Annotated in this window: 53 protein-coding genes and 1 riboswitch (1 of these 54 cut by a window edge); of the genes, 27 read left to right on the top strand and 26 right to left on the bottom strand. The window is 70.9% G+C overall.

Annotated elements, in window-relative coordinates:
• Both ABZO31_RS16560 and ABZO31_RS16555 read right to left on the bottom strand, forming a co-directional pair.
• Nucleotides 1–106 carry the 5' end (the start) of an inositol-3-phosphate synthase gene (locus ABZO31_RS16560; RefSeq protein WP_406861999.1) on the bottom strand. 977 nt of this gene lie to the left of the window's left edge, so 106 of the gene's 1,083 nt are visible here — the first part of the coding sequence; the start codon lies at nt 104–106; the stop codon falls past the left edge of the window.
• Between the two features lie 48 nt (nt 107–154).
• A complete protein-coding gene (locus ABZO31_RS16555; protein ID WP_406861998.1) occupies nt 155–847 on the bottom strand; it encodes a PadR family transcriptional regulator in 693 nt (230 codons plus the stop codon).
• A 510-nt stretch (nt 848–1,357) separates the two neighbouring features.
• On the opposite strand from ABZO31_RS16555, the gene ABZO31_RS16550 reads away from it, so the two are divergent.
• Nucleotides 1,358–1,549: a hypothetical protein gene (locus ABZO31_RS16550; protein WP_406861996.1), complete on the top strand. Its 192-nt coding sequence runs from the start codon at nt 1,358–1,360 to the stop codon at nt 1,547–1,549.
• Nucleotides 1,546–3,948 carry a transglycosylase domain-containing protein gene (locus ABZO31_RS16545; protein WP_406861994.1) on the top strand — a complete coding sequence of 801 codons (2,403 nt, stop codon included), beginning with the start codon at nt 1,546–1,548 and terminating at the stop codon, nt 3,946–3,948. Before ABZO31_RS16550 ends, ABZO31_RS16545 begins: the two co-directional genes overlap by 4 nt.
• Here the strand turns inward: ABZO31_RS16545 and ABZO31_RS16540 are convergent.
• The gene (locus tag ABZO31_RS16540; RefSeq protein WP_406861993.1) at nt 3,945–4,070 is read right to left on the bottom strand and encodes a hypothetical protein; all 126 of its coding nucleotides are present in this window, start codon (nt 4,068–4,070) and stop codon (nt 3,945–3,947) included. The genes ABZO31_RS16545 and ABZO31_RS16540 overlap by 4 nt on opposite strands.
• Here ABZO31_RS16540 and ABZO31_RS16535 point away from each other — a divergent pair.
• Nucleotides 4,069–5,664, top strand: a complete 1,596-nt coding sequence (locus ABZO31_RS16535) for a glycosyltransferase family 87 protein (protein ID WP_406861992.1) — start codon at nt 4,069–4,071, stop codon at nt 5,662–5,664. The two genes, ABZO31_RS16540 and ABZO31_RS16535, sit on opposite strands and share 2 nt — an antisense overlap.
• On the opposite strand, the gene ABZO31_RS16530 is transcribed toward ABZO31_RS16535, so the two are convergent.
• The 3 genes from ABZO31_RS16530 to ABZO31_RS16520 all read right to left on the bottom strand — a co-directional run bounded on the left by ABZO31_RS16530 (nt 5,661) and on the right by ABZO31_RS16520 (nt 8,337).
• Nucleotides 5,661–6,692, bottom strand: coding sequence for an alanine racemase (locus ABZO31_RS16530; RefSeq protein WP_406861991.1), 1,032 nt, complete (start codon nt 6,690–6,692; stop codon nt 5,661–5,663). The genes ABZO31_RS16535 and ABZO31_RS16530 overlap by 4 nt on opposite strands.
• A gap of 96 nt (nt 6,693–6,788) precedes the next feature.
• Nucleotides 6,789–7,907: a lipid II:glycine glycyltransferase FemX gene (locus ABZO31_RS16525; protein WP_406861990.1), complete on the bottom strand. Its 1,119-nt coding sequence runs from the start codon at nt 7,905–7,907 to the stop codon at nt 6,789–6,791.
• A 130-nt stretch (nt 7,908–8,037) separates the two neighbouring features.
• Nucleotides 8,038–8,337 (bottom strand): hypothetical protein, encoded by a 300-nt coding sequence (locus ABZO31_RS16520; protein WP_406861989.1) that lies wholly within the window; start codon nt 8,335–8,337, stop codon nt 8,038–8,040.
• Nucleotides 8,338–8,621: 284 nt separating this feature from the next.
• Here ABZO31_RS16520 and rpsF point away from each other — a divergent pair, with 284 nt between their 5' ends.
• From rpsF to rplI, 4 genes are all read left to right on the top strand, one after another.
• Nucleotides 8,622–8,912: a 30S ribosomal protein S6 gene (gene rpsF / locus ABZO31_RS16515; protein WP_004950685.1), complete on the top strand. Its 291-nt coding sequence runs from the start codon at nt 8,622–8,624 to the stop codon at nt 8,910–8,912.
• Between the two features lie 74 nt (nt 8,913–8,986).
• Entirely contained in the window at nt 8,987–9,562 is a 576-nt protein-coding gene (locus tag ABZO31_RS16510) for a single-stranded DNA-binding protein (protein ID WP_406861988.1), read from the top strand.
• A 58-nt stretch (nt 9,563–9,620) separates the two neighbouring features.
• Entirely contained in the window at nt 9,621–9,857 is a 237-nt protein-coding gene (gene rpsR / locus ABZO31_RS16505) for a 30S ribosomal protein S18 (RefSeq protein ID WP_005315025.1), read from the top strand.
• Between the two features lie 18 nt (nt 9,858–9,875).
• Entirely contained in the window at nt 9,876–10,322 is a 447-nt protein-coding gene (gene rplI / locus ABZO31_RS16500) for a 50S ribosomal protein L9 (RefSeq protein WP_386400776.1), read from the top strand.
• A 140-nt stretch (nt 10,323–10,462) separates the two neighbouring features.
• On the opposite strand, the gene ABZO31_RS16495 is transcribed toward rplI, so the two are convergent.
• On the bottom strand, nt 10,463–11,800 hold the full coding sequence (locus ABZO31_RS16495) for an MATE family efflux transporter (protein ID WP_406861987.1): 1,338 nt from the start codon (nt 11,798–11,800) through the stop codon (nt 10,463–10,465).
• 424 nt (nt 11,801–12,224) lie between these two features.
• On the opposite strand from ABZO31_RS16495, the gene dnaB reads away from it, so the two are divergent.
• Both dnaB and ABZO31_RS16485 read left to right on the top strand, forming a co-directional pair.
• Nucleotides 12,225–13,712 (top strand): replicative DNA helicase, encoded by a 1,488-nt coding sequence (gene dnaB, locus ABZO31_RS16490; RefSeq protein ID WP_406861986.1) that lies wholly within the window; start codon nt 12,225–12,227, stop codon nt 13,710–13,712.
• A gap of 80 nt (nt 13,713–13,792) precedes the next feature.
• Nucleotides 13,793–15,169, top strand: a complete 1,377-nt coding sequence (locus ABZO31_RS16485; protein ID WP_406861984.1) for a serine hydrolase domain-containing protein — start codon at nt 13,793–13,795, stop codon at nt 15,167–15,169.
• 75 nt (nt 15,170–15,244) lie between these two features.
• Here ABZO31_RS16485 and ABZO31_RS16480 read toward each other — a convergent pair whose 3' ends face one another.
• The 4 genes from ABZO31_RS16480 to ABZO31_RS16465 all read right to left on the bottom strand — a co-directional run bounded on the left by ABZO31_RS16480 (nt 15,245) and on the right by ABZO31_RS16465 (nt 17,730).
• Complete coding sequence (locus ABZO31_RS16480; protein ID WP_406861983.1) at nt 15,245–15,697, bottom strand: GNAT family N-acetyltransferase; 453 nt, start codon at nt 15,695–15,697, stop codon at nt 15,245–15,247.
• Nucleotides 15,698–15,707: 10 nt separating this feature from the next.
• A complete protein-coding gene (locus tag ABZO31_RS16475) occupies nt 15,708–16,187 on the bottom strand; it encodes a MarR family winged helix-turn-helix transcriptional regulator (RefSeq protein ID WP_406861982.1) in 480 nt (159 codons plus the stop codon).
• Between the two features lie 86 nt (nt 16,188–16,273).
• A complete protein-coding gene (locus tag ABZO31_RS16470) occupies nt 16,274–17,146 on the bottom strand; it encodes a GNAT family N-acetyltransferase (protein ID WP_406861981.1) in 873 nt (290 codons plus the stop codon).
• 5 nt (nt 17,147–17,151) lie between these two features.
• Nucleotides 17,152–17,730 carry a DUF2269 domain-containing protein gene (locus tag ABZO31_RS16465; protein WP_406861980.1) on the bottom strand — a complete coding sequence of 193 codons (579 nt, stop codon included), beginning with the start codon at nt 17,728–17,730 and terminating at the stop codon, nt 17,152–17,154.
• 189 nt (nt 17,731–17,919) lie between these two features.
• Here ABZO31_RS16465 and ABZO31_RS16460 point away from each other — a divergent pair, with 189 nt between their 5' ends.
• Nucleotides 17,920–19,071: a globin domain-containing protein gene (locus tag ABZO31_RS16460; protein WP_406861979.1), complete on the top strand. Its 1,152-nt coding sequence runs from the start codon at nt 17,920–17,922 to the stop codon at nt 19,069–19,071.
• A gap of 16 nt (nt 19,072–19,087) precedes the next feature.
• Here the strand turns inward: ABZO31_RS16460 and ABZO31_RS16455 are convergent, their stop codons facing one another.
• The 4 genes from ABZO31_RS16455 to ABZO31_RS16440 all read right to left on the bottom strand — a co-directional run bounded on the left by ABZO31_RS16455 (nt 19,088) and on the right by ABZO31_RS16440 (nt 22,304).
• Nucleotides 19,088–19,570 (bottom strand): NUDIX domain-containing protein, encoded by a 483-nt coding sequence (locus ABZO31_RS16455; protein WP_406861978.1) that lies wholly within the window; start codon nt 19,568–19,570, stop codon nt 19,088–19,090.
• Between the two features lie 44 nt (nt 19,571–19,614).
• Complete coding sequence (locus ABZO31_RS16450) at nt 19,615–20,511, bottom strand: LysR family transcriptional regulator (RefSeq protein WP_406861977.1); 897 nt, start codon at nt 20,509–20,511, stop codon at nt 19,615–19,617.
• Between the two features lie 204 nt (nt 20,512–20,715).
• Nucleotides 20,716–21,900 (bottom strand): cystathionine gamma-lyase, encoded by a 1,185-nt coding sequence (locus ABZO31_RS16445; RefSeq protein WP_406861976.1) that lies wholly within the window; start codon nt 21,898–21,900, stop codon nt 20,716–20,718.
• A 23-nt stretch (nt 21,901–21,923) separates the two neighbouring features.
• Nucleotides 21,924–22,304 (bottom strand): phage holin family protein, encoded by a 381-nt coding sequence (locus ABZO31_RS16440; RefSeq protein WP_406861975.1) that lies wholly within the window; start codon nt 22,302–22,304, stop codon nt 21,924–21,926.
• A gap of 54 nt (nt 22,305–22,358) precedes the next feature.
• Here ABZO31_RS16440 and ABZO31_RS16435 point away from each other — a divergent pair, with 54 nt between their 5' ends.
• From ABZO31_RS16435 to ABZO31_RS16420, 4 genes are all read left to right on the top strand, one after another.
• Nucleotides 22,359–22,676, top strand: coding sequence for a cupin domain-containing protein (locus tag ABZO31_RS16435; protein WP_393644754.1), 318 nt, complete (start codon nt 22,359–22,361; stop codon nt 22,674–22,676).
• A 149-nt stretch (nt 22,677–22,825) separates the two neighbouring features.
• On the top strand, nt 22,826–23,044 hold the full coding sequence (locus ABZO31_RS16430) for a DUF5326 family protein (RefSeq protein ID WP_406861974.1): 219 nt from the start codon (nt 22,826–22,828) through the stop codon (nt 23,042–23,044).
• Between the two features lie 246 nt (nt 23,045–23,290).
• Nucleotides 23,291–24,076 (top strand): IclR family transcriptional regulator, encoded by a 786-nt coding sequence (locus tag ABZO31_RS16425; RefSeq protein WP_406861973.1) that lies wholly within the window; start codon nt 23,291–23,293, stop codon nt 24,074–24,076.
• Nucleotides 24,077–24,221: 145 nt separating this feature from the next.
• Complete coding sequence (locus tag ABZO31_RS16420) at nt 24,222–24,656, top strand: SsgA family sporulation/cell division regulator (protein ID WP_406861972.1); 435 nt, start codon at nt 24,222–24,224, stop codon at nt 24,654–24,656.
• A gap of 7 nt (nt 24,657–24,663) precedes the next feature.
• On the opposite strand, the gene ABZO31_RS16415 is transcribed toward ABZO31_RS16420, so the two are convergent.
• A complete protein-coding gene (locus ABZO31_RS16415; protein WP_406861971.1) occupies nt 24,664–26,088 on the bottom strand; it encodes a YibE/F family protein in 1,425 nt (474 codons plus the stop codon).
• 71 nt (nt 26,089–26,159) lie between these two features.
• A riboswitch (TPP riboswitch) is annotated at nt 26,160–26,294 on the top strand.
• Between ABZO31_RS16415 and thiC the strand changes: the two genes are divergently transcribed.
• A complete protein-coding gene (thiC, locus tag ABZO31_RS16410) occupies nt 26,288–28,069 on the top strand; it encodes a phosphomethylpyrimidine synthase ThiC (RefSeq protein WP_406861970.1) in 1,782 nt (593 codons plus the stop codon). Its footprint overlaps the riboswitch before it by 7 nt.
• A 70-nt stretch (nt 28,070–28,139) precedes the next feature.
• On the opposite strand, the gene ABZO31_RS16405 is transcribed toward thiC, so the two are convergent.
• The 3 genes from ABZO31_RS16405 to ABZO31_RS16395 form a co-directional block, all read right to left on the bottom strand.
• Nucleotides 28,140–29,033, bottom strand: coding sequence for a hypothetical protein (locus ABZO31_RS16405; RefSeq protein ID WP_406861969.1), 894 nt, complete (start codon nt 29,031–29,033; stop codon nt 28,140–28,142).
• Nucleotides 29,034–29,182: 149 nt separating this feature from the next.
• A complete protein-coding gene (locus ABZO31_RS16400; RefSeq protein WP_406861968.1) occupies nt 29,183–30,448 on the bottom strand; it encodes a metallophosphoesterase in 1,266 nt (421 codons plus the stop codon).
• Nucleotides 30,449–30,623: 175 nt separating this feature from the next.
• Nucleotides 30,624–31,730 (bottom strand): LacI family DNA-binding transcriptional regulator, encoded by a 1,107-nt coding sequence (locus ABZO31_RS16395; RefSeq protein ID WP_406861967.1) that lies wholly within the window; start codon nt 31,728–31,730, stop codon nt 30,624–30,626.
• 378 nt (nt 31,731–32,108) lie between these two features.
• On the opposite strand from ABZO31_RS16395, the gene hisC reads away from it, so the two are divergent.
• Complete coding sequence (gene hisC / locus ABZO31_RS16390; protein ID WP_406861966.1) at nt 32,109–33,212, top strand: histidinol-phosphate transaminase; 1,104 nt, start codon at nt 32,109–32,111, stop codon at nt 33,210–33,212.
• Between the two features lie 95 nt (nt 33,213–33,307).
• On the opposite strand, the gene ABZO31_RS16385 is transcribed toward hisC, so the two are convergent.
• Nucleotides 33,308–33,688, bottom strand: a complete 381-nt coding sequence (locus ABZO31_RS16385) for a cyclophilin-like fold protein (protein WP_406861965.1) — start codon at nt 33,686–33,688, stop codon at nt 33,308–33,310.
• Nucleotides 33,689–33,891: 203 nt separating this feature from the next.
• Between ABZO31_RS16385 and ABZO31_RS16380 the strand changes: the two genes are divergently transcribed.
• From ABZO31_RS16380 to ABZO31_RS16360, 5 genes are all read left to right on the top strand, one after another.
• Complete coding sequence (locus ABZO31_RS16380; protein ID WP_406861964.1) at nt 33,892–35,400, top strand: cytochrome ubiquinol oxidase subunit I; 1,509 nt, start codon at nt 33,892–33,894, stop codon at nt 35,398–35,400.
• Between the two features lie 18 nt (nt 35,401–35,418).
• Nucleotides 35,419–36,414 (top strand): cytochrome d ubiquinol oxidase subunit II, encoded by a 996-nt coding sequence (cydB, locus tag ABZO31_RS16375; RefSeq protein ID WP_406861962.1) that lies wholly within the window; start codon nt 35,419–35,421, stop codon nt 36,412–36,414.
• Nucleotides 36,415–36,437: 23 nt separating this feature from the next.
• Nucleotides 36,438–40,175 (top strand): thiol reductant ABC exporter subunit CydD, encoded by a 3,738-nt coding sequence (cydD, locus tag ABZO31_RS16370; protein ID WP_406861961.1) that lies wholly within the window; start codon nt 36,438–36,440, stop codon nt 40,173–40,175.
• A gap of 75 nt (nt 40,176–40,250) precedes the next feature.
• The gene (locus ABZO31_RS16365) at nt 40,251–41,957 is read left to right on the top strand and encodes a GAF domain-containing sensor histidine kinase (RefSeq protein ID WP_406861960.1); all 1,707 of its coding nucleotides are present in this window, start codon (nt 40,251–40,253) and stop codon (nt 41,955–41,957) included.
• Nucleotides 41,958–42,091: 134 nt separating this feature from the next.
• A complete protein-coding gene (locus ABZO31_RS16360; RefSeq protein ID WP_406861959.1) occupies nt 42,092–43,393 on the top strand; it encodes a M23 family metallopeptidase in 1,302 nt (433 codons plus the stop codon).
• Here the strand turns inward: ABZO31_RS16360 and ABZO31_RS16355 are convergent.
• Complete coding sequence (locus tag ABZO31_RS16355) at nt 43,365–44,213, bottom strand: Cof-type HAD-IIB family hydrolase (protein ID WP_406861958.1); 849 nt, start codon at nt 44,211–44,213, stop codon at nt 43,365–43,367. The genes ABZO31_RS16360 and ABZO31_RS16355 overlap by 29 nt on opposite strands.
• Nucleotides 44,214–44,390: 177 nt before the next feature.
• Between ABZO31_RS16355 and ABZO31_RS16350 the strand changes: the two genes are divergently transcribed.
• Nucleotides 44,391–45,305: an LLM class flavin-dependent oxidoreductase gene (locus ABZO31_RS16350; RefSeq protein WP_406861957.1), complete on the top strand. Its 915-nt coding sequence runs from the start codon at nt 44,391–44,393 to the stop codon at nt 45,303–45,305.
• On the opposite strand, the gene ABZO31_RS16345 is transcribed toward ABZO31_RS16350, so the two are convergent.
• From ABZO31_RS16345 to ABZO31_RS16325, 5 genes are all read right to left on the bottom strand, one after another.
• Complete coding sequence (locus ABZO31_RS16345; RefSeq protein ID WP_406861956.1) at nt 45,286–45,738, bottom strand: hypothetical protein; 453 nt, start codon at nt 45,736–45,738, stop codon at nt 45,286–45,288. The two genes, ABZO31_RS16350 and ABZO31_RS16345, sit on opposite strands and share 20 nt — an antisense overlap.
• A 15-nt stretch (nt 45,739–45,753) precedes the next feature.
• Nucleotides 45,754–46,296, bottom strand: a complete 543-nt coding sequence (locus ABZO31_RS16340; RefSeq protein WP_406861955.1) for an RNA 2'-phosphotransferase — start codon at nt 46,294–46,296, stop codon at nt 45,754–45,756.
• A gap of 93 nt (nt 46,297–46,389) precedes the next feature.
• A complete protein-coding gene (locus ABZO31_RS16335) occupies nt 46,390–47,301 on the bottom strand; it encodes a MerR family transcriptional regulator (RefSeq protein ID WP_406865372.1) in 912 nt (303 codons plus the stop codon).
• A gap of 174 nt (nt 47,302–47,475) precedes the next feature.
• The gene (locus tag ABZO31_RS16330; protein ID WP_406861954.1) at nt 47,476–49,254 is read right to left on the bottom strand and encodes an SDR family oxidoreductase; all 1,779 of its coding nucleotides are present in this window, start codon (nt 49,252–49,254) and stop codon (nt 47,476–47,478) included.
• Nucleotides 49,254–50,114: a M24 family metallopeptidase gene (locus ABZO31_RS16325; protein WP_406861953.1), complete on the bottom strand. Its 861-nt coding sequence runs from the start codon at nt 50,112–50,114 to the stop codon at nt 49,254–49,256. The genes ABZO31_RS16330 and ABZO31_RS16325 overlap by 1 nt, the downstream gene beginning before the upstream one ends.
• 261 nt (nt 50,115–50,375) lie before the next feature.
• Between ABZO31_RS16325 and ABZO31_RS16320 the strand changes: the two genes are divergently transcribed.
• From ABZO31_RS16320 to lpdA, 5 genes are all read left to right on the top strand, one after another.
• Nucleotides 50,376–51,344, top strand: coding sequence for an ABC transporter ATP-binding protein (locus ABZO31_RS16320; RefSeq protein ID WP_406865371.1), 969 nt, complete (start codon nt 50,376–50,378; stop codon nt 51,342–51,344).
• A complete protein-coding gene (locus tag ABZO31_RS16315) occupies nt 51,341–52,231 on the top strand; it encodes an ABC transporter permease (RefSeq protein WP_406861952.1) in 891 nt (296 codons plus the stop codon). The genes ABZO31_RS16320 and ABZO31_RS16315 overlap by 4 nt, the downstream gene beginning before the upstream one ends.
• Nucleotides 52,228–53,139, top strand: coding sequence for an ABC transporter ATP-binding protein (locus ABZO31_RS16310; protein WP_406861951.1), 912 nt, complete (start codon nt 52,228–52,230; stop codon nt 53,137–53,139). The genes ABZO31_RS16315 and ABZO31_RS16310 overlap by 4 nt, the downstream gene beginning before the upstream one ends.
• A gap of 18 nt (nt 53,140–53,157) precedes the next feature.
• Nucleotides 53,158–53,877 carry an ABC transporter permease gene (locus ABZO31_RS16305; RefSeq protein ID WP_406861950.1) on the top strand — a complete coding sequence of 240 codons (720 nt, stop codon included), beginning with the start codon at nt 53,158–53,160 and terminating at the stop codon, nt 53,875–53,877.
• 171 nt (nt 53,878–54,048) lie between these two features.
• Nucleotides 54,049–55,455, top strand: coding sequence for a dihydrolipoyl dehydrogenase (gene lpdA / locus ABZO31_RS16300; protein WP_406861949.1), 1,407 nt, complete (start codon nt 54,049–54,051; stop codon nt 55,453–55,455).
• Nucleotides 55,456–55,532 lie beyond the last annotated feature (77 nt).

Below are 55,532 nucleotides of genomic sequence, written 5' to 3'. Positions count from 1 at the left end.
CCGGCACCTTGGTCGCCGGGTCGGCGTCCTTGTAGTACTCGACGCCCTGCACCAGCGAGGCGGCGCAGTTGCCCACGCCGACGATGGCTACGCGAACCGAACCCATTCCGGTTGCTCCCTGTGTGATCTCGGAGGGCCTGCTGGAGGCAGTCCCTCACTTGGTGGTGTCGTCGGACGGATCCGGCCGGGTACTGCCCCCGTGCCGGGGCAGGCCGCCCGTTTCTCCAGAAGTACTGTCGTCCCGTCGAGCGGGGTCCTCGGGGTTCTCGGGGCCGGATCGCCGGTCCCGTCCCGCCCGCTCGCTCTCGATGAGCTCGTTCAGCCAGCGCACTTCGCGCTCCACGGACTCCATGCCGTGGCGCTGCAGCTCAAGTGTGTAGTCGTCGAGGCGTTCACGCGTCCTGGCGAGGGAGGCCCGCATCTTCTCCAGACGCTCCTCCAGCCGGCTGCGCCGGCCTTCGAGGACGCGCATCCGCACCTCGCGCTCGGTCTGGCCGAAGAAGGCGAAGCGGGCGGCGAAGTGCTCGTCCTCCCAGCTGTCCGGGCCGGTGCGGGACAGGAGCTCCTCGAAGTGCTCCTTACCTTCCGCCGTCAGCCGGTACACGATCTTCGCCCGGCGTCCGGCGAGCGACGTCGCCAGAGCGTCCTCAGGGGCGCTGCCGGGTTCCTCGATCAACCAGCCGTTGGCGACCAGCGTCTTGAGGCAGGGATAGAGGGTGCCGTAGCTGAACGCGCGGAAGATCCCCAGCGAGGTGTTGAGCCGCTTCCGCAGCTCGTACCCGTGCATCGGGGCCTCGCGGAGCAGGCCGAGGACGGCGAACTCCAGGATTCCGGAGCGTCTGCTCATGCACCGCCTCCTCCGCCGCCGGGACTCATATGCCGTACTGATGTATCGGCTCGATACATCCTGACGATAGAACGGCCCTCCGGTCGCGACAAGTGGGGCTCGCGTGACCGGCGTCACATTGTCAATTCGGTGGAAGCGACTTGCCTGATTTGAGGTGAACTTCAGTCCTAGGCAGGTTTTGGCCGTGCGTAGTCTGTGCGGCATGCAGACCACCGGGAACCAGGAGGCACGGATGCACGTCAGTGCTCTCGATATACCGGCTGCAGTGGTGCGGATGAGCCCCTCCGGAGGCTTGTCCGTATTCATTTCGGGGGGACCGGAACCAGTTGCCGCTTCCAGGCCCATGCGCCTGCCCGAGGAGTAGTCGTTCGATGAGCGAGCACCGTCGCAGATCGCCGCAGCCGCAGCCGCCCGCCGGCGGAAGGGCAGCGGCCCGACGCGCCGCCCAGCAGCCGATGGGCAGAAGGCCCCAGGCGCGTGATGTCAGCACCGGGTCCGCGTCCTCGTCCTATGGCGAGGAGCCCCCTTACGGCGGCCGGGCTGCGGCCCGACGCGCCGCTCAGCGCGGCGGCGGCGGGAGACGTGCGGCCGGAGGCGGTGCGGGCGGCCACGGTGGCGGCGGCCGACGTGGCGGCGGAGGCGGCGGTTACGACGGCGGTCACGGCCGCGGCGGCGGTCGTCCGCCGGGCCGGAAGCGCATGATCGACTACCCGCGGTACGGGAAGTACGGCTGGCGTCGCTGGACGCCCTCCTGGAAGCTGGTCTCCGGCCTCACGCTGGCGTTCCTCGGCCTGCTGATGGGCGGGGCGACGATCGCGTACTCGATGGTGGTAGTCCCCAACGAGGACGATGCCGCCAAGGCGCAGAACAACATCTACTACTACGCGGACGGCACGCGGCTGGCCGCCACCGGTGGTGAGGTGAACCGCCAGATCCTCGCGTACGAAGCCATCCCGAAGGCGATGCAGGACGCGGTGGTCTCGGCCGAGAACAAGACGTTCTGGACCGACTCGGGCATCGATCCGATGGGCATCGGCCGGGCCGTGTTCAACATGGCCAGGGGCGGACAGACCCAGGGTGGCTCGACCATCACCCAGCAGTACGTGAAGAACAACCGGCTCGCCGACCAGTCGCAGACCATGACCCGCAAGGTCAAGGAGCTCTTCATCTCGATGAAGGTCGGCAACACGTACGACAAGCCCAAGATCATGGCGGGCTACCTCAACACGGCGTATTACGGCCGCGGCGCCTACGGCCTCCAGGCCGCGGCACGTGCGTACTACGACAAGGACGCCGACCAGCTGAACGTCAGCGAGTGTGCCTTCCTCGCGGCGGTGCTGAAGGGCGCCACGTACTACGACCCCGCGGGCGCTCCCGAGATCGACACGGAGGCGAGTCCGGAGAAGAACCTCGATCGTGCGACCAAGCGCTGGGACTGGATCCTCGGCGAGATGGTCAACGACGGGTCCCTGAGCGCCGCGGAGCGTGCCAAGTTCCCCACCTTCCCGGCGACGATCCAGCCGAAGAAGGACGCGGCGCTCATCGGCCAGACGGGCTACCTGGTGAGCCTCGCCAAGGCGTACTTCCTCAACAACAACGACAAGGGCATCACCGAGGAGCAGCTCGCCCAGGGCGGCTACGAGATCCACACGACGTTCGAAAAGCCGAAGGTCGACGCGCTCAACAAGTCCGTCCAGAAGATCCTCGACGAGTACATCGATCCCAAGAAGCGCCCCGAGTACGACACCCACGTCCAGTTCGGCGGTGCCTCGGTCAATCCCGAGACGGGTGCCATCGTCGCGATCTACGGCGGTGTGGACGCGACCAAGCACTTCACCAACAACGCCGACACGACCGGCGCCCAGGTGGGATCGACGTTCAAGCCCTTCGTGCTGGCTGCGGCCATGACGGACGGAGTCCGGGATCCGAAGGACCCCTCCATCCGGACGAAGGTCGACCCCGACAAGAGCCGCTACAGCGGCAAGCACAATCTCGTGGTCAAGAACTACGACGGTTCGATCTGGCACAACGAGAAGGGCGAGGAGTGGAAGCAGGCCAACGAGGGCGACGAGAGCTACGGGCCCATCAGTCTGCGCCGCGCGATGGTCAAGTCGGCCAACTCGCCGTTCGTGCAGCTGGGCATGGACGTCGGCATCGACAAGGTGCGTGACGCGGCCAAGAAGGCCGGGCTCAAGGAGGACTCGCTGGTCAAGGGTGAGGTCCCGTCGTTCTCCCTCGGTATCTCCTCCCCGAGCGCCATCCGCATGGCCGGCTCCTACGCCACCTTCGCGACCAACGGCGAGCAGCACGAGCCGTACTCCGTCGAGGAGGCGAAGAAGGCCGGTGTGCTCGTCTACAAGCACGAGGACAAGTCGACGCGGGCCTTCAGCACCGCCGTGGCCAGCAACGTCACGGACGTCCTGCGCTCCGTCGTCGACGACCCCGAGGGCACCGGCCGCAAGGCCGCCATTCCGGGACGTCAGGTCGCCGGCAAGACCGGTACGACCGATGACAACAAGTCGGCCTGGTTCGTCGGCTACACCCCGCAGCTGTCGACCGCGATCGACATGTACCGCTTCCCCGACGACGCGAAGAGCGGGAAGCGCGAGTTCCTGAAGATGTACAACACGGGTGGTCAGCAGACGATCCACGGTTCGTCGTTCCCGTCGCGGATCTGGAACGACTACATGACCCAGGCGCTCGTGGGCTCACCGGTCAAGAAGTTCCCCGAGCCGGAGAAGCTGACCGACGCCGAGGCCGTCTTCGGTGGCGGTGCCTCCAGCCCGAAGCCCACGCCGACGGACTCCCCCTCGGGCAGCCCGTCCGACATGCCGACCACGCTGCCGACGCAGCAGCCGTCCAACCGGCCCAAGCCCGGCAAGACCTGTGACGTGTGGGACTTCGACTGCAACACCACGGGCGGCCAGGACGGCGGCACGACCGACGGAGGGGCGACCGACGGTGGTACCACCGACGGCACCACCGACGGCAGTACCGGACTGCCCAGCGGCACACCCACCGAGACGGCAGGTCCAGGCGGCAACGGAAACGGCGGGAAGACAGACGGAGGCGGAGGCTTCTTCGGCGGAACGGACGGCTAGCCGCCGCAACCGCCACGAGCAGTGCCCTTGAGGGCCGCCGTGACCAGGACGTACACCCGTACGATCCCGGCCACGGCGGCCCTCGCCGCGTTCCCGGGTGCGTACGGCAGGATGTCCCCCATGCCGAGCCACCAGAACACCCGCCCGGGGCAGGACCGGCCCGTGGTGCAGCCCACCCGACAGGACGAGGTCGCCGCCGCGGGCAGCGAGCTGCTCGGCGGGCCCTTCGGACGCTGGGCCCGGACGGGCGGGCACTCCCTCACCCCGGTGCGCGTCATCGCCCTGGTGGCCATCGGGATGTTCGCACTCGGCATGGTGCAGAAGCTCCCCTGCTACAACTGGGCCTGGTTCCGCGGGGCCACCTCGCAGTACATGCACGCCTGCTACTCCGACATCCCGCACCTCTTCGTCGGGCGCGGCTTCGCCGACGGGCTGATCCCCTACTTCGACCGGCTCAGCGGCGACATGGAGTACCTCGAGTACCCGGTGCTCACCGGCCTCTTCATGGAGGTCGCGTCCTGGCTGACGCCCGGCGGCGAGGACCTGATGCACCGCGAGCAGATGTACTGGATGGTCAACGCGGCCATGCTGCTGATCTGCGCCGCGGTCATGGCCGTCTGCGTGGCCCGCACCCACCGCCACCGCCCCTGGGACGGCCTTCTGGTCGCCCTGGCGCCGGCCTTCGCGCTGACCGCCACGATCAACTGGGACCTGCTCGCCGTGGCCCTCACCGCCGCGGCCATGCTCATGTGGTCGCGCGGCCGTGCGCTCGCCTTCGGCATCCTCATCGGTCTCGCCACGGCGGCCAAGCTCTACCCGGTGCTGCTGCTCGGCCCGCTGTTCCTGCTGTGCTGGCGGGCGTGGAAGTGGCGGGAGTTCGGGGCGGCCCTGCTCGGCGCGGCCGCTTCCTGGCTGGTCGTGAATCTGCCGGTGATGGTCCTGGCACCGGTCGGCTGGAAGAAGTTCTACACGTTCAGCCAGGAACGCAACGTGGACTTCGGCTCCTTCTGGCTGATCATCACCCAGCGCACCGGCCGGCCGATCGCGCCCGAGACCGCCAACACCTACGCGATCCTGCTGATGCTGCTCGCCTGCGCCGGAATCGCCCTGCTGGCGCTCACCGCGCCGCGCCGGCCGCGGTTCACCCAGCTCGCGTTCCTGGTCGTCGCCGCGTTCATCCTCACCAACAAGGTCTACTCGCCGCAGTACGTGCTCTGGCTGATCCCGCTGGCGGCGCTGGCCCGGCCGCGCTGGCGCGACTTCCTGATCTGGCAGACCTGCGAGGTCATGTACTTCCTCGGGATCTGGACGTACCTGGCGTACACGACCAGCGGCAACAAGCAGGGCCTGCCCACCGAGGGCTACCAGTTCGCGATCCTGCTGCACCTGCTCGGCACGCTGTTCCTGTGCGCGATGATCGTCCGCGACATCCTGATGCCGGAGAAGGACGGGGTGCGGCGGGACGGCTCCGACGACCCCTCGGGCGGCGTCCTGGACGGCGCCGAGGACGTCTTCGTACGGGGCAGGGCGGCCCGGCCGGCCCGGCACGCGGCGCACGCCGTGGACGGGCCCCGGGTGGAGTGGGGACTCGCCGACGAGCTGCCGGAGGAGCCGCAGGACGCACGCGGGACCGAGGAGCCGCAGGATGCACGCAGGGCCGAGGGACCGCCGGACTCGCGCGGGACCGCGGGCCCCGTGGGGCCGGTGCCGGACTAGCGGTCGACCAGCCGGTCGTACTGGGTGGTCGTGTGGCGCAGGTGGGCGACCAGCTCGTCGCCGACCTTCGGCTCCTGGGCGTCCGAGGGCACGAACAGGATCGACACCTGCATGTGCGGCGGCTCGGCGAACCAGCGCTGCTTGCCGGCCCAGACGAAGGGCGACAGGTTCCGGTTGACCGTCGCCAGGCCCGCGCGGGCCACGCCCTTGGCGCGCGGCATCACGCCGTGCATGGCCTTGGGGGCCTCCAGGCCGACACCGTGCGAGGTGCCGCCGGCGACGACGACCAGCCAGCCGTCCGAGGCGGCCTTCTGCTGCCGGTAGCCGAACCGTTCCCCCTTGGCCACACGGGTGACGTCGAGCACCGCGCCGCGGTACTCGGTCGCCTCGTGGTCGCCCAGCCACAGCCGGGTGCCGATCCGGGCGCGGAACCGGGTCTGCGGGAACTGCTGCTGCAGCCGCGCCTGCTCCTCGGCCCGCAGATGGCTCACGAACATGGTGTGCAGCGGCAGCCGGGCGGCCCGCAGCCGGTCCATCCAGCCGATGACCTCCTCGACGGCGTCCGTGCCGTCGGTGCGGTCGAGCGGCAGGTGCAGCGCGAAGCCCTCCAGGCGCACGTCCTCGATGGCGGCGTGGAGCTGTCCCAGCTCCTCCTCGCGGATGCCGTGGCGCTTCATGGAGCTCATGCACTCGATGACGACGCGGGCGCCCACCAGGGCGTGCACGCCGTCCACCGACGAGACCGAGCGGATGACCCGGTCCGGCAGCGGCACGGGCTCCTCGCCGCGCCGGAAGGGGGTGAGGACCAGCAGATCGCCGCCGAACCAGTCCTTGATGCTCGCCGCCTCGTAGGTGGTGCCCACGGCCAGCATGTCCGCACCGAAGCGCGCCGCCTCGTCGGCCAGCCGCTCGTGTCCGAAGCCGTACCCGTTGCCCTTGCAGACCGGGACCAGGCCCGGGAACTGCTGGATCACGGACTTCTGGTGCGCCCGCCAGCGAGCGGTGTCGACGTAGAGGGAGAGCGCCATGGCCGGTCCGGAGCCTTTCTGCGGGGCGGTTCTGCGGGGCGTGCGTCAGAGACGTGTGCGAGCGACGTGCATGCGAGCTACGAGACTACGCAACACTCAGCGGCGCGACATGTAGATGTCGAGCGCCTTGTGCAGCAGCTTGTTCAGCGGGAAGTCCCACTCGCCGACGTACTCGACGGCCTCGCCGCCCGTGCCGACCTTGAACTGGATCAGGCCGAAGAGGTGGTCGGTCTCGTCGAGCGAGTCGGAGATGCCCCGCAGGTCGTAGACCGTGGCGCCCATCGCGTACGCGTCGCGCAGCATGCGCCACTGCATCGCGTTCGACGGACGGACCTCGCGGCCGATGTTGTCGGAGGCGCCGTACGAGTACCAGACGTGGCCGCCGACGACGAGCATCGTCGCGGCGGACAGGTTCACGCCGTCGTGGCGGGCGAAGTAGAGCCGCATGCGGTTGGGGTCCTCGGAGTTGAGGACGGACCACATGCGCTGGAAGTACGACAGCGGGCGCGGGCGGAACTTGTCGCGGACGGCCGTGATCTCGTACAGGCGCTGCCACTCGGCGAGGTCCTCGTAGCCGCCCTGGACGACTTCGACGCCGGCCTTCTCGGCCTTCTTGATGTTGCGCCGCCACAGCTGGTTGAAGCCCTTGAGGACATCGTCCAGGGAGCGGTTGGCCAGCGGGACCTGGAAGACGTAGCGGGGCTGGACGTCGCCGAAGCCGGCGCCGCCGTCCTCGCCCTGCTGCCAGCCCATACGGCGCAGCCGGTCGGCGACCTCGAAGGCGCGCGGCTCGACGTGGGTGGCCTGGACGTCCTTGAGGCGCTTCACGTCCGGGTCCTGGATGCCGGACTTGATGGCGGCCGCGTCCCAGCGGCGGATGACGACCGGGGGGCCCATCTTCACGGAGAAGGCGCCCTGCTGCTTCAGGTGCGCCAGCATCGGCTGCAGCCAGTCGTCGAGGTTGGGCGCGTACCAGTTGATGACCGGGCCCTCGGGCAGGTACGCGAGGTAGCGCTTGAGCTTGGGCAGCTGCCGGTAGAGCACCAGACCGGCGCCGACCAGCTCGCCGTTCTTGTCGAACCAGCCGAGGTTCTCCGAGCGCCACTCGGTCTTCACGTCCGCCCATGCAGGGACCTGGCAGTGGCTCGCCGCGGGCAGGCTCTGGATGTAGGCCAGATGCTGCTCTCGGCTGATGGTCCTCAGGGTCAGGCTCATGCGGGGCGCTCCTCGGCTGGTGTGTCCCCATCGGTCCAGGGGCTCCGGCTCTCGCGCGAAGCCTACTGTGACCCGGGGAGCGCCCCGAATGGCCGTGCGGCCCTCGGCCTGCGGGCTGCCCCGGGACGCCTCAGGCGAGGCCCCCGTAGAACATGCCGAGATAGAAGCCCACTCCGGAGGCGCCGAGTCCGACGATCAAGGCGAAGCGCTCCCTCGTGGTCACCGAGATGAACTGTCCGTAGGCCCCCGTCAGGATGCCGATCAGCCCGGCCCAGGACGCCAGCACGTGCAGATCGTGGAACTGCGCGGTGATGAAGGAGAGGACTCCGAGGAAGAGCGTCACCCCGACCAGCGTGTCCTGGAGCGGGTGCGGCTTGCCGTCGGTGGCGAAGAGGGAGTGGCCGGTGTTGGGTCGCATTGCCTGAGCCATGGGGCACCTCCTGGCGTGCCTGCCGGAAGGCGGCGCATCGTAGCGCCGCCCGTATCCGATGTGTACAGATTGCGTCCCCCCACCGCCGGATTTCAACCGGAAGCCGATGTGCGGGTACTCTGTACGGTCTGCGCCGGTGTCTGCCCGGGCCCGACTCGGGCTCCGACGTCGCCCCTCGCTCGCCGAGGGGGATTGTCAGTGGGCGCCGATACCGTCGCTACGCATCACGACCCTCCTGCCACGGAACGACCGTGGCCGCTGAGTCCAAAGGAGGTGGGTTCCACATGCGTCACTACGAGGTGATGGTCATCCTCGACCCCGATCTCGAGGAGCGCGCTGTCTCCCCGCTGATCGAGAACTTCCTCTCCGTCGTCCGTGAGGGCAACGGAAAGGTCGAGAAGGTCGACACCTGGGGCCGTCGTCGTCTCGCCTACGAGATCAAGAAGAAGCCCGAGGGCATCTACTCGGTCATCGACCTGCAGGCCGAGCCTGCGGTCGTCAAGGAGCTCGACCGCCAGATGAACCTGAACGAGTCGGTCCTCCGGACCAAGGTCCTCCGCCCCGAGACCCACTGAGCTTCTAGCTCAGAGGTCAACGGGTTCGAGTAGCACGTAAAAGCAGCCAAGCAATCCCGCCGAGAGGTTCACCCATGGCAGGCGAGACCGTCATCACGGTCGTCGGCAATCTCGTCGACGACCCCGAGCTGCGCTTCACCCCCTCCGGTGCCGCGGTAGCGAAGTTCCGCGTCGCGTCCACTCCGCGCACCTTCGACCGTCAGACCAACGAGTGGAAGGACGGCGAGAGCCTGTTCCTGACCTGCTCGGTCTGGCGTCAGGCCGCGGAGAACGTCGCCGAGTCGCTTCAGAAGGGCATGCGCGTCGTCGTGCAGGGCCGGCTGAAGCAGCGGTCGTACGACGACCGCGAGGGCGTCAAGCGCACGGTCTTCGAGCTGGACGTCGAGGAAGTCGGCCCCAGCCTGCGCAACGCCACGGCCAAGGTCACCCGCACCACCGGTCGCGGTGGTGGTCAGGGCGGCTACGGCGGCGGTGGGCAGCAGCAGCAGGGCGGCGGCGGCTGGGGTGGAAACTCCGGCGGCGGCCAGGGCGGGCAGCCCGCCGACGACCCCTGGGCGACCGGAGCTCCCTCCGGTGGCCAGCAGCAGGGCGGCGGGGGCGGCTGGGGTGGAAACTCCGGCGGCGGCTACTCGGACGAGCCTCCCTTCTAGGGCCCCGGCCCTCGAAGCAGCTCGTACCCCCACTTCTTGATCACACAGGAGAAACACCATGGCGAAGCCGCCTGTGCGCAAGCCTAAGAAGAAGGTCTGCGCGTTCTGCAAGGACAAGACCGCGTACGTGGACTACAAGGACACGAACATGCTGCGGAAGTTCATTTCCGACCGCGGCAAGATCCGTGCCCGTCGCGTGACCGGCAACTGCACGCAGCACCAGCGTGACGTCGCCACGGCCGTCAAGAACAGCCGTGAGATGGCGCTGCTGCCCTACACGTCCACCGCGCGATAAGGGAAGGGTGACCGAACAATGAAGATCATCCTCACCCACGAGGTCTCCGGCCTCGGTGCGGCCGGCGACGTCGTCGACGTCAAGGACGGCTACGCTCGCAACTACCTGGTCCCGCGTGGTTTCGCGATCCGCTGGACCAAGGGTGGCGAGAAGGACGTGGCGCAGATCCGCCGCGCCCGCAAGATCCACGAGATCGCGACCATCGAGCAGGCCAACGAGATCAAGGCTCAGCTCGAGGGCACGAAGGTGCGCCTGGCCGTTCGCTCCGGCGACGCCGGCCGTCTCTTCGGCTCCGTGACCCCGGCCGACATCGCTGCGGCGATCAAGACCGCGGGTGGCCCGGACGTGGACAAGCGCCGCGTCGAGCTCGGTTCGCCGATCAAGACCCTGGGCGCGCACCAGGTGTCCGTGCGTCTGCACCCCGAGGTTGCCGCGAAGCTCGGCGTCGAGGTCGTCGCCGCGTAACGCTGCTCCAGCAGTACAGAAGGGCCGCACCCTCGGGTGCGGCCCTTCTGGCATCTCTGGGCGAGTGTGTCCGGCCCAGGGCGATCCGGTCTGTTTCACGTGAAACCGGCGGTGTTTCACGTGAAACACCGCGTTCTGTGTCAGCGGGTGGCGCCGGTGACGATCCAGCGGCCGGAGCGTGCCCGCAGCCACAGGGTGAGCAGGCGGACGGCCATCATCAGGGTCATCGCCCACCACAGTGCGGTCAGTCCGCCACCGAGGGCGGGGACCAGGAGGGCGACCGGGGCGAAGACCGCCAGGGTCAGCAGCATCGCCCAGGCCAGGTACGGGCCGTCGCCCGCGCCCATCAGCACGCCGTCGAGGACGAACACCACGCCGGCGATGGGCTGCGAGAGCGCCACCACGATCAGCGCGGGGAGCAGGGTGTCGTGCACAGCGGGGTCGGGAGTGAAGAGCGGGACGAACAGCGGGCGGGCCAGGACGATGAGCACGCCGAGGACCACCCCGGAGACCACGCCCCACTGCACCATGCGGCGGCACGCCTGGCGTGCTCCGTCGGCGTCGTCGGCCCCGAGGTAGCGGCCGATGATGGCCTGGCCTGCGATGGCGATGGCATCCAGGGCGAAGGCCGTCAGGCTCCACAGGGAGAGCAGGATCTGGTGGGCGGCCACGTCGGCGTCGCCGAGCCGGGCCGCGACGGCGGTGGCGATCATCAGGACGGCGCGCAGCGACAGGGTGCGTACGAGGAGGGGGACCCCGGCCTGGGCGCTGGCCCGGATACCGGCGGCATCGGGGCGCAGGGACGCGCCGTGCCGGCGGGCGCCGCGGACCACGACGACCAGATAGGCGGCGGCCATGCCGCACTGGGCGGCGACGGTGCCCCAGGCGGAGCCGGCGATGCCCAGGCCCGCACCGTAGACGAGGGCCAGGTTGAGGAGTGCGTTGGCGGCGAAGCCGGCGACGGCCACGTACAACGGGGTGCGGGTGTTCTGGAGGCCGCGCAGGACGCCGGTGGCCGCCAGGACGACGAGCATGGCCGGGATGCCGAGGCTGGAGATACGCAGATAGGTGACGGCGTACGGGGCGGCGGTGTCCGAGGCCCCGAAGAGTCCGACGAGCCAGGGGGTGGCGGGCAGGGTGACGGCGATGACGGCGGCGCCGAGGAGGAGGGCGAGCCAGATGCCGTCCATGCCCTGGCGTATCGCGGCCTGGAGGTCGCCGGCGCCGACGCGCCGGGCGACGGCCGCGGTGGTGGCGTAGGCGAGGAAGACGAACACGCTGACGGCAGTGGTGAGCAGGGCGGCCGCGATGGCGAGACCGGCGAGCTGCGGGGTGCCGAGGTGGCCGACGATGGCGCTGTCGACCATCACGAACAGCGGCTCGGCGACGAGCGCGCCGAAGGCCGGGACGGCGAGGGACACGATCTCGCGGTCGTGCTGCCGGCGGACGGCCTTCGGGGTCGCGGGGGCCTGGGTCATGGGCACAATCTAATCTTCCACAGGTAAGAGATGCAATCGTTCAGTGGTCCTTACCAAATGCTGGACCGGGGCCTCAGGTGTGCGCTGTTTGTTCTGATCTTGGCCCGGTGGCGAAAGTTTTTCTCCCCCACAGCCCGTGGATGGAAAAACCGCTGGTCAGATGGGTGTCGGCGTCGCTGGTATGAACTTGTCCACATGACTGTCCCCCGCTCCGTGCACAGGTTCCGGCGGGTTCTCCACAGCATCTGGGCGTTCACCCACAGGCCCTGTGGATAACCAGATTGGCTGACGGTGCCCGCGGGCCTACCGTGGTCCGGCGCCCGACGCGCCAGAAGCGGAGTCAAAGCCTCTTGTTTGTCCGAGCCGTGGCGTAAGAAAGAGTGGCACGGAGAGGTCCGCGGTGCGGACGGGAGGAGGTGGCTTGGTGAGCATTCCCGAGCCCTTGGACGACCCCTGGGCGGACACCGGACCCAGTGACCGTCTGCCCGTCACCCGGCAGCGCGGCGACGGCCGGGGACGCGGCCGGGGACGTGACGACCAGCACGACCGGGGCCCCGAGGGCGGCCCCTGGGACGGCGGTCTGTCGGCCTTCGAGCGGGTGCCCCCGCAGGACCTCGACGCCGAGCAGTCCGTGCTCGGCGGCATGCTGCTCTCCAAGGACGCCATCGCGGACGTCGTGGAGATCATCAAGGGCCACGACTTCTACAAGCCCGCGCACGAGATCGTCTACAGCGCGATCCTCGACCTGTACGCGAAGGGCGAGCCCGCCGACCCCATCACGGTCGGCGCCGAGCTGACCAAGCGCGGCGAGATCACGCGCGTCGGCGGCGCCTCGTATCTGCACACCCTGGTGCAGTCCGTGCCGACGGCCGCCAACGCCTCGTACTACGCCGAGATCGTCCACGAGCGCGCGGTGCTCCGCCGTCTGGTGGAGGCCGGCACCAAGATCACGCAGATGGGCTATGCCGCCGACGGCGACGTCGACGAGATCGTGAACTCCGCCCAGGCGGAGATCTACGCGGTCACCGAGCAGCGCACCACCGAGGACTACCTGCCGCTCGGCGACATCATGGAGGGCGCGCTCGACGAGATCGAGGCGATCGGCTCCCGCAGTGGCGAGATGACCGGTGTGCCCACCGGGTTCTCCGATCTCGACCAGCTCACCAACGGGCTGCACCCCGGGCAGATGATCATCATCGCGGCGCGTCCCGCCATGGGTAAGTCCACGCTCGCGCTGGACTTCGCCCGGGCGGCCTCCATCAAGCACAACCTGCCCAGCGTCATCTTCTCCCTCGAGATGGGCCGCAACGAGATCGCGATGCGTCTGCTCTCGGCCGAGGCCCGGGTCGCGCTGCACCACATGCGCTCCGGCACCATGACCGACGAGGACTGGACCCGGCTGGCCCGCCGGATGCCTGACGTCTCCCAGGCCCCGCTCTACATCGACGACTCCCCGAACCTGTCGATGATGGAGATCCGCGCCAAGTGCCGGCGGCTCAAGCAGCGCACCGGCCTGAAGCTGGTCATCATCGACTACCTGCAGCTGATGCAGTCCGGCGGCTCCAAGCGGGCCGAGAGCCGGCAGCAGGAGGTCTCGGACATGAGCCGTAATCTCAAGCTCCTCGCCAAGGAGCTGGAGCTGCCGGTGATCGCGCTCTCGCAGCTGAACCGTGGCCCCGAGCAGCGCACCGACAAGAAGCCCATGGTCTCCGACCTCCGTGAGTCGGGTTCCATCGAGCAGGACGCCGACATGGTCATCCTGCTCCACCGCGAGGACGCCTACGAGAAGGAGTCCCCGCGCGCGGGCGAGGCCGACATCATCGTCGGCAAGCACCGAAACGGTCCCACGGCCACCATCACCGTCGCCTTCCAGGGCCACTACTCCCGCTTCGTGGACATGGCCCAGACCTGACGCACCCACCTGGGGGAAGCCGGTTCGGCGGTGGGCGAAATGGTGTCGACGGGCGTCGGGGAACGGCGTTGGATCGGGGTATGACCTCACCTTTCGAAGCTCTGCTGCCGTCCACCGAGCGGGCGTTGCTGCACCGTGTCGCCGTCGCCCAGGCCGAGGGGCGGGCGCCCTCGCTGGTCGGGGCCGTGGCCCGGGACGGGCGGACCGTGTGGTCCGGCTCGCGGAGCTGCGTGGACGGACACGCGCCGGACGCGGACACGCAGTACCGCATCGGCTCGATCACCAAGGTGTTCACCGCCGTCCTCGTCATGCGGCTGCGCGACGAGGGGCTGCTCGACCTGGGCGACCCGCTGGAGAAGCACCTGCCGGGGACGGGAGCCGGGGAGGTCACCGTCGCCCAACTCCTCGGTCACAGCGCCGGACTGGCCGCGGAGTCGCCCGCCCCCTGGTGGGAGCGGACCCCGGGGACGGAGCGGCCGGAGCTCGGCGACGTGCTGGGCGAGAAGCCGCTGCTGCACCCCTCCGGGCGCGGCCATCACTACTCCAACCCCGGCTACACGCTGCTCGGTTCGCTCGTCGAGGCGGTCCGCGGGGTGAGCTGGGAGGAGGCGCTGCGCACCGAGATCCTGGAGCCGCTGGGGCTGACCCGGACGACCGCCCGACCGGTCGCCCCGCATGCCGGCGGCTGGGCCGTGCACCCCTGGGCCGATGTGATGCTGCCGGAACCCGCCCAGGACCTGGGGCTGATGGCCCCGGCCGGCCAGCTCTGGTCGACGGCCTCGGACCTGTGCCGGTTCGCCGTCTTCCTCGCCGAGGGCGACGAACGGGTCCTCTCCGCCGCCTCGGTCGCCGAGATGCGCACGCCCGCCGTGCCTCCGGCCGCGGGGGACTGGGAGGGCGGCTACGGCCTGGGCCTGCAACTGCTGCGCCGCGACGGGCGGACGTACGTCGGTCACACGGGCTCGCTGCCCGGCTTCGTGGCCTGTCTGTGGGTGAGCGTCGAGGACGGCGTCGCCGCGGTCGCGCTCGCCAACGCGACCTCGGGCCCGATGGTCGCCGGCACCGCGGCCGATCTCGTACGGATCGTGGCCGAGGCGGAGCCGCGGATCCCGGAGCCGTGGCGGCCCCTGTCGGCGGTGGACCAGGAGCTGCTGGCGCTGACCGGTCCCTGGTACTGGGGCACGTCCGCCTACGGGCTGCGTCTGGAGGCGGACGGCGGGGTGGCTCTGGAGCCGATGCGCGGCGCCGGACGCCGGGCCAGGTTCCGGGCGTTGCCGGACGGCGGCTGGGTCGGCCTGAACGGCTACTACGCGGGGGAGACCCTACGGGTGGTGCGCCGCGAGGACGGCTCGGTGAGCCATCTGGACCTGGGCTCGTTCGTCTTCACCCGGGAGCCGTACGAGCCGGGCGACGCCGTGCCGGGCGGAGTGGACGAGGAGGGCTGGCGCGGCCTGTGAGCCGCTGTTTCACGTGAAACGGGGGTGGGGGCGGACTGCACCGCTCCCACGCCCCGTTCGCGTCTGCATGGGCCCTCAGAGCGCCATCTTGAAGCCGACGTGGGAGGCCGTGAAGCCGAGCCGGGTGTAGAAGCGGTGGGCGTCGGTGCGGGAGGCGTCCGAGGTCAGCTGCACCAACTGGCAGTCCAGGCGGCGGGATTCCTCGATCGCCCACTCCATGAGCCGGGTGCCGAGCCCGTTGCCCCGCTCGTCGTCGTGGACCCGGACGGCCTCGATGAGCGAGCGGGTCGCGCCCTTGCGGGACAGCCCGGGGATGATCGTCAGCTGCATGGTGCCGACCACCCGGCCGGCGCGGACGGCGACGATCAGGTGCTGGTTCGGATCCTGCTCGAGCCGGTCGAAGGCCTCCTCGTACGGGGTGAGGTCGTCGGGGGACTCGCGCTGTTCGCCGAGCGGGTCGTGGGCGAGCATCGCCACGATGGCCGGGATGTCCGTCCGCCGGGTGCGCCTTATCTCAAGATCACTCATGAGCCGCAGGCTACGCCTCGGCGGACACCGGGGCGCCAGGGGCCCGGAGCGCCTCGACGGCTCGCACCAGAGGAGCCAGTTCGGGGTCCTCGGCGGCCTTGTCCAGGGCCTCGCGCAGCGCGGCGTCGTTGGTGGGCCGTGCCTCCTCCAGGAGCGCGCGGCCGGCGTCGGTCACGTCGGTGTAGATGCCCCGGCGGTCGGTGGCGCAGATGTAGCGGGTGAGCAGACCGCGGTCCTCGAGCCGGCTCACGAGCCGTGTGGTGGCGCTCTGGCTCAGGACGACGGCGTCGGCGACCTGCTTCATCTGGAGATGGCCGCCCGGTCCCGCGTGCTGGCGGCCGAGGACGTTGAGGAGCGAGTACTCGCGCAGGCTCAGCCCGTGCCCGGACTCCAGGGCGCGCTCGATGTGGGCCTCGATCCTGCCGTGGAGCAGCGAGAGGGCGCACCAGCCCTGGGCGAGGGCGGTGAGCGCGGGGTCGGTCGCGGTCATGGGTCTCTCCTCGGTACGCGGCGGCCTCCGCCCAGGGTAAACGAGCGCGCAATAGTCGGCGCCTGCAAATACTCCGTCGTGTGGTCTCAGCCCGCCGCGACCGTCAGCGGGGCGAACCGGCGGCTCCAGTCGCCGGGCAGCCCGGGGAGGCCCCGGGTCATGACCGCGTTGAACGCGATGGAGTCCAGGCCGTTCGCCTTGAGCCAGGTCAGCAGGGTCTCGTGGCGGACGTCGATGTCGGTGCGCAGCGGGCGGTCCGTGCCCTCGGCCAGGGCGGCGACCAGCGCCTGAGCGGTGGTGGTGTCACGGGCGACGAGCGGGCCGATCACCTGGGTGTCCATGTTGGGCCAGGCGGCGGCGTAGCCCGTGAGCTCGCCGTCCTCCTCGGCCACTCGGAGCCGGTCGGCGAAGGAGGGCAGCCGGGTGATCATGTGCGTGCGGTCCCGGCCGAAGACCTCCGCGTCCAGGCGCAGGATCGCCGGCAGGTCCTCGGCCGTGGCCGGCCGGGTGGTGCGTGCGGGCGCCGCCACCGCACCGGTGAAACGGCCCTTGACCATCTCGGCGCGGCCGGTGACGGCGAAGCCGAGCTGCTCGTACAGCGGCTGTCCGTTCGGCGTGGCGTGGAGGGTGAGCGGCGTGTCCCCGGTCTCTGCCAGGACGTGGTGCATCAGCCGGCGGCCGACGCCGCGACGGGCGTACCGCTCGGCGACCAGCACCATGCCGATGGCCGCGAGGCCGGGCCCGTAAGAGGTGATCACGCAGGCCGTGACGAGTCCCTTGCCCGACGGGTCGTCGATGCCGTAGCCGGTGCCCGCGGCGAGCAGCAAGCCCCACTTGTGCTCCTCGCGAGGCCAGCCGCGGTCCTCGGAGAGATCGGCGCAGAACGTCAGGTCCTCCAGAGTGAGGCGCCGGACGGGGAGCGCGTCGAGGGACGCGGGCGAGGGGAGCGAGGAAGGCATAGGGGTCAGGCTGACGGACTCGGTGATCGTCCGTCCACTCCTTTACCGGAACGGTTCGGCCCTGTACCGGCACGGTTCGGCCCTCGACCGGATCGGTCCGGATCGGCCGTACTTCGCAGCCGCCGGCCCCGTCGCGTCAGCCCCCAGGGCTTCAGTACGGAGACGGCGGTCATGAACAGGTACGCCGCCGTGGACACGCTCGGCGCGGCGACCAGACTGAGGTCCGGGACCCCGGCGGCGGCCGCGTGGGCGATCTCCGGGCGGAGCGCGAACACGGTCGCGGCAGCGGTGCCCAGGGTGAGCCAGAACTTGATCCAGACCCAGCGGTGCCGGGCCAGCCCCCAGGGCGTGCCCAGCGAGAGCACGACCCCGCTGCCGAAGGCGATGAGGGCGACGGGGACGAGGAGCCAGTCGGCGAACACCCTCATGGCGCGGTACGCGGCCTGCGTCAGGGCCGGGTCGGTGGTCGCGTACGCGGTGATGCCGAGCGCCAGCAGCCCTACGGAGAGGCCGAGCCAGCCCACGGAGACGGCGACATGGACGACGAGGAGCGCCCGCCGGGCGGGCCGCTGGAGTGGTTTCACGTGAAACACCCTGCCGCCGGCACCCGCCGGCCCGCGTCTGACAGGGGGAGTAACTCCGCGTACGAGCCAGGGAGTACGGTGGGTCCGCCGAGCCGGTGAAAGGGTGCAGCCTAGCCGGAGGTGGGGAGGAATTGGGCGGGATTTCCACTCTCTGTCCGAACCGGCTATCGGACCTGGCATGCTGCGCCCATGACCGAGACCGCGGAGCCGCGGATACCTCCTGCGTCCGCACAGGATCCCTCACCCGACGCACTGCTCGTCCGGCGGACGCTCGCCGAGATCGACCCGGTCGCCGACAAGGTCACCGGGTACTTCTACGCCCTGCTGTTCATTCACCACCCGGAACTGCGCGGCCTCTTCCCCGCCGCGATGGACACCCAGCGGGACCGTCTGCTCAAGGCCCTTCTCATCGCCGCCGAGCACATGGACAACCCCGACGTGCTCGGCCCGTACCTCAAGAATCTGGGCCGCGGCCACCGCAAGTACGGCACCACGGCCGCGCACTATCCGGCGGTCGGCGAAGCGCTGATCGGGGCGCTGGTCCGGTACGCCACCACCTGGGACCCGGAGACCGAGGGCGCTTGGGTCCGCACCTACACGAAGATCTCGCAGATCATGATCGACGCGGCGGCCGAGGACGAGGAGCACCGCCCGCCCTGGTGGCACGCCGAGGTCGTCTCGCACGATCTGCGCACCCCCGACATCGCCGTGATCACCCTCCGCCCCGACCAGCCGTACCCGTTCCTCGCCGGCCAGTACACGATGCTGGAGACCCCCTGGTGGCCCCGGGTCTGGCGGCACTACTCCTTCGCTTCCGCGCCCCGCCCCGACGGACTGCTCTCGCTGCACGTGAAGTCCGTCCCGGCCGGCTGGGTCTCCGGCGCCCTGGTCCACCGCGCCCGGCCCGGCGACGTGCTCCGCCTCGGACCGCCGAGCGGCTCGATGACCGTCGACCACTCGACCCACAACGGGCTGCTCTGCCTCGGCGGGGGCACCGGCATCGCGCCCATCAAGGCGCTCGTGGAGGACGTCGCGGAACACGGCGACCGCCGCCCCGTCGAGGTGTTCTACGGGGCGCGCAACGATCACGACCTGTACGACATCGACACGATGCTGCGGCTCCAGAAGACCTTCCCCTGGCTCAACGTCCGCCCGGTCACCGAGCGGCAGGGCCGCCTGCCGGAGGCCGTGCGCCAGTACGGGCCCTGGGCCGAGTACGACGCCTATCTCTCCGGACCGCTCGCCATGATCCGCAGCGGCGTCGACATCCTGCCCGGCGTGGGCATCCCGACGGACCGCATCCGCCACGACTTCCCGGCGGAGCTGGCCGGTACGTCCTGACCGCGCCGCACGGACGTCAGCCCAGATCGGGCGCGTGCATCGCGCGGACGCCCTCGATGTTGCCGTCCAGGTAGTGCCGCAGCGACAGCGGCACCAGATGGACCGCGGCGATACCCACCCGGCTGAACGGCACCCGGACGATCTCGTACTCGCCCACCGGCTCGTCGACCTCGGGACCGTGACGCTGCGCCGGGTCCATCGACTCCAGCCGGCAGACGAAGAAGTGCTGCACCTTCACGCCGGAGACCCCGCCGTCGGAGCCGATGTGCTCGACCGTGTCGACGAAGCAGGGCACCACGTCCGTGATCTTCGCGCCGAGCTCCTCGTCCACCTCACGGTGGAGGGCCTCGACGACGGTGGAGTCCGAGGGCTCCACGCCGCCGCCGGGCGTGACCCAGTAGGGATCCATCCCCGGCTTGGTGCGTTTGATGAGGATGAGATCGTTTCCGTCGAGCAGGATGGCGCGTGCGGTGCGCTTGACCACCGGTCGTTCGGTCATGTGAGGAAAATGGCCCGGCGCCGCCGTCCTGAAACGCCTGGCGCTCACCAGTCCCCGGCTGCCCGCAGCAGACACTCCCGCGCCCGCGCGATGTGCGGCAGGGCCAGCGTCCCCGTCCGCACCACGAGGAAGTACGTCCGCAACGGCGGCACGGGCGGATCCAGCAGTGCCACCAGCTCGCCCGTCTCCAGCGCGTCCCGGCACAGATACCTCGGCAGCACCGCCAGCCCCGCCCCGGCCGCGGCGGACCGCAGCACGGCGCGCAGATCCGGGACGATCACCGCGGCGGAGGCGGTCGGCTTGCTCTCGAAGACGGCCGACCAGTAACGGGCCACGAACGGCAGCGACTCGTGCACCTCCACCACCGGGAGCTGATCGAGGGCCACCGCGCCCCGGTGCAGCAGCACGTCGGGCCCCAGCCGGGCGCCCCAGCGCGGCGCGGCGACCAGGACGTGCTCCTCGTCGCAGAGCGGCGTCGCGTCGAGCAGCCCGCCCCGTGGACGGGCCGTGGCGACGGCGAGGTCGTGATGCCCGGCGGCCAGCCCTTCGAGGCTCTCCTCCGTGTTGCCGAGCAGCGAAGTGCGTACTGTCAGGCCCTGCGAGACCAGTGGGGTGAGCGCGGGCAGGACGCGCGCCGAGACGAACTCCGGCGGCCCGGCGAGATGCAGGGTGCGCGCCCCGCTCTCCTCGTCGAGCCCGGTCTCCACGATCTCCACGAGCGCGTCCAGATGCGGGGCGGCCCGGTGGGCGAGCTCGTCGCCGATGGTCGTGGGGGTGACGCCGCGGGCCTGGCGCAGGAACAACGGGCGGCCCAACTGCCGCTCCAGGGTGCGGATCTGGCTGGTGACGGCCGGCTGGGAGAGGCCGAGGAGCGCGGCGGCGCGGGTGAATGAGCCGGCCCGGTGCACCGTGACGAACGTGCGCAACAGGGCGAGATCCATGTCCGCCCCTCCCCGGCCGTTCGCCTGACCGTCCAACTATAAATAAGTCGATAGGTCTCTGTCGCTACCGTGATTGGACACTGACGCAGAGTCAACTAGCCTTGTCTGCGCGGGTTCTCCGCGCGTGGAGCCGGGTGCTCCGAGCCACGAGGGGGGAGGCTCGGAGCACCCCGGAACCCAGGGGTGGCCGCGCTTGCGCCGGCCTCAGCCGGCGGCCTTGTCGAGCGCGCGCAGCACGTCCTCGACCAGATCCTCCGGATCCTCCGCGCCCACCGAGAAGCGGATGAAGCCCTCCGGCACGGCGTCGCCGCCCCACCGTCCGCGCCGCTCCGCCGTGGACCGCACCCCGCCGAAACTGGTCGCGTCGTCCACCAGCCGCAGCGCGTCGAGGAACCGCTCGGCCCACTCCCTGTCCGGCAGCACGAACGACACCACCGGCCCGAACCGCCGCATCTGCGCGGCCGCCGGCGCGTGCGAGGGGTCCCCCGGCAGCCCCGGGTACCGCAGTCCGCTGACCTCCCCCCGCGCCGACAGCGTCTCCGCGAGTGTCAGCGCGGTCGCACACTGCCGGTCGACCCTCAGCCGCAGCGTCGCCAGCGACCGGTGCGCCAGCCAGGCCTCCATGGGCCCCGGGATCGCGCCGACGGTCTTGCGCCAGCGCCGCACCTGCGCCGCGAGCTCCGGATCGCGGCAGGTCACGTGCCCGAGCAGGATGTCGCCGTGGCCGGTCATGCCCTTGGTGTCACTGGCCACCGAGAAGTCCGCGCCCAGCTCCAGCGGCCGCTGGCCCAGCGGCGTGGCCAGCGTGTTGTCGACGGCCACGAGCGCCCCGCCCTCGTGGGCCGCGCGCACCAGCCGCCGTACGTCGCACACGTCCAGGCCGGGGTTCGAGGGCGTCTCGATCCACAGCAGCCGTGCCCCGTCGAGGACTTCCAGCTGGGCGTCGCCGCCGGTCGGAGCGGTGCGGACCTCGATCCCGTACGCCTTCATCTGCTCGTGCAGCAGCGGCAGGGCCTGGTAGCCGTCGCTCGGCAGCACCGCGACGTCCCCGGACTTCAGCTGGGACAGCAGCACGGCCGCGATGGCGGCCATGCCGGAGGCGAAGACGATCGTCTCGACGCTCTCCCCCGGCGCCTCGAGCTCGCCGATCGCCCGTTCCAGGTGGGTCCAGGTCGGGTTCTCGTCGCGGCCGTACGTGTACGGGCCGGTCGGCTCGCCGGGCAGGTGGAAGTGCGCCGCGAAGACCGGACCGGGCAGGGTGGGCTCGTACTTCACCGGCGCCGGCAGCCCGGCCCGCACCGCCCGCGTTCCCTCGCCGTACCCGGCGCGCTCCTCGTACCCGGCCGCGCCGCGGCCCTCCGCGCCGTATCCGTCGCCCCGCTCGCTCATGCCGTCCGCTCCCTCGTCACGCGTCAGTCCTTGCCGTCGGGGAGCACCAGGTTCAGCGCCCACGACACGACCGAAATGATCAGGCCACCGAGCACGGCGGTCCAGAAACCCTCGACGTGGAAGGACAGGTCCAGTTTGTCCGCCAACCACGAGGTCAGCAGCAGCATCAGGGCGTTGATCACGAGCGTGAACAGGCCCAGGGTCAGTATGAACAGCGGCAGCGAGAGCAGCTTCACGAGCGGCTTCACCAGGAAGTTGACCAGGCCGAAGACCAGGGCGACCAGGATCAGCGTCCAGATCTTCCGGCCGGTGCTGGTGCCCGTCAGCGTGATGTCCGAGAGGAGCCAGGTCGCCACGGCGAGGGCGCCCGCGTTCGCGATCGTCTTGACTACAAAATTCTTCATGTGTCTGATCGTGGCAGACAGAATCGGGCCAAGGCAGGGGTGGGCGGACGAACGATGAAGGCATTCCGAATGGACGAGCTGGAGGCGGAGCGCCGCGCCAACGACGGGGCGTACCTCCAGTTCCTTCGTGAGCGGAACATGTCGGCCGGGCTGTACGCGCTCGACGCGGGCGAGCTCGACCCGCAGAGCCCGCACACCGAGGACGAGATCTACTTCGTCGTCAGCGGACGCGCCTCCATCACGGTGGGGTCGGAGACCACACAGGTGGGCCGCGGCAGCGTCGTCTACGTGCCGGCCGGTGTGCCGCACAAGTTCCACCACATCACCGAGGACCTGCGGGTCATGGTGGTCTTCTCGCCTCCGGAGAGCTGAGGGTCCCCGGGCCGGCGTTGCCCGTGCCCGGGTTCCCTAGGGGGCGGATCAGGGGAAGGCAAGGGCCGCGAGGCCCCCGTCGGACCCCTGGTCGCCCCTAGCATCGGTGGTGTTCGGTGCGTGAGGACTCATAGAGAGGAGCAAGAACCATGGCGGTTCGGGAGATTCTCGCGGGGATGCCCTGGTGGGTGAAGTGGGTCGCGATACCCGTCATCGCCCTGTTCGTCTTCGGCGGTCTGATCACCACCGTGGTCGGATTCCTGGTCGGCCTGCTGTTCAAGGTGCTGCTTTTCGTCGCCCTCGTCGGCGGACTGGTCTTCGTCGTCCGCAAGTTCATGGCGTCCTCGACGTCCAAAAGCGACTGGTAGCACAAGCTACTGATCGGTTGGCGACCTGGCCGGGTATTAGCCCGGCCGGGGGACAGCCCCGGGCGAAACCCCCTGTGCCCCCAGGGGTGCCATTAGAGTGGAAATCCGCTGCCGCCCTGGGAATTGAGGCGTCGTCGAACCCCTTGCCCGAGGATTCAGCGTCCGGTCCGCGGAGTGCGGCAGGTGAGCGGGGGAGGCCCCCGCGGGCGGGTGCGCCCACCCGTCGACACGCCCTGGGGGTGACCTGTGGCCACGGCTATCGCTCCGCAGACGGCCACGCCGAGCGCGCCGACCCTGATCGGTTCGGTGCAGCGGGCGTTGAGGCTCCTGGAGGCCGCGGGCTCCCACGAGGACGGGGCCCCCGCCAAACAGCTCGCGCGGGAGGCCGGTCTGGCCCTCCCCACCGCGTACCACCTGCTCCGTACGCTGACGTACGAGGGCTATCTGCGCCGTGAGAACGGTGTGTTCGTGCTCGGCGACGCGGCCGGTCGGCTGGCCGGCGGGGGAGCCGTGCAGAATCGTCGCACCAAGATCGAGGACTCGCTGGCCCTCTGGCGCGACGCGATCGGCGTCCCGGTGTACTTCGCGATCTACCGCGAGGGCGAGATCCAACTCGTCGCCGTCGCCGACACGCCCGCCGCCCCCGCCGTCGACGAATGGGCGGACTTCCGCGACACCGGACACGCACATGCCATCGGCCAGTGCCTCCTCAGCCAGCTGGACGAGAAAAGTCGTCAGGACCACCTCGACCGGCATCCGGTGGACGCGCTGACGCCCTATACGGTGCGTAACCGTCAGGTACTTATGGAACGTTTGGGCGGTATGGGGCGAATGGAGCCCCTTATCGAACACCAGGAATATGCACTCGGCACGGTCTGCGCCGCCATCCCCATCACCGCAGGCTCAACTGCGGCCGCCATGGCCATTTCTCTCCCCCTCCACCAAGCAAATCGGTTGCTCCCCGCAGTCGAACAGCTACGGAAAGAGATCGGAAGGCTCTTGAGTTCTCTCGCGTTCTCTATCAGTATCTGAAAAATCACTCCTTGTGATCCGCTAACGCTTGGACCACGATGGCGCAAGAGGGCCATGGGGGATCGTTCCTGGCCGTTTCCGCCACAGCGTCACTGCTTTCCACAGCTGTCTTGTCAGAACTGCTTTATCTACTGCGGGGTACACGATGCGCGAGTCGGTGCAGGCCGAGGTCCTGATGAGCTTCCTCGTCTCCGAGGAGCTCTCCTTCCGGATCCCGGTGGAGCTGCGGTACGAGACCAGGGATCCCTTCGCGGTGCGGATGACCTTCCACCTGCCCGGCGACGCCCCTGTGACCTGGGCGTTCGGCCGGGAGCTGCTGCTCGACGGGATCAACAGGCCGAGCGGGGACGGCGACGTCCACATCGCGCCCACCGAGCCCGAGGACCTCTCGGACGTCTCCATCCGGCTCCAGGTCGGCTCCGACCGGGCCCTGTTCCGGGCCAGCGCTCCGCCGCTGGTGGCCTTCCTGGACCGTACGGACAAGCTGGTCCCGCTCGGCCAGGAGCGCACCCTCGGGGACTTCGAGGACTCCCTGGAGGCGGCGCTCGGCAAGATCCTGGCCGAGGAGAACGCGGGCTGACGGTCGGCTACTTCGCGCGACGGCGCCGTCCGCCCCGAGCCGGCCGGCGCACCGCGGACGTGGCGACCTCGCCCGCACCTCCGGACCCGCCGGTCCCCCCGGCCCCGGCGGTCCCGTCGCCCGGCCGGTCGGCCGAGACGACCAGCGCCGCCAGTGCCGTCGTGACCGGCACCGAGGCGACCAGCCCGATCGAGCCGACCAGTGTCCGGACGATCTCCTCCGCGACCAGCTCGCTGTTGGCCACCGTCCCCACGCTGCTCTGCGCGATCGAGAACAGCAGCAGCAGGGGCAGCGCCGCACCCGCGTACGCGAGGACGAGCGTGTTGACCACGGAGGCGATGTGGTCCCGGCCGATCCGGATGCCCGCCCGGTAGAGCGCCCGCGGACCCATCCGCGGGTCCGCCTGGTGCAGCTCCCAGACCGCCGAGGTCTGGGTCACGGTCACGTCGTCGAGCACGCCGAGCGAGCCGATGATGATGCCCGCGAGCAGCAGGCCGGACATGTCGATCTCCGGGTAGAGACCGTGGATCAGGCCGGTGTTGTCGTCGGTGTTCCCCGACAGCGCCGCCCAGCCGATGAACAGCGAGCCGAGCAGGCCGATCAGCAGCAGCGAGATCAGCGTGCCGAGGACCGCCACCGAGGTCCGGGCCGACAGCCCGTGGCACAGGTACAGCGCGATCAGCATGATCGCGCTGGCTCCGACCACCGCCACCACCAGCGGATTCGAGCCCTGCAGGATCGCCGGCAGGATGAAGAAGGTCAGCACGAGGAAGCTCGCCGCGAGCGCGATCAGCGCCATCACGCCGCGCATCCGGCCCACGGCCACCACCGCGAGCGCGAAGATCAGGGCAAGCACCGTGAGCGGCACCTTCCGGTTCACGTCCGCCACCGAGTACTGCAGATCGCGCGGGGCGTCGGGGGCGTACGCGACCACCACACCCTGGCCCTCGTGGAGTTGGCGGGGCGCGTCCGGCTGCACGATCTCGGTGAACGTACGGCCCTTCTCCGGGCCGGTGGTGACCTCGACGGTTGCCTTGGTGCACTCCCCCTGCTGCGCCTGGACCGCCTCGCGGCCCTGCGGGGTCGAGGTGTCGCCGGTGGGCGGTACCTGGGCGGCGTTGACGTCCTCGCAGTCGACCTTCTCCGCGGAGACGACCTTGCCCTGCTCGGTCTGCCGGTCGAAGCCCACCCCGGTGCGCTCGTGCGCGGGCGCACCGCCCGGCCAGAGGACCACCAGCCCGACCACGACGGCGGTGGCGAACGGGATCAGCACGGCGGCGATGACCTTGCGCAGATGGCGGGAGACGGGCGCGGCGGGACCGTGGCTGTGGGTGTGCCCATGGCCGTGCGCATGGGCGTTGCCGGGGCCGCCGTCGTGCCCGTGGCCGTGCCCGGGATCGTTCGGTTCGGGGTTCCGCTGCGAGGAAGTCACCGACCGATCATCGCAAGAACGCGGGGGGCCCTCTGTTCAGCACGCCAGGTGAAACGCTAGCGTGGTGACACCTTTGTACACGCGGGAGCTCGGAGCACCGGGCTGAGAGGGCGCTGATCACCGTACGTCCGTACGGGAGGAGGCTGCGCCGACCGCCGAACCTGTTACCGGGTAATGCCGGCGTAGGGAGATCGGTCTCATGACCATTCAGGATGCACGCACGCCTGCCTCCGACCAGAACGGCCAGGGCGAGCGCACGCCGGGCTGGCACAAGGGGTACATCGAGGGCTCCCGCCCCGACCTCCGGGTTCCGGTCCGCCAGGTGCACCTCACCAACGGCAAGGACGTGACGCTGTACGACACGTCCGGTCCGTACACCGACCCCACCGTGGAGACCGACGTACGGCGCGGCCTGCCGCCGCTCCGGGAGAACTGGATCATCGGCCGCGGCGACACCGAGGAGTACGCGGGCCGGCCCGTCCGTCCCGAGGACGACGGCATCAAGCACACCTCGCCGCGCGGCGGTCTGAAGAACCTCGACGCGGTCTTCCCCGGCCGTCCGCGACTGCCCCGCCGGGGCCGCGACGGCCAGGCGGTGACGCAGCTCGCGTACGCCCGCCGCGGCGAGATCACGCCGGAGATGGAGTACGTCGCGATCCGCGAGAACGTCTCCCCCGAGGTCGTCCGGGAGGAGATCGCCGCCGGGCGGGCGGTGCTGCCGGCGAACGTGAACCACCCGGAGATCGAGCCGATGATCATCGGCAAGCGGTTCCTGGTGAAGGTCAACGCCAACATCGGCAACTCGGCCGTCACCTCCTCCATCGAGGAGGAGGTGGAGAAGATGACGTGGGCGACCAAGTGGGGCGCCGACACGGTGATGGACCTTTCCACCGGCCGCAACATCCACACCACCCGTGAGTGGGTACTTCGCAACTCCCCCGTGCCGATCGGCACCGTGCCGCTCTACCAGGCCCTGGAGAAGGTCGACGGCAAGGCCGAGGAGCTGACCTGGGAGATCTACAAGGACACGGTCGTCGAGCAGGCCGAGCAGGGCGTCGACTACATGACGGTCCACGCCGGCGTGCTGCTGCCGTACGTGCCGCTGACCGCCCGCCGCAAGACCGGCATCGTCTCCCGCGGCGGCTCGATCATGGCCGCGTGGTGCCTCGCGCACCACAAGGAGAACTTCCTCTACACGCACTTCGAGGAGCTCTGCGAGATCCTCGCGACCTACGACGTCACGTACTCGCTCGGCGACGGCCTGCGGCCCGGCTCGATCGCGGACGCCAACGACGCCGCGCAGTTCGCCGAGCTGAAGACCCTGGGCGAGCTGAACACCATCGCCAAGCGCCACAACGTGCAGACCATGATCGAGGGCCCGGGCCACGTCCCGATGCACAAGATCAAGGAGAACATCGACCTCCAGCAGGAGATCTGCGAGGAGGCGCCGTTCTACACGCTCGGCCCGCTGACGACGGACGTCGCGCCCGCGTACGACCACATCACCTCCGGCATCGGCGCGGCGATGATCGCCTGGTGGGGCACCGCGATGCTCTGCTACGTCACGCCCAAGGAGCACCTGGGCCTGCCGAACCGGGACGACGTGAAGACCGGCGTGATCACGTACAAGATCGCGGCGCACGCGGCGGACCTGGCGAAGGGCCACCCGGGCGCGCAGGAGTGGGACGACGCGCTGTCCGACGCGCGCTTCGAGTTCCGCTGGGAGGACCAGTTCAACCTGGCCATGGACCCGGACACGGCCCGTGAGTTCCACGACGAGACGCTTCCGGCTGAGCCGGCGAAGACGGCGCACTTCTGCTCGATGTGCGGCCCGAAGTTCTGCTCGATGAAGATCTCGCAGGACATCCGTCGTGAGCACGGTGGCGATCTGAAGGCGGACGAGATCGAGGCGGGCATGGCGGAGAAGTCCGCCGAGTTCGCCGCCTCCGGCAACCGGGTCTACCTGCCGCTGGCGGAGTAGCCCGGACCAGGACGGCAAGGGGCGACCGGCGGCACCTCGGGGGAGTCGCCGGCCGCCCCTTGCGCCGTTCTCAGCCGCGCGGTGTGTTCCGCTCCCCGTCCGCGTCCGGATTCGTGTTCGAGTCCGGGTTTGTCTCGGGGGCGGTGCTGAAGTCCGGGGCCGTGAAGTCGGGGCTGGTGAAGTCCGGGCTGGTGAAGGAGGGCCGGACCTCGGACTTGCCCTCGTCGGGGCTGGTGAAGTCCGGGCCGCTGTAGCCGACCTTCGGGAAGCGGCGCTGCTGGTGCGGCGGGCCGGGGGAGGCCGGACCGGCGCTCGGGTCGGCCAGGGCGTCCCGCAGGAACGGGACGATGCCGCGTTCCAGCAGGGCGTGCCGCCACGCCTCCCGGGCCCGTGAGACCTCCTCCGGCAGTTCGCCGCCCGGTTCCTGCGCCGGGACCTCGGTCGCGCTGTTGCGCAGGGCCGTCAGAAGCAGCCCGATCGCCGCGCACAGCAGACCGAACGCGGTGACCGCGGTGAAGAACCAGCCCGCGGTGACCAGTGCCCCGGCGAACTCGGGCGCCGCACCGACCGCCTGGAGGACGGAGCCGAACAGCAGGAAGATCAGCGCCGCGAGCCCGGCGAGGATCGGCGCCAGGACGGTGACCACGGCCGCGAAGCCCGCGCCCGGGCCGCTCGGCTCCTCGTCGCCGCCCCGGGACAGGACGGCGTCCATGACGCTCGGCCGGGCCGGCGGCGAGCGGAAGTCCTCGCGGACCTTCACGAAGTGCTCGTACTCGGCCGTCGCCGCGGTGGCGATGAGGGCCGTCGCGTTCAACGCCATCGTGCGCAACTGCTCGGCGTTGAGCCGCTTCCCGATCTCGGCGAGATCCGGACGTTCGTGCGCGGTGCGCAGTGCGTCGTCGAGGAGCCGCTCGAACTCGGCGCGGTCCTCGGTCAGCAGGTGCGGAGCCACATTCATGTGCATCCCCCGATGCTCCGTAGGGCCGGATCACCCGCGGAGAACGGGCGGTTGGGCGGAAACGGAGGAGAGCCTGCTACGGATAGGCAGATGGTAGAGCCGGGACGGCACGCGGTGACAGGGGGTTTCCGTAAATCGCCTTCCCGGCCCCGTGTTCAGTCATGCAGCGGGAGCCGCTGCACCAGCAGCTTTCCGGCCATGGTCACGCCGCCGTCCATGGCGATCGCGAGCCCGTCCGCGTACACGTGCGGCCCTTCGACCACCGGACCGGAGCCGTCCTCGCCGTCCCCGTCCTCGCCGCCGACCTGGCCGAGGAGGTACGGGATGGGGCTGTGCCCGTGGACGATGCGGCCGCCGCCGTAGGTGGCGAGGAGCTCCCGTACGGCCTGGGGGCCGGCCTCGTCGCGGAAGGCGAAGCGCTTGGTGAACTTGCGGAACAGGTCCCAGCACTCGTCCGCGTCGTTGCGGTTGATGATCTCGTGGACGGTGTCGTTGACGTCCTCGACGGTGTCGCCGTACTCGAGGTACGCGGTGGTGTCGGAGTGCACCAGCAGGTGCCCGTCCTCCCGCACCACGGCGTCGAGCCGGGACATCCACTGCAGGTGGACGTCCTGGAGGCGGTCCATGTCGTGCTTCTGGCCGCCGTTGAGCAGCCAGGCGGCCTGGAAGGTGGCGGTGCCGGCCCCGGAGTTGACGGGCGTGTCGCCGAAGCGCTTGGCGCCGATGAGCAGCAGCTCGTGGTTGCCCATGAGGGCCTTGCAGTAGCCGCCGGCCGCGGCGGCCTCGGCGGACAGCCGCATGACGAGGTCGATGACGCCGATGCCGTCGGGGCCGCGGTCGGTGAAGTCGCCGAGGAACCACAGGCGGGCGTTGCCGGCGGCCCAGTGGCCGTCGCCGTCGATCAGGCCCTGTTCGTGCAGGGCGACGAGGAGTTCGTCGAGGTAGCCGTGCACGTCGCCGACCACGTAGAGCGGGCCGGGGCCGTCGGGCCGGGGCGCGGGGACGGCCGGCTCGGCGTCCGGGTCGACGCGGACCAGGACGGTGTCACCCCGGTTGATCACCGGGAGGTCCCGCGCGGTGGGGGTGTAGCCGTCGGGGTGCTCGTCGGCGGGGACCGCGTTGCCGGGGTGGCCGGAGCGGGCCTCGGTCTGCGGGGCCTCGGTCTGCGGGGCCTCGCCCGGTGAGGCCGCACCCTGTTGGGGAGCGGCCTCTGCGGGAGCGGTCGGCGCGGGCGTGGTCTGCGCGGGCAGGCCCGGGGTGACCGAGGGGGTCTCCGCGGGCGGGATGTCCGTCGCGTACGGGTTTCCGGCGACCGGCGTGGCTGAATGGCCCTGCACGGGCACCCGTGCATAAGGCGGCACACGGAAATCACGCAATGTGGCCGTCCGCACCACGGGTTCCTGACCGGCCCCCTGAGTCATCGACCCCTCCACCACCGTCGCGACCGCCCTGCACATCGCGGACCGACCTGGTCGGGGTGGTCCGCGATGTCGTGCGCCCATCATAGGAATGAGGCTCCCTCTGTGTGACGCACCAGGGGTGGTGAATCCGGGTCCACCCCCGGTTCACCGGTTGTTTCGCCCCAATTGGGAAGGTCTAGTCCTGCGCGGGCGACCGGGGCGGGCTGACCGTCGTCCGGGGCGAGCGCCGTTGCGACGACGTCCGGACGATCAGTTCCGTCGGTATCACCTGCTCGACCGGTCCGTCCGTCTCGATTCCTTCGATGGCGTCGATGAGGAGTTGGACGACGGCGGTGCCGATGCGGCGGGGTTTGAGGGAGAGGGTGGTGATAGGGGGTTCGGTGGTGGCGTAGACGGTGGATTCGCTGCAGCAGACGAGGAGGAGGTCGTCGGGGACGCGGAGTCCGTAGCGTCGTGCGGCGGCGAGGAGGTCGGTGCCGTTGGGGTCGAAGAGTCCGTAGACGGCGTCGGGTCGGTCGGGTCGGGCGAGGAGGCGGTCGGCGGCGACGGCTCCGGCGCAGGGGTCGTGTGCGGGGTAGGCCTCGTAGACGGGGTCTTGTCCGACGCGGTTGCACCAGTGGAGGTAGGCCTGGGTGGAGAGTCGGGTGTAGGTGTCGGTGGTGGTGCCGGTGAGGAGTCCGATGCGGCGGGCGCCGGCGTCGGCGAGGTGGTCGAGGAGGTCGAGGACGGCTGCTTCGTGGTCGTTGTCGACCCAGGCGGTGACGGGGAGGGTGCCGGCGGGGCGTCCGTCGGAGACGACGGGGAGGCCTTGGCGGACGAGTTCGGTGACGACGGGGTCGTGGTCGGAGGGGTCGATGACGACGGTGCCGTCGAGGGCGACGTTGGACCAGACGTCGTGTCGGCTGGTGGCGGGGAGGATGACCAGGGCGTATCCGCGGGCGAGTGCGGCGGAGGTGGCGGCTCTGGCCATTTCGGCGAAGTAGGCGAATTCGGTGAAGGTGAAAGGTTCATCCCCGTAGGTGGTGACGGTCAGGCCGATCAGGCCGGACTTTCCGGTACGGAGGGTGCGGGCCGCCGCGGACGGGCGGTAGCCCAGTCGGTCGGCGACTTCGCGGACGTGGCGGCGGGTGGCGTCCGGGAGCCGGCCCTTGCCGTTGAGCGCGTCGGAGACAGTCGTGATGGAGACCCCGGCGGCGGCGGCCACGTCCCGGATGCCTGCCCGGCCCTGCCGGCTTCCCCGGGTCTGTGCCCGGCTCACCTGGTGCTTCCCTGCTGCTGTCATGGCGAGCCGATAGTAGGGCGAGGGGAGTGGGTTGGGCCGGTCGCATATGCACGCGTTGACAGGTACGTTTCTGCAAGGCTGAAAGCCGCTAACACCCAGGAAAACCAAGGGACTTCGGTGTTCTTCCATGGGAGCTGTGGCTGTCATCCGGCATGTGCCTGGTAAGGGGCACAGGTCTCGAAGAGGTCTCAACTCACCTCTACGGGCGATGCGCGCCACGGCGCTCGCCACCGGCGTGCGCCAGGTCGCCACGCGCCCCTGGGGGGTTTCCGGGCCCGACCCCGGCTCCGAGGTTCTGCCCGGTCGCCCCTCCTCAGGGGAGGCGAATCCTCATAAGGTGAGGAGTATTGGCGGTACGGACGGTCGAGGAGGACCACAGTGAGCGAGACCAGCGCCAGCGGAACGAACGCGGGCGGGCCCCGGCTGCGCGCCGAGCTGGAGACCATCCCCACCTACAAGCCGGGCAAGCCGGCCGCCGCGGGTGGGCCGGTCGCCTTCAAGCTGTCCTCCAACGAGAACCCGTACCCGCCGCTGCCGGGCGTGATGGAGAGCGCCGTGGCCGCCGCAGGGAGCTTCAACCGTTACCCCGACATGGCCTGCACGGGCCTGATGAACGAGCTCGCCGACCGCTTCGGCGTCCCGGTCTCGCACCTCGCCACCGGCACCGGCTCCGTCGGCGTGGCCCAGTCGCTGCTGCAGTCCACGTCCGGCCCCGGCGACGAGGTGATCTACGCCTGGCGCTCCTTCGAGGCGTACCCGATCATCACCCAGATCAGCGGTGCGACCTCGGTGCAGGTCCCGCTGACCGACGGCGATGTGCACGACCTCGACGCGATGGCCGAGGCGATCACCGACCGGACCCGGCTGATCTTCGTCTGCAACCCCAACAATCCCACCGGCACCGCCGTGCGCCGGGCGGAGCTGGAGCGCTTCCTGGACCGGGTGCCCTCCGACGTCCTGGTCGTGCTCGACGAGGCGTACCGGGAGTTCGTCCGGGACACCGACATTCCGGACGGCGTCGAGATCTACCGCGACCGGCCGAACGTGGCCGTGCTGCGCACGTTCTCCAAGGCGTACGGCCTGGCCGGCCTGCGGGTCGGCTTCGCGATCGCCCACGAGCCGGTGGCGGCGGCGCTGCGCAAGACGGCGGTGCCGTTCGGTGTCAGCCAGCTGGCGCAGGACGCGGCGGTGGCCTCCCTGCGCGCCGAGGACGAGCTGCTCGGCCGGGTGGGCTCGCTGGTGACGGAGCGGGCGCGGGTCCACGCGGGGCTGGTGGCCCAGGGCTGGACCGTGCCGGACACCCAGGCGAACTTCGTCTGGCTGCGGCTCGGCGAGCAGACCGTGGACTTCGCGGCCGAGTGCGAGCGGGCCGGCGTGGTGGTGCGGCCGTTCGCGGGTGAGGGCGTTCGCGTCACCATCGGCGAGGAGGAGGCGAACGACCTGTTCCTGAAGGTGGCGGAGGGTTTCCGCAAGGAGCGCTGAACGCTGTCGGTCAGCCCCTGACGGGCTGAACGCTGTCGGTCAGCCCCTGACGGGCTGAACGCTGCTGGTCGGCCCGTGGCGGGCTGAGCTGCCCGTCAGCTCCTGACGATCTCGACGCGGATCGGGTCGCCGTCCCGGACGGTGGCCAGGATCCGTGGGTCGTCGTCGAGTGCGCCGAGCAGGTTGCACGGGCCGGCGAGCCGGCACTCGTCACCGCGCGATATCGGTGTCGGGCCGTAGGGGAGGGCGAGCGCGTCGCCGTCCGTCCAGAACGCCACCGTGCCCGGTTCGACGACCTGGCGCGCCCCGGACTCGAGCGCGACGGAGACCGGAGTGTCGAAGTAGACCTCCTCGCCCCAGGTGCGGGCGGTGGAGACGATCGGGAGAGCCCCCACGAGCGCTGTGCTCGTGGGGGTTTCGTCGATGGTGGCCGTGGTGTGGCCGGCGGGCCAGGAGATTCTGATCTGAAGGGTCATGGCCCGGATTCAACAATATGTTGAAGGTCTTGGGAAGGGGTGACCTTCGGTAGGGGGACCCCCGGCTGAAGGTGCGGAATTCGTATGAGCCATAATGCTTGTGAATGTGAACGCGTTCACAAGCGTGTCTCTTTCCGCCCGTAATGGGGGGAACCAAAGGGGCAAACTGCCGTCTGACCATGTCGACGTAAGGAGAGGACGACGTGGACCTCGCTCTGGCGCCAGAGACTTTGGCGCGCTGGCAGTTCGGCATCACCACCGTCTACCACTTCCTGTTCGTTCCCCTGACGATCTCGCTCGCCGCCCTCACGGCCGGCATCCAGACCGCGTGGGTCCGTACGGGCAAGGAGAAGTACCTCCGGGCGACCAAGTTCTGGGGCAAGCTCTTCCTGATCAACATCGCCATGGGTGTCGTCACCGGCATCGTGCAGGAGTTCCAGTTCGGCATGAACTGGTCCGACTACTCGCGCTTCGTCGGCGACATCTTCGGTGCGCCGCTCGCCTTCGAGGCTCTGATCGCGTTCTTCTTCGAGTCCACCTTCATCGGCCTGTGGATCTTCGGCTGGGACAAGCTGCCGAAGCGGATCCACCTCGCCTGCATGTGGATGGTGTCGATCGGCACGATCCTCTCCGCGTACTTCATCCTCGCGGCGAACTCCTGGATGCAGCATCCCGTCGGGTACCGCATCAACGAGGCGCGGGGCCGGGCCGAGCTCACCGACTTCTGGCTGGTGCTCACCCAGAACACCGCCCTCAACCAGTTCGCCCACACCATGACCGCGGCCTTCCTCGTGGGCGGCGCCTTCATGGTCGGCATCTCCGCCTTCCACCTGGCCCGCAAGAAGCACGTGCCGGTGATGCGCTCCTCGCTGCGGATCGGCCTGGTCACGCTGATCATCGCCGGTCTGGGCACCGCCATCAGCGGCGATCTGCTCGGCAAGGTCATGTTCCAGCAGCAGCCGATGAAGATGGCCGCCGCCGAGGCCCTCTGGGACGGCGAGGCCCCGGCCCCCTTCTCCGTCTTCGCCGTCGGCGACGTGGACAAGGGCCACAACGTGGTCGCGATAGAGATCCCGGGCCTGCTGTCCTTCCTGGCCAACGACGACTTCACCTCCTTCGTGCCCGGCATCAACGACGTGAACAAGGCCGAGCAGGAGAAGTACGGGCCCGGCGACTACCGGCCCAACATCCCGGTCGCGTACTGGGGCTTCCGCTGGATGATCGGCTTCGGCATGGCCTCGCTGGCCATCGGCGTGCTCGGGCTGTGGCTGACCCGGAAGAAGTTCATGCTGCCGAAGGCGCTGCGGACCGGTGAGGACGAGGTGCCGCATCTCGTCCTCTTCAAGAAGCCGCTCAGCGCGCGGTTCACCCGGTGGTACTGGGTCGTGGCGCTGTGGACCATGCTCTTCCCGCTGATCGCCAACTCCTGGGGCTGGATCTTCACCGAGATGGGACGCCAGCCGTGGGTCGTCTACGGCGTGCTGCGCACCCAGGCGGCGGTCTCCCCCGGCGTCTCCCAGGCCGAGGTGCTCACCTCGATGATCGTCTTCACCGCGCTCTACGCGATCCTGGCCGTGATCGAGGTCCGGCTGATGGTGAAGTACGTCAAGGCCGGTCCCCCGGAGCTCACCGAGGACGACCTCAACCCGCCCACGACCATCGGCGGCCATGACAAGCGCGACCCCGACCGGCCCATGGCCTTCTCGTACTGAGGCAGAGGAGAACGAGTCATGGAACTCCACGACGTCTGGTTCGTCCTGATCGCCGTCCTCTGGACCGGCTACTTCTTCCTGGAGGGCTTCGACTTCGGGATCGGCGTCCTCACCAAGCCGCTCGCCCGCGACCGTTCCGAGAAGCGGGTCCTGATCAACACCATCGGACCCGTCTGGGACGGCAACGAGGTGTGGCTGCTGACCGCCGGCGGAGCGACCTTCGCCGCGTTCCCCGAGTGGTACGCGACGCTGTTCTCCGGCTTCTACCTGCCGCTGCTGCTGATCCTGGTCTGCCTCATCGTGCGAGGCGTCGCCTTCGAGTACCGCGCCAAGCGGCCCGAGGAGAACTGGCAGCGCAACTGGGAGGAGGCCATCTTCTGGACCTCGCTGGTCCCGGCCTTCCTGTGGGGCGTGGCCTTCGGCAACATCGTGCGCGGCGTGAAGATCGACGCCGAGTTCGAGTACGTCGGCGGCTTCTGGGACCTGCTCAACCCGTACGCCCTGGTGGGCGGACTGGTCACCCTCTCCCTCTTCACCTTCCACGGTGCGGTGTTCGCCGCGCTCAAGACGGCGGGGGACATAAGGGTGCGGGCGCGGGCCCTGGCCGTGAAGCTGGGCCTGGTGACGGCCGTTGTCGCGCTGATCTTCCTGCTGTGGACCCAGTTCGACAAGGGTGACGGCTGGAGCCTGGGTGCGATGCTGGTGGCCGTGGTCGCGCTGCTCGGTGCGATCGGGGCGATCAAGGCCGGGCGTGAGGGCTGGTCGTTCGCGCTCTCCGGGCTCACCATCGTGGCCGCGGTTGCGATGCTGTTCCTGACGCTCTTCCCGAACGTCATGCCGTCCACGCTCAACCCCGACTGGAGCCTGACGGTCACCAACGCGTCGTCGAGCCCGTACACGCTGAAGATCATGACGTGGTGTGCGGCGATCGCGACCCCGCTGGTGCTCCTCTACCAGTCCTGGACGTACTGGGTGTTCCGCAAGCGGATCGGCACCCAGCACATCGCCCACTAGCTCTGCCCGCCGATCAGCGAGGGATGTTTCACGTGAAACCGATCGACCCGCGTCTGCTCCGCTACGCCCGTGCCACCCGCTTCTTCCTGGCGGCCGTGGTGGCTCTCGGCCTGGTCGGGGCGGCGCTGGTCGTCGCCCAGGCGATGCTCATCGCCGAGGTCGTGGTGGGGGCCTTCGAGAAGGGCCTCTCGGTTTCCTCCCTCACCACCCCGCTGCTGCTGCTCGCCGGTGTGGCAGTGGGCCGGGCGCTGGTGTCCTGGCTGACAGAACTCGCCGCCCATCGCGCGAGCGCGGCGGTCAAGTCCGAGCTGCGGGGGCGGCTGCTCGACCGGGCGGCGGCCCTCGGGCCGGGCTGGCTCAGCGGCCAGAAGGCCGGTTCGCTGGTGGCCCTCGCGACCCGCGGCGTGGACGCCCTCGACGACTACTTCGCGCGCTACCTCCCGCAGCTCGGCCTGGCCGTCGTGGTGCCGGTGGCCGTGCTCGCGCGGATCGTCACCGAGGACTGGGTGTCGGCGGCGATCATCGTGATCACCCTGCCGCTGATCCCGGTCTTCATGGTGCTCATCGGCTGGGCGACACAGGCCCGGATGGACCGGCAGTGGAAGCTGCTCTCCCGGCTGTCCGGCCACTTCCTCGATGTCGTCGCCGGACTGCCGACGCTCAAGGTCTTCGGCCGGGCCAAGGCCCAGGCCGAGTCGATCCGCGCGATCACCTCCGAGTACCGGCAGGCCACGCTGCGGACCCTGCGGATCGCCTTCCTCTCGTCCTTCGCGCTCGAACTGCTCTCCACGCTGTCGGTGGCGCTGGTCGCCGTCACCATCGGCATGCGCCTGGTCCACGGCGGCCTCGACCTGTACACGGGGCTCGTCATCCTCGTCCTCGCGCCCGAGGCGTATCTGCCGATCCGCCAGGTCGGCGCGCAGTACCACGCGGCGGCGGAGGGACTCGCGGCCGCGGAGGAGATCTTCGACGTCCTGGAGACCCCGGTCCGTACGGGCGGCCGTGACGCCGTCGGCGCCGGTGTTCCGCGCATCGAGCTGACCGATGTCACGGTGCGGCACGAGGGGCGGGCGGAGCCCTCGCTCGACGCTGCCTCGTTGACCCTCGAACCCGGGGAGACGGTGGCCCTGGTCGGGCCGAGCGGGGCCGGCAAGTCCACGCTGCTCGACGTGCTGCTGGGCTTCACGGTGCCGGAGCCGGACGGCGGTTCGGTACGCGTCGGGGACACCGACCTGGGGTCGCTGGACCTGGCGTCCTGGCGCGAGCGGATCGCGTGGGTGCCGCAGCGGCCGTACTTCTTCGCCGGGACGATCGCCGAGAACGTCCGCCTGGCCCGTCCGGACGCCGACGACGCGGATGTCGCCCGGGCCCTGCGGGACGCGGGGGCCGAGGAGTTCGTCGCCGGGCTGCCGGCCGGTCAGGAGACCGAGCTCGGCGAGGACGGTGCGGGACTCTCGGCGGGCCAGCGCCAACGGCTCGCCCTGGCACGGGCGTTCCTCGCCGACCGTCCGCTGCTGCTGCTGGACGAGCCGACGGCCGCCCTGGACGGCGCGACGGAGGCGTCCGTCGTCGACTCGGTCCGCCGGCTGGCGGAGGGCCGTACCGTCCTGCTCGTCGTCCACCGGCCGGCGCTGCTGGCGGTCGCCGACCGGGTGGTCGAGCTGCAAGGGGCGCGGGCCGTCGAGGCGGCCGCACCGGTCGCCGCCCGGACCGGGAACCGGACGGGCGTGGAGACGGCCTGGACGGGCGTACTGCCGTCCGGCGACGGGCGGTCGGCCGAGCGGGACGCCGATGTACGGGACGAGGTCGTACCGGACGAGGTCGCACGGGACGACGCGACGCCGGGCGGCGAACGGGTCGTGCCCGCGGCGGCCGGCCGCCGTGACGGTGTCGCCGGGCGGGTGCCGGCGCCTTCGGACGCGGGAGCCGACGCGCTCGCGTCCCGGCGAGGGGCGGAGGACGACGACCAGAGCTCGCCCGAGTACGCGGGTCCCGCGGCCGTCGGCTCGCGGCCGTCCCCGCTCGCCCGCGTGCGCCGCATGGGCGGGGAGCTGCGGGGCCGTCTGAGCCTCGCACTGCTGCTGGGGACGCTCGCGCTCGGCTCCGCCGTGGGCCTCATGGCGGTGTCCGGCTGGCTCATCTCGCGCGCCTCCGAACAGCCCCCCGTGCTGTACCTGATGGTCGCCGTCACCGCGACGCGCGCGTTCGGCATCGGCCGGGCCGTGTTCCGGTACGCCGAGCGGATCGTCTCGCACGACGCCGTCCTGCGGATGCTCGCCGAGCTCCGGGTCTCCGTCTACCGCCGCCTGGAGCGCATCGCCCCCGCCGGACTGCGCCGCACCCGGCGCGGCGACCTGCTGGCCCGGCTCGTCCAGGACGTCGACGCGCTCCAGGACTACTGGCTGCGCTGGCTGCTCCCGGCCGGGGCCGCGCTGCTGGTCGGCGCGGGTTCCGTCGGGTTCACCGCGTGGCTGCTGCCCGAGGCCGGAGCCGTGCTGGCGGTGGGCCTGCTGGCCGCCGGCGTGGCCGTACCGCTGCTCGGCGCGGCGCTCTCCCGGCGCGCCGAGAACCGGCTCGCCCCCGCCCGGGGCGTGCTCGCGACGGCCGTCGCCGACCTGCTGCGCGGCTGCGCCGAACTGACCGTCGCCGGTGCGCTGCGCGACCGGCTCGACCGGGCCGCCCGCGCGGACCGCACGCTCACCTCCATCGCCTCCCGCCAGTCCGCCGCCACCGCGCTGAGCGCCGGACTCACCGCGCTCGCCTGCGGTCTGACGGTCGCCGCCGCGGCGGTCGTCGGCGTCCAGGGCGTACGGGACGGCCGGCTCGACGGTGTCGCGCTCGCGGCCCTCGTGCTCACCCCGCTGGCCGCGTTCGAGGCGGTGAACGGGCTGCCGCTGGCCGTCCAGTACCGGCAGCGGGTCAAGCGCAGCGCCGAGCGGGTGCAGGAGGTCCTCGACGCCCCGGTCCCGGTGCACGAGCCGGAGCACCCGGCCGCCGCGCCGGACAGCCCGTTCCCGCTGGTCCTCGACGGACTGAGCGCGCGGTACGCCGGGCAGGACCGGGACGCACTGGCCGACTTCACGCTCACCCTCGAGGCCGGCCGCCGGGTCGCCGTCGTCGGCGCGTCCGGCTCCGGCAAGACCACCCTCGCCCAGACGCTGCTGCGGTTCCTGGACGTCCGCTCCGGGGCGTACCGGCTCGGCGGCGCGGCCGCGGACGCACTCGACGGCGACGACGTCCGGCGTCTCGTCGGGCTCTGCGCCCAGGACGCCCACCTCTTCGACAGCTCGCTCCGGGAGAACCTGCGGCTCGCCCGCCCCGGCGCCGGTGACGGCGACCTGCGTGCCGCGCTCGACCGGGCCCGGCTGCTCGACTGGGTCGACGGGCTGCCCGACGGCCTCGACACCCTCGTCGGCGAGCACGGCGCCCGGCTTTCCGGCGGCCAGCGCCAGCGGCTCGCGCTCGCCCGCGCGCTGCTCGCCGACTTTCCCGTACTCGTTCTCGACGAGCCGGCCGAACACCTCGACCTGGCCACGGCGGACGCGCTCACCGACGACCTGCTGCAGGTCACCGAGGGCCGGACCACCGTCCTCATCACCCACCGGCTGCGCGGCCTCGACGCCGTCGACGAGGTGGTGGTCCTGGACGAGGGCCGGACCGTCCAGCGCGGTACGTACGCGGAACTGGCCACCGTCGAGGGGCCGCTGCGGACGATGCTGGAACGCGAGCGGGAGACCGAACTGCTCACCCGCCGGGGCTGACGGCCCGCCGCGCGCAGGCGCGCCGTCAGCCATTCAGGCTTTTCTCTTCAAAACGGACTTACTACCCTCGGGGGCATGACCGTGCCCGACGCTCCGGACCCGCTCGAAGCCGCCACCCAGGCCACCCGCAGCCTCCAGGGCCTGTCCACCGAGCTGACGGCACGCGTCCCCCGACTCCTGGAGGCCATGCGGTCGGTCGGCACCGGTCTGGAACTGCACTCCACCCTGGACCGCATCTGCGAGACCGCCGCCGAACTCGCCGACGCCCGCTACGCGGCGATCGGCGTGGTCGACGAGGAGGGCGAGGGGCTCTCCGACTTCGTCACGCACGGCGTCCCGGACGCGACCGCCCGCCGCATCGGCCGCCGTCCCGACGGGCACGCCGGACTGCTCGGCGCGCTGATCCGGGATCCGCAGACGATCCGTCTCGCCGACCTGACCGCCGATCCGCGCTCCGCCGGCTTCCCGCCCGGCCATCCCCCGATGCGGAGCTTCCTCGGCGTCCCCATCCGCGTCCAGGGCGAGATCTTCGGCAACCTCTACCTCGCGGAGAAGCACGGCGGTGACCCCTTCACCGACGACGACGTGCACATGGTCCGCGTCCTGGCCACCGAGGCCGGCATCGCCATCGGCAACGCCCGTCTCTACGAGGCCGCCCGGCAGCGCGAACGGTGGATCGACGGCTCGGTCGCCGTCACCACCGCGCTGCTCTCCGGCGGCGACGCCGACGACGCCCTCACCGTCGTGGCCGAGCAGGCCCGTCGGCTCGCCGACGCGGCCGCGGGCATCGTCCTGCTGCCCGCCGAGGACGGCGGGCTCGAGATCGTCGCCGTCTCCGCCGACCAGCCCGCCAAGGTGCTCGGCATCGTCATCCCGCCGGAGAGCCCGGTCGTGGAGCGGCTGCTCGCCGGCGAGCCGGTGTTCGTCACCGACGCCTCCGCCGACACGCGCATGCTCAGCCGGGTCGCCGTCGAGTACGGGCCGAGCATGCTGCTGCCGCTGCAGAGCGGCGGGCGGGTCCTCGGCGCGCTCGCCACGCCCCGGGCGCGCGGCGCCCGTCAGTTCACCGAGGCCGAGCGCACCCTCGCCACGCAGTTCGCCTCGCAGGCCGCGCTGGCGCTGATGATGGCGGAGGCGCAGCGCGACCGGGAGCGGCTCGCCGTCTACGAGGACCGCGACCGCATCGCCCGTGACCTCCACGACCTGGTCATCCAGCGGCTGTTCGCCACCGGGATGATGCTGGAGAGCGCCCAGCGCAAGTCGGTCGTGCCGGCGGTGCGGGAGGGTGTCGGCAAGGCGGTCGACGAGCTCGACGTCACCATCCAGGAGATCCGCACGGCGATCTTCGCGCTCCAGCAGGGCCCGGCGGAGGCCCCGTCGGGGCTGCGCACCCGCGTGCTGCGGGAGATCAACATGGCCGCGGTGCCGCTGGGCTTCAAGCCCGCGCACCGCTTCCTCGGTCCGGTCGACGCGACGGTCGGCGAACTCACCGGCAAGAACCTCGTCGCCGCCCTGCGCGAGGCGCTCTCCAACGCCTTCCGGCACGCGGAGGCGACCCGGATCGAGGTCGTCGTGGACGCCACCGTCAGGCTGGCGGACGGGACACCGGGCGTCCGGCTGTCGGTGGCGGACGACGGCGTGGGCATCCCCGAGGGCGGCCGGCGCAGCGGACTGCGGAACCTGGCCCGGCGCGCGGAGTCCCTCGGCGGCGCGAGCTGGTGCGAGCCGGGCATCGGCGACGACGACGGCGGGACGACGGTGGTGTGGCAGGCCCCGTTGTAGCGGGGCACGCCGCGGTTGCAGCGGGGCACGCCGGGGCGGCGTGCGGGCCGATCGTCTGATGTTCGTAGGCCGTCCGGCCGTACGACGCCCGTGTGCTGCCGCGATTCGGGCCGGCGCGGGGTGACGATCCGACCATGCGCCCTTCATACGACCGGTGGCCCCGCCCTGTGCCGCTGCTCGTCGCGCTGCTCGCACTGTGCCTGCTGTCGGCGCGCCCGGCCGTCGCCTCCGACGGGCCGAGCCTCGGTCCCGAGGTGGCCCGGCTGTACCAGGAGACCGCGCGTGCGGTCGCCTCGTACGAGCGGGGCCGGCGGGCCGCCGACGCCCAGCGCGTCCGGGCCGCGGCCCTGGAGCAGCGGCTGACCGGGCACCGCCGTGAACTCGCCGTGCTGCACGAGCAGGCGGGCGGTGTCGCCCGCGCGCAGTACCGCGAGGGCGGCTCGCTCACCCACACCGCCCGGCTGCTGCTCTCGAGGAACCCCGACCAGCTGATGCGCGGTCAGCAGCTCGCCGCTCAGGCGGAGGCGGCCGTGAGCCGGCTGCTCGACGGCTCCCGCAAGGCGGAGGCCCGCCTGGCGGCGGCGGAGGGTGCGGCGAGCCGGGCCCGGCACGAGCTCGACCTGCGGGTGGCACGGCTCGACCGGATCAAGCAGGGCATCCAGACCCGGCTCGAGGAGGCGCAGTGGCGGCTCCAGGCGGAGGCGAACCGCAGCGCCGCCGCGGGCAGCTGCCGGGGCGCGGTGCGCATCGAGCAGCCCGGTGGCCCGCCGCGCGGCGCCCGCTGGGTCGCGCCGGTGGAGGCGTACGCGCTCTCCGCGGGCTTCGACAGCGCGGGCGAGCGCTGGGCGAGCCGGCACACCGGCCAGGACTTCGCCGTGCCCATCGGCACGCCCGTGCGGGCGGTCGGTGCGGGCCGGGTGGTGCGGGTGTCCTGCGGCGGGGGCTTCGGGATCGAGGTGGTCGTCGGCCACGACGGCGGCTGGTACTCGCAGTACGCGCACCTGGCCTCGGCGGCCGTGGAGGCGGGCGAGCGGGTGAGGCCCGGACAGTGGATCGGGCAGTCCGGGACGACCGGCAACTCCACCGGCCCCCACCTGCACTTCGAGACCCGGCTGACGCCCCAGCTGGGCTCGGGCGTGGACCCGGCCCGCTGGCTCGCCGAGCGCGGGGTACGGCTGCGGGCCGTCGTCCCGCCGGGCGAGGAGACGGGCGCGGCGGGCCCGCCGCTGCCGGACGCCGCGGGTGCCGCAGGTCAGGAGGGGCTCTTCCCGGCACCGGCACCGGCGCCGACTCCCGGACCTGCTCCGGCGCCCGGTGCTCCCGGATCCGGTGCTCCCGGTCCCGGCCCTGCTCCCGACCTGGTTCCGGACGGGCCGCTCGGCGGCGCGCCGGACCCGGCGGGTGCCCTCACAGGCCCGCCAGGATCTCCTCGATGACGACGGCGACGCCGTCCTCGTTGTTGGCGACCGTGCGGCCGGAGGCGGCGGTGACCACGTCGGGGTGCGCGTTGCCCATGGCGTACGAGCGGCCCGCCCAGTTCAGCATCTCGATGTCGTTGGGCATGTCGCCGAAGGCGACGACCTCCTCGGCCGTGATGCCGCGCTCGGCGCAGCAGTGCGCGAGCGTGGACGCCTTGGAGACGCCGAGCCCGCTGACCTCGAGCAGGGCGGTCGGGCTGGACCGGGTGAACGAGGCCCGGTCGCCGGCCGCCCCGCGGGCCAGCGCCAGGAAGGCGTCCGGGTCCAGCTCGGGGTGCTGGGCGAGCAGCTTCAGTACGGGGGCGGCCGCGCCCGGGGCCTCCTCGTAGAGCAGCTTCTCGGCGATGGCGACGGTCGCGCCGGGGTCGAGGAAGAACGGCGGGTACAGCGGCTCGTAGTGGATGCCGGTGGTCAGCTCGACCGCGAAGGAGCTGCCGGGTGCGGCCTCGCGCAGCCGGTGGACGACGTCCAGGGCGGTCGGCCGCTCCAGCGGACGTACCTCCAGAAACGTTCCTCCGGAGTGGAGGTCGACCACCGCGGCGCCGTTGGCGCAGATCGCGAGGCCATGGCCGTGCACATGGTCGCTGACCACGTCCATCCAGCGGGCCGGGCGCCCGGTGACGAAGAAGACCTCGATCCCGGCGGCCTCGGCGGCGGCGAGCGCCGCGACGGTCCGGGGCGAGACGGACTTGTCGTCGCGGAGCAGCGTGCCGTCGAGGTCGGTGGCGATCAGTTTCGGAGTCGGCGCGCCGTCGCGCCCGGGGAGGGATGAGGTCACGGATCCATTCTCACGCACCGGATGCACGTGCGTGCGGCTGCCTGCACATCTGAGAGGCGCACAGGGCGGCGGCGCGGAGGGATACGGGGGGACACGGGGCGCACGGGGCGCACACGCCCCACCGGACCCGGGCGCAGGGTGCTCCGGTGCCGAGTGTCGGTGGCGCCGCGTACTGTCGTGGGTATGCGTCTGAGCACCGTGATCCTCCCGACCCGTCGCTGGCACGAGGGCGGCCGCGACCAGTGGCTTCGCGCCGAGCAGCTCGGTTTCCACGCCGCGTACACCTACGACCACCTGTCCTGGCGCACCTTCCGGGACGGTCCGTGGTTCGGCGCGATACCCACGCTGACCGCCGCGGCCGGTGTGACGGACCGGATCCGGCTGGGCACGATGGTGACCTCGCCCAACTTCCGGCACCCGGTCACCCTCGCCAAGGAGCTGATCACGCTGGACGACGTGTCCGGCGGCCGGATCACCCTGGGCATCGGCGCGGGCGGCGTCGGCTTCGACGCGACGGCCATGGGCCAGGAGCCGTGGACGCCGCGGGAGCGGGCGGACCGGTTCGGCGAGTTCGTGCCGCTGCTCGACCGGCTCCTCACCGAGGACGTCGTCTCGTACCGGGGCACGTTCTACTCGGCGGACGAGGTGCGCAACATCCCCGGCTGCGTGCAGCGGCCGCGGCTGCCGTTCGCGGTGGCGGCCACCGGTCCGCGCGGGCTGCGGCTGGCGGCGCGGCACGGCCAGGCGTGGGTGACGACGGGCGACCCGAAGCTCTTCGAGGAGGGCACGCCGGAGCAGTCGTACGAGGCGATCCGCGGCCAGGTCGCGAAGCTCGGCGCCGCCTGCGCCGAGACCGGCCGGGACGTGACGGAGCTGGACAAGATCCTGCTCACCGGCTTCACCCCGGACCGTCCGCTGGAGTCCTTCGACGCCTTCGTGGACTTCGCCGGGCGCCACTTCGAGCTGGGCTTCGACGAGATCGTGATCCACATGCCGATCGCGGACTCGGTGTTCGAGGCCGACGAGGCGGTCTACGAGAAGATCGCCACGGAGGGCCTGGCCCAGCTGGGCGTCAGCGCACCCGTGAACTGAGCCACGGGGTGAGGGTGCCGGCGAGCACCAGTTCCTTGTAGGTCTCGTCGCCGGGCAGCGGTACGACCAGCCACCAGCCCGCGGGCCAGAAGCGGCCCTTCACATGGGCGAGGCCCTCGTAGACGGAGCGCAGGAAGGCGGGGACGGAGTCGCGGGGCACGTCCGCGAACTCCACGCCGTCCACGGTGATCCGGGCGTCGTCCTCGGGGTAGAGCTGGACGCTCACCGCGGGGGAGCCGCCCAGTTCGACGAAGGCCTCGTGCGGCAGCGAGCCGTCCGGGTCGAGCACGGCGAAGGCACCGGCGGAGGTGCGGCGCGAGGTACGGTCCGCGCCGATGTCGTCGGTCACCGTCAGCTCGCGGTTCTCGGACCGGGCGATCTCGCGGATCGCGGTCACGGCCGATTCGGTCGTGGGCAGATGCGGATGGGCCATGTCGTCGATCATGCCTCAGCCGGGGAGGCGGAGGTATCGGGGCGGGACGGCGTCGGTCAGCCAGACGCCGTTGGCGCTGAGGTGGAAGACGTGGCCCGCGCGGTGCATCGCGCCCGCGTCCACGCTGAGCACCACCGGCCGGCCGCGGCGCGCGCCGACGCGGGTCGCGGTCTCGCGGTCGGCCGACAGGTGCACGTGGTGGCGGGCCATCGGGCGCAGCCCCTCGGCGCGGATCGCGTCGAGGAAGCGGGCGACGGTGCCGTGGTAGAGGTACGCGGGCGGCTCCGCCTCCGGTAGGTCCAGGTCGACCTCCACGGTGTGGCCCTGGCTCGCCCGGATCCGGGTTCCCTCGATCGCGAACCGCTTCTTGTCGTTGGCGGCGACCACATGGTCCAGCTCGGCGCGGGTGATGGGGAAGCCGTGCGCGGCGGCCGCGCGCAGCAGTGCGTCGATCTCCGTCCAGCCCTGCGCGTCGAGGACCAGCCCGATCCGCTCCGGCTGGTGCCGCAGATGCTTCGACAGGTATTTCGACACCTTCACGGTGCGCCGTTCGTCCATGTCACATCCCTGGGGGCGAAGAGGTTTGATCCACAGCGAACTCTAGTTATCCACAAGGGAATTGGCGATTCTGTGGACAACTCTGCAGTGAAATCAACCGTTTTGGGGAAGTTCCGGATGATTGACATGACTTGCCGCGAGTGCATCCAATGTCCGTGACTGCACCTCCCGTTCGGCGGCCGCAGCGATGAACGCTGCCACGTTCTCGTTCCCAACGAGCCTCTGTACGGCCCGGATCGTCTCGGGCGGCAGAGCCACCTGACGCGTCTCCTGCCCGTGTGACAGGGGAGCGTCGGCGGTGAGGTGGTGCTGGAGGTGCCGCTGCGCGAACAGCCGCATGGCGCGCGCCAGTTCCGCGTCGACCGTCTGCTGCGCCAGCGGCCGCAGCCGCCGCACCATCGTCGCCGCGGCGCTCGCGTCCGCGTCCGTCGGCGGCCGGTGCTCCAGATAGCGGGCGAAGACGTGCTCCGTGGTGAACTCCAGGAAGCGGGACGCTATGTGCTCGACCTGGCCGCGAAGTTCCCGCAGATGCCCGGTGATTGCGGACAGCGGGACCCCCGCCGCGTACAACTCGACGGCCACCGCCAGCTCTTGCGGGCTCGGGACGAGGAACTCCTCGTCCCGGTCCGGGATCGGCACCAGCACGCCCAGCTCTATCGCGTCCCGGATCGCGTCCTCGTCCGGCTCCCCGCCGAAGCGGGCGTCCAGCTCGGTGCGCGAGATCCGGTCCGCCTCCTCGTCCGTCCACGGGCCGTCGACCTCGGCGACCAGGCCCAGCACCCCGCCCAGCCCCCGGCCGGTGTCCCAGGCATCCAGGAGCTCCTTGATCGAGGCCAGCGTGTAGCCGCGGTCCAGCAGGTCCGCGATCTGCCGCAGCCGGGACAGATGCGCGTCCCCGTACACGTTGGAACGGCCCCGGCGCTCCGGCCGCGGCAGCAGCCCGCGGTCCTGGTAGGCGCGGATCGTGCGGACCGTGGCGCCGCTGTGGTGCGCCAGATCCTCGATCCGGTACTCGGCCGCCCGGTACTCGCTCCCCCGGTACTCCGCCGCCGGCTCCGGCCGCTCCGACTCCGCCCGCTCAGACACCACTCGCTCCTCCAGCCCTTCTGCGGAAGGATGCCACGGCCGGTCCGGATCCCCGGGCCCGGCCGTCGCCCTCCGCGTCCGCAGGCCCCGCGGCTATGCCGGCGGCTGCCACCGGGCCAGCGCCCGCAGCGCCCGCGGCGTGAACCGGGACATGAGACGCAGCCCGTGAGCCTCCGGCGTGACCGGCACGACCGCCTCGTTGCGCAGCACCGCCCGCAGGATCGCGTCCGCGACCTTCTCCGGCGGATAGTTGCGCAGCCCGTACAGCCGCGAGGCGTGCTTCTGCCGGCGCGACTGCTCCTCCTCCCCGGCCCCGGCGAACCGGGCCGTCGCCGTGATGTTGGTGTTGACGATGCCCGGGCATATCGCCGTGACGCCGATGCCCTGCCCGGCCAGTTCCGCCCGCAGGCACTCGCTCAGCATCAGCACCGCCGCCTTCGACGTGCTGTACGCGGGCAGTGACCGGGACGGCTGGAACGCCGCCGCCGAAGCGGTGTTGACGATGTGGCCGCCCTGACCGCGCGCGGCCATCTGCGCCCCGAACACCTTGCAGCCGTGGATGACGCCCCACAGATTGACGTCGAGGACCTTCTTCCACTCCTCGCTGGTGGTGTCGAAGAAGGAACCGCTCAGCCCTATCCCGGCGTTGTTGACCAGGACGTCCACCACGCCGTACTCGTCGGCGACCTTCGCGGCCAGCTTCTCCATCGCCTGCTCGTCGGCGACGTCGACGGTCTCGCCCCAGGCCTCCGGGGCGCCGATCAGCCGGGCCATCTCCGCCGTGCGGGCCGCGCCCTCGGCGTCCCGGTCCACCGCGATCACCCGCGCCCCCGCCTCGGCGAAGGCGAACGCGGTCGCCCGGCCGATGCCGCTGGCCGCGCCGGTCACCAGCACCAGCTGGCCGCCGAATCGCTGCGCGTACGCCGGGTCCGCCTCGCTCTTCGCCGCCGTCCTCGGCGCCTTGGCCTGCGGGCTCTCGTGACCGTCGACGAAGTCGCCGATCCAGGCAACGAGTTGGTCGGGGCGGGTACGCGGCACCCAGTGCTTGGCGGTCAGGGTGCGCCGCGTCAGCTCGGGCACCCAGGTCCCCAGGTCGTCGTAGAGCCGCTCCGACAGGAAGGCGTCGCCGAGCGGCGTGATCAGCTGTACCGGGGCGTGCGCGTACGCGTCGGGGCGCGGCCGGAGCAGCCGGGAGCGCACGTTGTCCCGGTACAGCCAGGCGCCGTGCGCCGCGTCGGTGGGCAGCGAGGACGTCGGGTAGTCCCCGGCGGGGACCTTCTCCATCCGCTGGAGGATCTTCGGCCACCGCTTGCCGAGCGGGCCGCGCCAGGCCAGCTCCGGCAGCGCCGGGGTGTGCAGCATGTACACGTACCAGGATTTGGCGCCCTGGCCGAGCAGCTGGCCCACCCGGCGCGGGGTCGGCCGGGTCATCCGCTGCTTGATCCAGTGCCCGAAGTGGTCCAGGCACGGACCGGACATCGAGGTGAACGAGGCGATCCGGCCCTCGGTGCGGGGGACCGTCACGAACTCCCAGGACTGCACCGAGCCCCAGTCGTGCCCGACCAGGTGCACCGGCCGGTCCGGACTGACCGCGTCGGCGACCGCCAGGAAGTCGTCCGTCAGCTTCTCCAGGGTGAAGCCGCCGCGCAGCGGTGTCGGGGCCGTCGACCGGCCGTGTCCGCGCACGTCGTACAGCACCACGTGGTAGCGGTCGGCGAGCCGGGTCGCGACCTCCGTCCAGACCTCCTTGGAGTCCGGGTAACCGTGCACGAGCAGCACCGTCGGCCGGCTCTCGTCGCCGAGCTCGGCGACGCACAGCTCGATCCCGCCCGTCCTGACCCAGCGCTCCCGCGCCCCCTGCAGCTCCGTCATCACGCCGCCCTTCCTTCCGCCTCGGTCTCGGCCCAGCGCCGCACGTGCGGCAGGTCGTCGTCCAGCCAGAACGCGCTCTCCTGCGGGTCCGCGGAGTCCGTGACGACCAGGATCTCCTCGAACTTCGCGCCCGTCCCCCGGAAGCCGAGGTGCGGCTCGACGGCCCACAGGCCGGGCCGCGGCGGGTGGTCGGAGAACTTGTACGGCGACCACAGCGGCGACCAGCCGTCCCGGTGGCCGTGGATCGCGTCGCTCGCCAGGCCCTTCAGGGACTGCGTGCCGAAGCCGAACAGCGTCGGCGCCCAGCGCCGCTCCTTCACCCGGTCGATCTTGTGGGCGATCACGCCGAAGGGATACGCGCGGTGCCGGTTGGCGTAGCCCTGGCGGACCATGAGCCGGTCCACGTCCTCGTAGATCTCCCGCAGCGTGCGGCGCTCGCGCACCTCGCGCAGGATCAGCTCGCGATGCGCCTCCAGGTCGGCGAGCAGCTTGTCGTGCACGGGGTTCAGGCCCAGACAGCCGGAGTACCCGATATCGGCCGTGTACCCCTTGTAGACCGGGGCCATGTCGAGGATGAACGGCATCCCCGCCTCCAGCCGCCGGTTCGTGGGGAAGAACTGCAGCGGGATCTTGAAGTCGACGAAGGCGGTGCGGTCGCCGAACCAGGCGAAGGGACGGTGGAACCAGTCCTTCACCCCGCGCGCGTACAGCCACTCGCGCTGCATCCTCGCGGCCTCGCGCTCGGTCACGCCCGGCTTCAGCTGAGCCGCGACGGCCTCCGCGCACGCGTAGGAGAGCCGCTGGACCTCCCTGAACCCGCGCAGCTCCGCGGCCCGTTCGCCCCTCGTTGCTGTAGTCATGCCACCCGCCGTCCCGTCCGTCCCGCCGTGTGCGCTACGTGCGCGTAACTTGACACTGATGAATGTGACAATGGCTGGCGTCTGCGTCAAGGGGTGTGCACGAGACCTGTGGACGACACCCCGAACGTCGCCGCGCCCCGGATGTTCGTGGTGACTTTCGTCGTCGCTCCCCTACGGGCATGTACTCCTGGAGTCGGACACGGACCGAGCCGTTGGGCTGACGACTGCTGTGGCGCACACCACTACGGTCGAAGCGTGACTGTGATCGCCACCGAAAGCCTCAGCAAGCGGTTCCCCCGGGTGACCGCTCTCGACCGGCTCTCCCTGGACATCGGGCCCGGTGTGACCGGACTGGTGGGTGCCAACGGAGCCGGCAAGTCCACGATGATCAAGATTCTTCTTGGTCTGTCCCCGGCCACGGAGGGCCGCGCCGAAGTCCTCGGACTCGACGTCGCCACCCACGGCGCCGCCATCCGCGAGCGGGTCGGCTACATGCCGGAGCACGACTGCCTGCCGCCGGACGTCTCGGCGACCGAACTGGTCGTCCACATGGCCCGGATGTCCGGCCTGCCCGCCGCGGCCGCGCGCGAGCGGACCGCCGACACCCTGCGCCACGTCGGCCTGTACGAGGAGCGCTACCGCCCCATCGGCGGCTACTCGACGGGCATGAAGCAGCGGGTGAAGCTGGCCCAGGCCCTCGTCCACGACCCCAGGCTGGTCCTCCTCGACGAGCCGACCAACGGCCTCGACCCGGTCGGCCGGGACGAGATGCTCGGCCTGATCCGCCGGGTCTGGACCGACTTCGGCATCTCGGTGCTGGTCACCTCGCACCTCCTCGGCGAGCTGGAGCGCACCTGCGACCACGTCGTCGTCATCGACGGCGGCCGGCTGCTCCGCTCCAGCTCCACCAGCGACTTCACCCGGACCACCACCACCCTCGCGGTCGAGGTCACGGACTCCGACACTCATCCCGACGGCACGGCCGCGCTGCGCGGCGCGCTCGCCGCCGCCGGCGTCGCCCTCCACGAGGGAATGGAGGAGGGCCTGCCCGGTGCCGGCCACATCCTCCTCCTGGAGGCCACCGGCGACGAGACGTACGACCTGGTCAGGGACACCGTGGCCGGCCTCGGCCTCGGCCTGGTGCGGATGGAACAGCGCCGCCACCACATCGCCGAGGTGTTCCGTCCCCAGGCTTCCGAACAGCAGCAGGAGGAGGTGCCGGCGCGATGAGCTCCCAGGCCCCCGAGACCACACAGATCCACAACATCGGCTACCGCACGTACGACGGGCCCCGGCTCGGCCGCGGCTACGCCCGCCGGGCGCTGTTCTCGCAGTCTCTGCGCGGCGCGTACGGTCTCGGCCGCAGTGCCAAGTCCAAGGTGCTGCCGATGCTCCTGTTCGGCGTGATGTGCGTCCCGGCGCTGATCATCGTCGCCGTCGCGGTCGTCACCAAGGCCCCCAAGCTGGCCATCGAGTACACCCAGTACGCGCTGTACCTCCAGGTCGTCATCGGCATCTACGTGGCCGCCCAGGCCCCGCAGTCCGTCTCCCGCGACCTCAGGTTCCGCACCGTCCCGCTGTACTTCTCGCGCCCCATCGAGCGGACCGACTACGTGCTCGCCAAGTACGGCGCCATGGCCTCGGCGCTGTTCCTCCTCACCGCCGTGCCGCTGGTGATCCTCTACATCGGCGCGCTGCTCGCGAAGCTGGACTTCGCCGACCAGACCGCGCTGTTCGGGCAGGGGATGGTCTCCGTGGCGCTGCTCTCGCTGCTCTTCGGCGGCATCGGCCTCGTCATGGCGGCGCTCACCCCGCGCCGCGGCTTCGGCGTCGCCGCGGTGATCGCGGTACTGACGATCTCGTACGGCGCGGTCACCACGCTGCAGGGCATCGCCTACGCCACCGACAACCTCGACCCCATCGCCTGGATGGGCCTGTTCTCGCCCCTCACCCTCGTCAGCGGCGTCCAGACCGCCTTCCTCGGTGCTCCGCCCGCCTTCCCCGGCGAGGTGGCCGTCGGCGCCGGGACGGGCGCGGTCTACCTCGTCGTCGTCCTCGCGCTGATCCTCGGCTCGTACGCCGTCCTGATGCGCCGCTACCGAAAGGTCGGCCTGTGAGCACGCTCAACATCGACCACGCCTCGCGCTGGTTCGGCAACGTGGTGGCCGTCAACGACGTCACCATGACGATCGGCCCCGGCGTCACCGGCCTGCTCGGCCCCAACGGCGCCGGCAAGTCCACCCTGATCAACATGATGGGCGGCTTCCTCGACCCGTCGACCGGCAGCGTCACCCTCGACGGCCGGCCGATCTGGCGCAACGAGTCCGTCTACAAGGAGATCGGCGTCGTCCCCGAGCGGGAGGCGATGTACGACTTCCTCACCGGCCGCGAATTCGTCGTAGCCAACGCCGAGCTGCACGGCCTGGGCAAGGCGGAGGCACAGAAGGCGCTGGCCACCGTCGAGATGGAGTACGCCCAGGACCGGAAGATCTCCACGTACAGCAAGGGCATGCGGCAGCGCGTCAAGATGGCCTCGGCCCTTGTGCACGAGCCGTCGGTGCTGCTGCTCGACGAGCCGTTCAACGGCATGGACCCGCGCCAGCGCATGCAACTCATGGAGCTGCTGCGGCGGATGGGCGCGGAGGGCCGTACGGTCCTGTTCTCCTCGCACATCCTGGAGGAGGTCGAGCAGCTCGCCTCGCACATCGAGGTGATCGTGGCCGGCCGGCACGCCGCCTCCGGCGACTTCCGCCGGATCCGCCGCCTGATGACGGACCGCCCGCACCGCTACCTCGTCCGTTCCTCCGACGACCGGGCGCTGGCCGCCGCGCTGATCGCCGACCCGTCCACCGCGGGCATCGAGGTCGACATCGCCGAGGGCGCGCTGCGCATCCAGGCCGTGGACTTCGGCCGGTTCACCGCACTGCTGCCGCAGATCGCCCGTGCCCAGGGGATCCGGCTGCTGACGGTCTCGCCGTCCGACGAGTCCCTCGAATCGGTCTTCTCGTACCTCGTCGCGGCCTGAAAGGAGCACTGACCCCGCATGTACGACCCCACCGTCGCCCGGCTCACGTACCGGGCCCTCCTCGGCCGCCGGCGCGCACTCGTCCTGTTCGCGCTGCCCGTCCTGCTCATCGTGATCGCCGTCGCCGTCCGCTTCTTCACCGGAGCGGACGACCAGGTGGCCGCCAACGTCCTCGGCGGCTTCGCGCTCGCCACGATGGTGCCGCTGATCGGCGTCATCGCCGGCACCGGCGCGATCGGACCGGAGATCGACGACGGCTCGATCGTCTATCTGCTGTCCAAGCCGGTGAAGCGGCCGACGATCATCCTCACCAAGCTGATCGTCGCGATCGCCGTGACCATGGCCTTCTCGGCCATCCCCACGTTCATCGCCGGCATGATCCTCAACGGCAACGGGCAGCAGGTCGCCGTCGCGTACACCGTGGCCGCGCTCGTCGCCTCCATCGCCTACAGCGCCATGTTCCTGCTGCTCGGCACCATCAGCCGGCACGCGGTGGTCATCGGTCTGGTCTACGCCCTGATCTGGGAGGCCCTGTTCGGCTCCCTGATCGCCGGCGCCCGCACCCTGAGCGTCCAGCAGTGGGCGCTGGCCCTGGCCGAGAAGGTCAGCGGCGAGGGCCTGATCGCCTCCGACGTCGGCCTGCCCGTCGCCGCCGCCCTGCTGGCCGGTGTCACCGTCGCCGCCACCTGGTACGCCGGCCAGAAGCTGCGCACGCTCACCCTCGCCGGCGAGGAGTAGTCACCCCGCCGCGTACGGGGCCGGACCGACCGGCCGCGCGGGCCCGGAACCCCGGAGGTTCCGGGCCCGCGCGGGTGACGGGCCCCACGTACGCCGCCCGGCCGCCCCGCGCGGCTCGGGATTACTGTGGGCTGGTACGCGGAGACGAACACACCAATTCGGGAGTCAGCCATGTCAGACCGCTTCGACGTCGTCGTACTCGGAGCAGGCCCCGGCGGCTACGTCGCCGCCATCCGCGCCGCGCAGCTCGGCAAGCGGGTCGCGGTCGTGGAGGAGAAGTACTGGGGCGGTGTCTGCCTGAACGTCGGCTGCATCCCCACCAAGGCGCTGCTGCGCAACGCCGAGCTGGCCCACATCTTCAACCACGAGGCCAAGACCTTCGGCATCAAGGTCGACGGCACGGTCTCCTTCGACTACGGCGAGGCGTTCCGGCGCAGCCGCACCGTCGCGGACGGCCGGGTCAAGGGCGTCCACTTCCTGATGAAGAAGAACAACATCACGGAGTTCGACGGCCGCGGCACCTTCGTCGACGCGAACACCCTGCAGGTCGCCCTCTCCGACGGCACCACGCAGACGATCACGTTCGACAACTGCATCATCGCCACCGGCGCCACCCCGAAGCTGCTGCCCGGCACCGCCCGCAGCGAGCGCGTGGTCACCTTCGAGGAGCAGATCCTCGCCGAGGACGTCCCGCAGTCGATCATCATCGCCGGCGCCGGCGCCATCGGCATCGAGTTCGCGTACGTGCTGCACAACTACGGCGTGAAGGTCACCGTCGTCGAGTTCCTGGACCGGATCGCGCCGCTGGAGGACGCCGACGTCTCCAAGGAGCTGGCGAAGCAGTACCGCAAGCTCGGCATCGACGTCCTGACCTCGACCCGCGTCGACGCGATCGACGAGTCCGGCCCGCAGGTCCGCGTCACCGTCACCGGCATCAAGGACGGCGCGCAGAAGGTCCTGGAGGCCGACAAGGTCCTGCAGGCCATCGGCTTCGCGCCGAACGTCGCGGGCTACGGCCTGGAGAACACCGGCGTCGCGCTGACCGAGCGCGGTGCGATCGACGTGGACGGCCGCTGCCGCACCAACGTCCCGCACATCTACGCCATCGGCGACGTGACCGCGAAGCTGATGCTCGCGCACACCGCCGAGTCCATGGGCGTCGTCGCCGCCGAGACCATCGGTGACGCCGAGACCATGGAGCTCGACTACCCGATGATCCCGCGCGCCACCTACTGCCAGCCGCAGATCGCGAGCTTCGGCTGGACCGAGGCGCAGGCGCGGGAGAAGGGCTACGACGTCAAGGTCGCCAAGTTCCCGTTCACCGCGAACGGCAAGGCGCACGGCCTGGGCGACTCCACCGGCTTCGTGAAGATCATCGCCGACGCGAAGTACGGCGAGATCATCGGCGCCCACCTGATCGGCCCGGACGTCACCGAGCTGCTGCCCGAGCTGACCCTGGCCCAGCAGTGGGACCTGACGGTCAACGAGGTCGCCCGCAACGTGCACGCGCACCCGACGCTGGGCGAGGCCGTGAAGGAAGCGATCCACGGCCTGGCCGGCCACATGATCAACTTCTGACGCTCCCGGACGCGTCGAGAACGGGCGGCGGGCCTCAGGCCCGCCGCCCGTTTATTCGTTGGCGGCCGAAGAGCCGC

It is taken from the genome of Streptomyces solicamelliae (genome assembly GCF_045348655.1).
Lineage (GTDB): Bacteria > Actinomycetota > Actinomycetes > Streptomycetales > Streptomycetaceae > Streptomyces > Streptomyces solicamelliae.
Note: the sequence above shows the minus strand (reverse complement) of the source record. Positions and strands in the feature narration are given on the sequence as shown.

What these genes read in the sequence shown, in the direction of transcription:
- ABZO31_RS16555 (WP_406861998.1), bottom strand. Translation starts at nt 847, where the DNA reads ATGAGCAGACGCTCCGGAATCCTGGAGTTCGCCGTCCTCGGCCTGCTC.
- ABZO31_RS16550 (WP_406861996.1), top strand. Translation starts at nt 1,358, where the DNA reads ATGGCGAGGAGCCCCCTTACGGCGGCCGGGCTGCGGCCCGACGCGCCG.
- ABZO31_RS16545 (WP_406861994.1), top strand. Translation starts at nt 1,546, where the DNA reads ATGATCGACTACCCGCGGTACGGGAAGTACGGCTGGCGTCGCTGGACG.
- ABZO31_RS16535 (WP_406861992.1), top strand. Translation starts at nt 4,069, where the DNA reads ATGCCGAGCCACCAGAACACCCGCCCGGGGCAGGACCGGCCCGTGGTG.
- ABZO31_RS16540 (WP_406861993.1), bottom strand. Translation starts at nt 4,070, where the DNA reads ATGGGGGACATCCTGCCGTACGCACCCGGGAACGCGGCGAGGGCCGCC.
- ABZO31_RS16530 (WP_406861991.1), bottom strand. Translation starts at nt 6,692, where the DNA reads ATGGCGCTCTCCCTCTACGTCGACACCGCTCGCTGGCGGGCGCACCAG.
- ABZO31_RS16525 (WP_406861990.1), bottom strand. Translation starts at nt 7,907, where the DNA reads ATGAGCCTGACCCTGAGGACCATCAGCCGAGAGCAGCATCTGGCCTAC.
- ABZO31_RS16520 (WP_406861989.1), bottom strand. Translation starts at nt 8,337, where the DNA reads ATGGCTCAGGCAATGCGACCCAACACCGGCCACTCCCTCTTCGCCACC.
- rpsF (WP_004950685.1), top strand. Translation starts at nt 8,622, where the DNA reads ATGCGTCACTACGAGGTGATGGTCATCCTCGACCCCGATCTCGAGGAG.
- ABZO31_RS16510 (WP_406861988.1), top strand. Translation starts at nt 8,987, where the DNA reads ATGGCAGGCGAGACCGTCATCACGGTCGTCGGCAATCTCGTCGACGAC.
- rpsR (WP_005315025.1), top strand. Translation starts at nt 9,621, where the DNA reads ATGGCGAAGCCGCCTGTGCGCAAGCCTAAGAAGAAGGTCTGCGCGTTC.
- rplI (WP_386400776.1), top strand. Translation starts at nt 9,876, where the DNA reads ATGAAGATCATCCTCACCCACGAGGTCTCCGGCCTCGGTGCGGCCGGC.
- ABZO31_RS16495 (WP_406861987.1), bottom strand. Translation starts at nt 11,800, where the DNA reads ATGACCCAGGCCCCCGCGACCCCGAAGGCCGTCCGCCGGCAGCACGAC.
- ABZO31_RS16485 (WP_406861984.1), top strand. Translation starts at nt 13,793, where the DNA reads ATGACCTCACCTTTCGAAGCTCTGCTGCCGTCCACCGAGCGGGCGTTG.
- ABZO31_RS16480 (WP_406861983.1), bottom strand. Translation starts at nt 15,697, where the DNA reads ATGAGTGATCTTGAGATAAGGCGCACCCGGCGGACGGACATCCCGGCC.
- ABZO31_RS16475 (WP_406861982.1), bottom strand. Translation starts at nt 16,187, where the DNA reads ATGACCGCGACCGACCCCGCGCTCACCGCCCTCGCCCAGGGCTGGTGC.
- ABZO31_RS16470 (WP_406861981.1), bottom strand. Translation starts at nt 17,146, where the DNA reads ATGCCTTCCTCGCTCCCCTCGCCCGCGTCCCTCGACGCGCTCCCCGTC.
- ABZO31_RS16460 (WP_406861979.1), top strand. Translation starts at nt 17,920, where the DNA reads ATGACCGAGACCGCGGAGCCGCGGATACCTCCTGCGTCCGCACAGGAT.
- ABZO31_RS16455 (WP_406861978.1), bottom strand. Translation starts at nt 19,570, where the DNA reads ATGACCGAACGACCGGTGGTCAAGCGCACCGCACGCGCCATCCTGCTC.
- ABZO31_RS16450 (WP_406861977.1), bottom strand. Translation starts at nt 20,511, where the DNA reads ATGGATCTCGCCCTGTTGCGCACGTTCGTCACGGTGCACCGGGCCGGC.
- ABZO31_RS16445 (WP_406861976.1), bottom strand. Translation starts at nt 21,900, where the DNA reads ATGAGCGAGCGGGGCGACGGATACGGCGCGGAGGGCCGCGGCGCGGCC.
- ABZO31_RS16440 (WP_406861975.1), bottom strand. Translation starts at nt 22,304, where the DNA reads ATGAAGAATTTTGTAGTCAAGACGATCGCGAACGCGGGCGCCCTCGCC.
- ABZO31_RS16435 (WP_393644754.1), top strand. Translation starts at nt 22,359, where the DNA reads ATGAAGGCATTCCGAATGGACGAGCTGGAGGCGGAGCGCCGCGCCAAC.
- ABZO31_RS16430 (WP_406861974.1), top strand. Translation starts at nt 22,826, where the DNA reads ATGGCGGTTCGGGAGATTCTCGCGGGGATGCCCTGGTGGGTGAAGTGG.
- ABZO31_RS16420 (WP_406861972.1), top strand. Translation starts at nt 24,222, where the DNA reads ATGCGCGAGTCGGTGCAGGCCGAGGTCCTGATGAGCTTCCTCGTCTCC.
- thiC (WP_406861970.1), top strand. Translation starts at nt 26,288, where the DNA reads ATGACCATTCAGGATGCACGCACGCCTGCCTCCGACCAGAACGGCCAG.
- ABZO31_RS16405 (WP_406861969.1), bottom strand. Translation starts at nt 29,033, where the DNA reads ATGCACATGAATGTGGCTCCGCACCTGCTGACCGAGGACCGCGCCGAG.
- ABZO31_RS16400 (WP_406861968.1), bottom strand. Translation starts at nt 30,448, where the DNA reads ATGACTCAGGGGGCCGGTCAGGAACCCGTGGTGCGGACGGCCACATTG.
- ABZO31_RS16395 (WP_406861967.1), bottom strand. Translation starts at nt 31,730, where the DNA reads ATGACAGCAGCAGGGAAGCACCAGGTGAGCCGGGCACAGACCCGGGGA.
- ABZO31_RS16385 (WP_406861965.1), bottom strand. Translation starts at nt 33,688, where the DNA reads ATGACCCTTCAGATCAGAATCTCCTGGCCCGCCGGCCACACCACGGCC.
- cydB (WP_406861962.1), top strand. Translation starts at nt 35,419, where the DNA reads ATGGAACTCCACGACGTCTGGTTCGTCCTGATCGCCGTCCTCTGGACC.
- cydD (WP_406861961.1), top strand. Translation starts at nt 36,438, where the DNA reads ATGTTTCACGTGAAACCGATCGACCCGCGTCTGCTCCGCTACGCCCGT.
- ABZO31_RS16365 (WP_406861960.1), top strand. Translation starts at nt 40,251, where the DNA reads ATGACCGTGCCCGACGCTCCGGACCCGCTCGAAGCCGCCACCCAGGCC.
- ABZO31_RS16360 (WP_406861959.1), top strand. Translation starts at nt 42,092, where the DNA reads ATGCGCCCTTCATACGACCGGTGGCCCCGCCCTGTGCCGCTGCTCGTC.
- ABZO31_RS16345 (WP_406861956.1), bottom strand. Translation starts at nt 45,738, where the DNA reads ATGGCCCATCCGCATCTGCCCACGACCGAATCGGCCGTGACCGCGATC.
- ABZO31_RS16340 (WP_406861955.1), bottom strand. Translation starts at nt 46,296, where the DNA reads ATGGACGAACGGCGCACCGTGAAGGTGTCGAAATACCTGTCGAAGCAT.
- ABZO31_RS16330 (WP_406861954.1), bottom strand. Translation starts at nt 49,254, where the DNA reads ATGACGGAGCTGCAGGGGGCGCGGGAGCGCTGGGTCAGGACGGGCGGG.
- ABZO31_RS16325 (WP_406861953.1), bottom strand. Translation starts at nt 50,114, where the DNA reads ATGACTACAGCAACGAGGGGCGAACGGGCCGCGGAGCTGCGCGGGTTC.
- ABZO31_RS16315 (WP_406861952.1), top strand. Translation starts at nt 51,341, where the DNA reads ATGAGCTCCCAGGCCCCCGAGACCACACAGATCCACAACATCGGCTAC.
- ABZO31_RS16305 (WP_406861950.1), top strand. Translation starts at nt 53,158, where the DNA reads ATGTACGACCCCACCGTCGCCCGGCTCACGTACCGGGCCCTCCTCGGC.
- lpdA (WP_406861949.1), top strand. Translation starts at nt 54,049, where the DNA reads ATGTCAGACCGCTTCGACGTCGTCGTACTCGGAGCAGGCCCCGGCGGC.